At 70.0% G+C, this 49,078-nt stretch carries 37 protein-coding genes; 20 read left to right on the top strand and 17 right to left on the bottom strand.

The features are described from left to right. Together LIG30_RS21195 and LIG30_RS21190 are read right to left on the bottom strand one after the other, a co-directional pair. A partial coding sequence (locus tag LIG30_RS21195; protein ID WP_038715169.1) for a nickel-dependent hydrogenase large subunit occupies positions 1 to 1,601 on the bottom strand: 1,601 nt, incomplete at its 3' end. A 49-nt stretch (positions 1,602 to 1,650) separates the two neighbouring features. After that, positions 1,651 to 2,736, bottom strand: a complete 1,086-nt coding sequence (locus LIG30_RS21190) for a hydrogenase small subunit (protein WP_268760721.1) — start codon at positions 2,734 to 2,736, stop codon at positions 1,651 to 1,653. 673 nt (positions 2,737 to 3,409) lie between these two features. Here LIG30_RS21190 and LIG30_RS21185 point away from each other — a divergent pair. The 8 genes from LIG30_RS21185 to LIG30_RS21150 all read left to right on the top strand — a co-directional run bounded on the left by LIG30_RS21185 (position 3,410) and on the right by LIG30_RS21150 (position 11,568). After that, on the top strand, positions 3,410 to 4,480 hold the full coding sequence (locus LIG30_RS21185; RefSeq protein WP_038715167.1) for a HoxN/HupN/NixA family nickel/cobalt transporter: 1,071 nt from the start codon (positions 3,410 to 3,412) through the stop codon (positions 4,478 to 4,480). Positions 4,481 to 4,566: 86 nt separating this feature from the next. Further along, positions 4,567 to 6,162 carry a carbamoyltransferase C-terminal domain-containing protein gene (locus tag LIG30_RS21180; RefSeq protein WP_038715180.1) on the top strand — a complete coding sequence of 532 codons (1,596 nt, stop codon included), beginning with the start codon at positions 4,567 to 4,569 and terminating at the stop codon, positions 6,160 to 6,162. Positions 6,163 to 6,431: 269 nt separating this feature from the next. Further along, a complete protein-coding gene (locus LIG30_RS21175) occupies positions 6,432 to 6,956 on the top strand; it encodes a DUF4142 domain-containing protein (protein ID WP_442856876.1) in 525 nt (174 codons plus the stop codon). Between the two features lie 98 nt (positions 6,957 to 7,054). Continuing rightward, entirely contained in the window at positions 7,055 to 7,348 is a 294-nt protein-coding gene (locus LIG30_RS21170) for a cupredoxin domain-containing protein (protein WP_051995110.1), read from the top strand. 16 nt (positions 7,349 to 7,364) lie between these two features. Further along, the gene (locus LIG30_RS21165) at positions 7,365 to 8,078 is read left to right on the top strand and encodes an RNA polymerase sigma factor (RefSeq protein ID WP_038715163.1); all 714 of its coding nucleotides are present in this window, start codon (positions 7,365 to 7,367) and stop codon (positions 8,076 to 8,078) included. Between the two features lie 222 nt (positions 8,079 to 8,300). After that, positions 8,301 to 9,854 (top strand): sensor domain-containing diguanylate cyclase, encoded by a 1,554-nt coding sequence (locus LIG30_RS21160; protein ID WP_038715162.1) that lies wholly within the window; start codon positions 8,301 to 8,303, stop codon positions 9,852 to 9,854. A gap of 251 nt (positions 9,855 to 10,105) precedes the next feature. After that, complete coding sequence (locus LIG30_RS21155; RefSeq protein ID WP_038715160.1) at positions 10,106 to 10,378, top strand: hypothetical protein; 273 nt, start codon at positions 10,106 to 10,108, stop codon at positions 10,376 to 10,378. A 164-nt stretch (positions 10,379 to 10,542) separates the two neighbouring features. Beyond that, complete coding sequence (locus tag LIG30_RS21150) at positions 10,543 to 11,568, top strand: succinylglutamate desuccinylase/aspartoacylase family protein (protein ID WP_038715178.1); 1,026 nt, start codon at positions 10,543 to 10,545, stop codon at positions 11,566 to 11,568. A gap of 26 nt (positions 11,569 to 11,594) precedes the next feature. Here the strand turns inward: LIG30_RS21150 and LIG30_RS21145 are convergent, their stop codons facing one another. Together LIG30_RS21145 and LIG30_RS21140 are read right to left on the bottom strand one after the other, a co-directional pair. Then, the gene (locus tag LIG30_RS21145) at positions 11,595 to 12,689 is read right to left on the bottom strand and encodes an LLM class flavin-dependent oxidoreductase (protein WP_038715159.1); all 1,095 of its coding nucleotides are present in this window, start codon (positions 12,687 to 12,689) and stop codon (positions 11,595 to 11,597) included. A gap of 93 nt (positions 12,690 to 12,782) precedes the next feature. Continuing rightward, the gene (locus LIG30_RS21140; protein ID WP_038715157.1) at positions 12,783 to 13,748 is read right to left on the bottom strand and encodes an ABC transporter substrate-binding protein; all 966 of its coding nucleotides are present in this window, start codon (positions 13,746 to 13,748) and stop codon (positions 12,783 to 12,785) included. Positions 13,749 to 14,060: 312 nt separating this feature from the next. On the opposite strand from LIG30_RS21140, the gene LIG30_RS21135 reads away from it, so the two are divergent. From LIG30_RS21135 to LIG30_RS21115, 5 genes are all read left to right on the top strand, one after another. Further along, positions 14,061 to 16,379, top strand: a complete 2,319-nt coding sequence (locus LIG30_RS21135) for an EAL domain-containing protein (protein ID WP_083494117.1) — start codon at positions 14,061 to 14,063, stop codon at positions 16,377 to 16,379. A gap of 346 nt (positions 16,380 to 16,725) precedes the next feature. Continuing rightward, positions 16,726 to 18,243, top strand: a complete 1,518-nt coding sequence (locus LIG30_RS21130; RefSeq protein WP_162491951.1) for an efflux transporter outer membrane subunit — start codon at positions 16,726 to 16,728, stop codon at positions 18,241 to 18,243. Beyond that, complete coding sequence (locus LIG30_RS21125; protein WP_038715154.1) at positions 18,240 to 19,313, top strand: HlyD family secretion protein; 1,074 nt, start codon at positions 18,240 to 18,242, stop codon at positions 19,311 to 19,313. Before LIG30_RS21130 ends, LIG30_RS21125 begins: the two co-directional genes overlap by 4 nt. Before the next feature lie 29 nt (positions 19,314 to 19,342). Continuing rightward, positions 19,343 to 22,114: a ribosome-associated ATPase/putative transporter RbbA gene (gene rbbA / locus LIG30_RS21120; RefSeq protein ID WP_051995109.1), complete on the top strand. Its 2,772-nt coding sequence runs from the start codon at positions 19,343 to 19,345 to the stop codon at positions 22,112 to 22,114. Position 22,115: 1 nt separating this feature from the next. Beyond that, on the top strand, positions 22,116 to 23,240 hold the full coding sequence (locus tag LIG30_RS21115) for an ABC transporter permease (protein WP_038715149.1): 1,125 nt from the start codon (positions 22,116 to 22,118) through the stop codon (positions 23,238 to 23,240). Between the two features lie 191 nt (positions 23,241 to 23,431). On the opposite strand, the gene adhP is transcribed toward LIG30_RS21115, so the two are convergent. From adhP to LIG30_RS21085, 6 genes are all read right to left on the bottom strand, one after another. Next, positions 23,432 to 24,460, bottom strand: coding sequence for an alcohol dehydrogenase AdhP (gene adhP, locus LIG30_RS21110; protein WP_038715147.1), 1,029 nt, complete (start codon positions 24,458 to 24,460; stop codon positions 23,432 to 23,434). Positions 24,461 to 24,587: 127 nt separating this feature from the next. Continuing rightward, on the bottom strand, positions 24,588 to 26,066 hold the full coding sequence (locus LIG30_RS21105) for an MFS transporter (protein WP_038715145.1): 1,479 nt from the start codon (positions 26,064 to 26,066) through the stop codon (positions 24,588 to 24,590). 97 nt (positions 26,067 to 26,163) lie between these two features. After that, the gene (locus LIG30_RS21100) at positions 26,164 to 27,357 is read right to left on the bottom strand and encodes a CaiB/BaiF CoA transferase family protein (protein ID WP_038715143.1); all 1,194 of its coding nucleotides are present in this window, start codon (positions 27,355 to 27,357) and stop codon (positions 26,164 to 26,166) included. After that, complete coding sequence (locus LIG30_RS21095) at positions 27,354 to 28,295, bottom strand: hydroxymethylglutaryl-CoA lyase (protein ID WP_038715141.1); 942 nt, start codon at positions 28,293 to 28,295, stop codon at positions 27,354 to 27,356. Before LIG30_RS21095 ends, LIG30_RS21100 begins: the two co-directional genes overlap by 4 nt. Positions 28,296 to 28,453: 158 nt before the next feature. Next, positions 28,454 to 29,353, bottom strand: a complete 900-nt coding sequence (locus tag LIG30_RS21090) for a LysR family transcriptional regulator (RefSeq protein ID WP_038715138.1) — start codon at positions 29,351 to 29,353, stop codon at positions 28,454 to 28,456. 58 nt (positions 29,354 to 29,411) lie between these two features. Then, on the bottom strand, positions 29,412 to 30,350 hold the full coding sequence (locus tag LIG30_RS21085; RefSeq protein ID WP_038715137.1) for a 1-phosphofructokinase family hexose kinase: 939 nt from the start codon (positions 30,348 to 30,350) through the stop codon (positions 29,412 to 29,414). Positions 30,351 to 30,712: 362 nt separating this feature from the next. Here LIG30_RS21085 and LIG30_RS21080 point away from each other — a divergent pair, with 362 nt between their 5' ends. Together LIG30_RS21080 and otsA are read left to right on the top strand one after the other, a co-directional pair. After that, positions 30,713 to 32,506, top strand: a complete 1,794-nt coding sequence (locus LIG30_RS21080) for an adenosylcobalamin-dependent ribonucleoside-diphosphate reductase (RefSeq protein ID WP_038715176.1) — start codon at positions 30,713 to 30,715, stop codon at positions 32,504 to 32,506. A 238-nt stretch (positions 32,507 to 32,744) separates the two neighbouring features. Then, a complete protein-coding gene (gene otsA / locus LIG30_RS21075) occupies positions 32,745 to 34,148 on the top strand; it encodes an alpha,alpha-trehalose-phosphate synthase (UDP-forming) (protein WP_038715136.1) in 1,404 nt (467 codons plus the stop codon). Positions 34,149 to 34,157: 9 nt separating this feature from the next. On the opposite strand, the gene LIG30_RS21070 is transcribed toward otsA, so the two are convergent. From LIG30_RS21070 to LIG30_RS21055, 4 genes are all read right to left on the bottom strand, one after another. Further along, positions 34,158 to 34,625, bottom strand: coding sequence for an OsmC family protein (locus tag LIG30_RS21070; protein WP_038715133.1), 468 nt, complete (start codon positions 34,623 to 34,625; stop codon positions 34,158 to 34,160). Between the two features lie 151 nt (positions 34,626 to 34,776). Next, positions 34,777 to 36,783, bottom strand: a complete 2,007-nt coding sequence (gene ftsH, locus LIG30_RS21065) for an ATP-dependent zinc metalloprotease FtsH (RefSeq protein WP_038715132.1) — start codon at positions 36,781 to 36,783, stop codon at positions 34,777 to 34,779. A 24-nt stretch (positions 36,784 to 36,807) separates the two neighbouring features. After that, complete coding sequence (locus LIG30_RS21060) at positions 36,808 to 37,317, bottom strand: BCAM0308 family protein (protein ID WP_038715173.1); 510 nt, start codon at positions 37,315 to 37,317, stop codon at positions 36,808 to 36,810. Positions 37,318 to 37,357: 40 nt separating this feature from the next. Next, a complete protein-coding gene (locus LIG30_RS21055) occupies positions 37,358 to 38,005 on the bottom strand; it encodes a BON domain-containing protein (protein ID WP_038715129.1) in 648 nt (215 codons plus the stop codon). Positions 38,006 to 38,417: 412 nt separating this feature from the next. Between LIG30_RS21055 and LIG30_RS21050 the strand changes: the two genes are divergently transcribed. Further along, entirely contained in the window at positions 38,418 to 39,449 is a 1,032-nt protein-coding gene (locus LIG30_RS21050; protein WP_038715128.1) for an Acg family FMN-binding oxidoreductase, read from the top strand. Between the two features lie 69 nt (positions 39,450 to 39,518). Here LIG30_RS21050 and LIG30_RS21045 read toward each other — a convergent pair whose 3' ends face one another. Beyond that, positions 39,519 to 39,968, bottom strand: coding sequence for a CBS domain-containing protein (locus LIG30_RS21045; protein WP_038715127.1), 450 nt, complete (start codon positions 39,966 to 39,968; stop codon positions 39,519 to 39,521). 253 nt (positions 39,969 to 40,221) lie between these two features. Between LIG30_RS21045 and LIG30_RS21040 the strand changes: the two genes are divergently transcribed. Both LIG30_RS21040 and LIG30_RS21035 read left to right on the top strand, forming a co-directional pair. Continuing rightward, positions 40,222 to 41,061 (top strand): polysaccharide deacetylase family protein, encoded by an 840-nt coding sequence (locus tag LIG30_RS21040; RefSeq protein WP_083494116.1) that lies wholly within the window; start codon positions 40,222 to 40,224, stop codon positions 41,059 to 41,061. A gap of 65 nt (positions 41,062 to 41,126) precedes the next feature. Further along, positions 41,127 to 42,329: a putative glycoside hydrolase gene (locus tag LIG30_RS21035; protein ID WP_442856875.1), complete on the top strand. Its 1,203-nt coding sequence runs from the start codon at positions 41,127 to 41,129 to the stop codon at positions 42,327 to 42,329. 6 nt (positions 42,330 to 42,335) lie between these two features. On the opposite strand, the gene LIG30_RS21030 is transcribed toward LIG30_RS21035, so the two are convergent. Further along, positions 42,336 to 44,201, bottom strand: a complete 1,866-nt coding sequence (locus LIG30_RS21030) for a phosphoenolpyruvate carboxykinase (GTP) (RefSeq protein ID WP_038715124.1) — start codon at positions 44,199 to 44,201, stop codon at positions 42,336 to 42,338. A 332-nt stretch (positions 44,202 to 44,533) separates the two neighbouring features. Next, positions 44,534 to 45,661: a 4-hydroxyphenylpyruvate dioxygenase family protein gene (locus LIG30_RS21025; RefSeq protein WP_038715123.1), complete on the bottom strand. Its 1,128-nt coding sequence runs from the start codon at positions 45,659 to 45,661 to the stop codon at positions 44,534 to 44,536. A 365-nt stretch (positions 45,662 to 46,026) separates the two neighbouring features. Here LIG30_RS21025 and shiA point away from each other — a divergent pair, with 365 nt between their 5' ends. Next, positions 46,027 to 47,337 carry a shikimate transporter gene (gene shiA / locus LIG30_RS21020; RefSeq protein ID WP_038715121.1) on the top strand — a complete coding sequence of 437 codons (1,311 nt, stop codon included), beginning with the start codon at positions 46,027 to 46,029 and terminating at the stop codon, positions 47,335 to 47,337. Between the two features lie 215 nt (positions 47,338 to 47,552). After that, a complete protein-coding gene (locus LIG30_RS21015; RefSeq protein WP_038715120.1) occupies positions 47,553 to 48,854 on the top strand; it encodes a UDP-N-acetylglucosamine 1-carboxyvinyltransferase in 1,302 nt (433 codons plus the stop codon). Positions 48,855 to 49,078: the final 224 nt, after the last annotated feature.

The following is a 49,078-nucleotide window of genomic DNA, read 5'->3' as shown; positions in this document are numbered from 1 at the left end:
CCGAGCGCGCCGCGCGGCGCGGCGACCGTGCCGACGCCCTTGGCCTCGGCCGGCCACGTCGACGGGTCCCACTTCTCGACGTTGGCCGTCGAGGTGTCGCCGTTGCGGATGTTGTCGATGAGCCGCTGCCAGTCGTCCGCCATCATCTCCGCGCAGTATTCGGCTTCGAGCGAGCGCGCGAGCGTGCGGCCGATCGTGGTCGGCAGCAGCTGCTTCGCGCCGAGCGTGGTCTCGGGCAGACCGAGCAGCTTCGGCATGTCGCGGTTGACCGACACCAGCGCCGCGTCGACCTGCTCCTTGATGCGCGCGCCATGCGGGTTGCCCTGCTGCGCGTGCGCATAGCCGAGGATGTAGCGCGCGAGCGGGCCGACTTCCATCGCGTGGCCGCGCCAGCGCGGCGCCTTGACCCACGAGTATTTCGCGCTTTCGTCGACCGACTCGATCGCGGTGCGGGTGCCCTTGGTCTTCGGCCCGAGCTCGTAGTGCGGCTCCGTGACGCCGTCCCACGGGTGCAGCCCGCGGTCGTTGTCCGGGTACTGATACCAGGAGTGGGTGACGAACTCCTGCACCTGCTCCGGATCGCGCGGATCGACCGGCAGGATCGTGTTCCAGTCGCCGTTCAGGATCGCGCCGCCCGGCATCTGGTTGGTCGACGGATCGTAGTTGACGAGCGGATACGTGCCGTAGTCCATCACGTTGGTCGCCGAGAGCCCGCCGCCGTAGAGCCAGCCGCGCTGCTTGTAGATCGTGCCGATCGCCAGCAGGTCAGGCAGGTAGACGTTGCGGCAGAACTCGAGCGCCTCGTCGATGCGGGCCTTCACGAAGTTCAGGCGTTCCATGTTGATCGGCGCGCCGGCGGCGAGATCGCCGTCGATGTTGATCGCGCACGGGACGCCGCCGACCAGGTAGTTCGGGTGCGGGTTCTTGCCGCCGAAGATCGTGTGGATCTTGACCCATTCCTTCTGCAGGTCGAGCGCCTCCAGATAGTGGGTCACGGCCATCAGGTTGGCCTCGGGCGGCAGCAGGTAGGCCGGGTTGCCCCAGTAGCCGTTCATGAACGGTCCGAGCTGCCCGCTCTCGACGAATTTCCGCAGACGGGTCTGCACGTCGCGGAAGTAGCCGGGCGACGACAGCGGATGCGACGGCGAGATGCGCTGCTGCAGTTCCGACGTGAGCTTCGGGTCGGCCTTGAGCGCCGACACGACGTCGACCCAGTCGAGCGCGTGCAGGTGATAGAAGTGGACGACGTGATCGTGCACCTGCAGCGTCTTGGCCATGATCTCGCGGATCAGGTGCGCGTTCGGCGGAATGCGGATGCCGAGCGCATCCTCCACCGCGCGGACCGACGCGAGCGCGTGGCACCCGGTGCACACGCCGCAGATGCGTTCGACGAACGCCCACGCGTCGCGCGGGTCGCGGCCCTTGAGAATCACTTCGAGCCCGCGCCACATGGTGCCGGTGGACACCGCGTTGCGGATCACGTTGTTCGAATCGACGTTCACCTCGACCCGCATGTGGCCTTCGATGCGGGTCACGGGATCGACGACGATCCGGCGCCCGCTGTTGTCGAGCTGAAACCCTTGAGTGGAATATGCTGCCATGCTGACTGTTCCTGTGCGTGTGTGCGCTGCCCCGGATCGGGGCGAGCGGCTAGCGGGCGTTGCGGTCGTCCCGATCGTGTTTCGCGCTGGCGCGCTGGATCGCCGAGGCGGCGGCGTGGGCGACGGCTGCCGCGCCCAGCACGCCGGCCGCGGTGGCGCCGATCTTGTCGGCGTTCGCCTCGATGCCGAACTGGTTGATGTTGGTCAGGCGGTCGTAGAACGAGCCCTTGTCCCAGAAACCGTCCTCGGAGCAGCCGATGCAGCCGTGGCCCGCCTGGATCGGGAAGCTCGTGCCGCCGTTCCAGCGCACGGTCGAACACGCGTTGTAGGTGGTCGGCCCCTTGCAGCCGACCTTGTACAGGCAGTAGCCGCGGCGGGCCGCATCGTCGTCCCACGACTCGACGAACTGCCCCGCGTCGAAGTGCGGGCGGCGGTAGCACTTGTCGTGGATGCGCTGGCTGTAGAACATCTTGGGCCGGCCCTGGCGATCCAGTTCCGGTATCCGGTCGAACGTGAGCATGTAGGTGATCACGCCCGTCATCACCTCGGCGATCGGCGGGCATCCCGGCACCTTGATGATCGGCTTGTCGGTGATCACCTTGTGGATCGGCACCGCCTGCGTCGGGTTCGGCTTCGCGGCCTGCACGCAGCCCCACGACGCGCACGAGCCCCACGAGATCACCGCCTTCGCGTCCTTCGACACGCGGCGCAGCTGGTCGACGAACGGCTTGCCGCCGATGATGCAGCTCATCCCGTCCTGGTTGAGCGGCGGATTGCCTTCCACCGCGAGGATGTAGTTGCCCTTGTACTTCGTCATCACCTCTTCGAGGATCGCCTCGGCCTGGTGGCCGGCGGACGCCATCAGCAGATCGTCATAATCGAGCGAGATCATCGACAGCACGACGTCCTTCGCGAGCGGATGCGCGGAGCGGATGAACGATTCCGAGCAGCAGGTGCACTCGAGGCCGTGCAGCCACAGCACCGGGGTGCGCGGCTTGGTCTCCATCGCGTGGGCGATCTTCGGCATGAACGCCGGCCCGAGGCCGAGCGACGTTGCCGTCAACGAGCAGAACTTGAGGAAGCTGCGGCGCGAGATGCCCTGGCGTCGCATGACTTCGTAAAAGGTTTCAATCACGGTGTGGTTCCTTGATAGCCGTCCGGTTCGCGGCAACGGCGGGCGGTCGATGCCGGGCGAATGCCGGAGCCCCGGCTACAGCGTTAGTCCACCGCTTAAAAAACAAGAATCGTGCCAGGTGTGCATGAATCGGGTGCGGGCGCACTCGGGCTGCGCTATTGATCCGGATCAATAGGGAAAAATGCCGACCGGGAACGCGGCGGAATTTGCACGCCGCACGCGCTCAACTAGCTACGGCGCGTCCGGTTGAGCGACCAAACTGGCAACCGATTGACCAGCGCGGCGGCCCGTGGCCGGCACCGCGCGGCCGGCGGGCGTCGCCGCGTGAGCGCGCGCTTGCGCGCCCCGCGACAGCATGTCCCAGCGGCCGCCCCGCGCCGCGCGAATAAAAACGGGAACGAAAGTTGCTTGAAAGTGTGGGCTGCGGCGCGCGCCGGCATCGGCCGGGCGACGCGTCGCGGCGAGCCGTTTCCGCACTGCGGCACACTCGCGCCATGCGCGCGAGCCGCGGTGCGAGAGCGTGCGCCCGTTTCGACTACGACCACGACAAGATGGATTCTTCACTGCCCTCCCCGACCCGTGCGCTCCGGCGCCCGCCCTGCAACCGGCGCCAGTCGCTGCGCGATGTCCGCCCCGTCACCGGCCGCGTGCGCGCGCCGCACCGCGACGCGTCATGACGGCCCACGTTTCCGCGCAAGCGGCACCGGCGGCCGCCGGCGTGCGCGGCAAGCTCGTCGTCCTGTTCACGGCGCTCGCGGCGTTCAACCTCGCGGCCTGGGCATGGGCCGTCGCGATGTTCGGCGCGCATCCGGCGCTGATGGGGTCCTGCGTGCTGGCCTATACGTTCGGCCTGCGCCACGCAGTGGACGCCGATCACATCGCCGCGATCGACAACGTGACGCGCAAGCTGATGCACGAAGGCAAGCGTCCGGTGACGATCGGGCTGATGTTCTCGCTCGGCCACTCGTCGATCGTGATCCTCGCGTCGGCGGCCATTGCCGCGACGGCGGCCGGGCTGCGCGACCGGCTCGCGGCGTTCCACGACGTCGCCGGCATGATCGGCACGATCGTCTCGACGTCGTTCCTGTTCGCGATCGCGATCGCCAACCTGGTGACGCTGCATTCGGTCGTCCAGGCGCTGCGCCGCGTGCGGCGCGGCGAGCATCACGCCGATGCGCACGCCGACACGGGGCTGCCTCAGCACGGCTTGCTCGCGCGGCTGCTGCGCCCGGTGCTGCGCGTCGTCACGAAAAGCTGGCACATGTACGTGCTGGGATTCCTGTTCGGTCTCGGTTTCGACACCGCGACGGAAATCGGCGTGCTCGGCATCTCCGCGGCGAGCGCGGCGCACGACATGCCGATCTGGTCGATCATGGTGTTTCCGGTGCTGTTCACCGCCGGCATGACGCTGGTCGACACGGCCGACAGCGCGCTGATGCTCGGGGTCTACGGCTGGGCATTTCGCGAGCCGGTCCGCAAGCTGTACTACAACATCGGGATCACCGCGATGTCCGCGGCCGTCGCGCTGCTGATCGGCTGCATCGAAGGCCTCGGCCTGATCGGCGACAAGCTCGGCATGCAGGGGGCGCTGTGGGCGCGCCTCGACGATCTGAACGCGAACCTCGGTACGGTCGGATACGTTATCGTCGCGCTTTGCGCGGGAAGCTGGCTCGGCTTCGCCGCGCTCTACCGGTGGCGGCGCCGCGTCGGCTTTGCGACGCTCGCCGACCATGACCGCGGATAGCCGGCCCGCGAGCGATGGCGGCAGCGCGCGGCCGGCGCATCGGCGCGTGCGGCTGCGCCGCGATTTTTGAAGGAATTGCATCGTTGATGTCAGACAGAATGAGCCCCGCGTCCGGCGGCGTGCTCGGCATCCAGGCCGGCCCGGCGCTCAACACAGGTGCTGCGTGGGTCCTGCCCGCGCCCGGTGCGCGCAGGGTCGCGCATGCCGGGCAGGAACGTTTCGACCGGGTCAAGAACTCGGCTGCCTACCCGGCCGACGCGGTGAACGCGTGCCGCGCCGCGCTCGGGCTGCCGGCCGACGCGCGCCCCGCGCTGGTGGCGCGCGTCGATACCGGCAACGCGGCGGCGCCGTGCGTGGACGGCGTGCCGAACGTGCTCGTCGAACACGGGCTGTGCCATGCGGCCGCCGGCTATTACTGCTCGCCGTTCGACGAGGCCGCGATTCTTGTCGTCGACGGCCATCGGCTGGAACAGGGTTCGATTCACGCATCGCAGAGCCTGTGGGTCGGCCGTGGCGGGCGCATCGAGTTGCTGCGGCGTAGCGAGTCGTGCGGGATCGGCGCGCTGTACGAGGCGGTCACGCGGGCGATCGGCTTCGGCGCGCACGAGACCGGCAAGACGATGGGGCTGGCCCCGTACGGCGACGACGCGGCCGCCCCGGATCCGAGCGGGCGCTTCGACGGCCTCGACGTCGACTACCGCAGCCGCTGCGATGCCGACGGCACGCGCCTGTTCGACGCCCCGCCCTTGCCGGCCGACGAGGACGCGGCGCTGACGGCGCGCGCCGCGCTCGCGCGCGCGGCGCAACGCGAGTGCGAGCGCGCGATGCTGCACCTCGCGCGGGTCGCACGGGAGATGACGGGCATGCGTCACCTGTGTCTCGCCGGCGAGGTGTCGCTCAACGGGCGGGCCAACGATCTGGTGGCGCGCGAGGCCGGTTTCGACGCGGTCTTCGCCGGGCCGGCGGGGGGCGACTGCGGGACGGCGCTCGGCGCGGCGCTGTGGGGATATCACGGCGTCCTCGGCGAGCCGTTCCGGCCGGGGCCGTTCTCGCCGTATGGCGGCAGGCTTTACGACGATGCGGACATCGACGCGGCGCTGGCCGCGCTGCCGGATCGCGAGCGCTTTCGCGACACGCGCGGCACGGCCGACGAGCTGGCCGAGCGCGCCGCGCGGCTGCTGGCTGCCGGGCGGTGCGTCGCGCTGCACGCCGGACGGGCCGAGATGGGGCCGCGCGCGCTCGGCAACCGGTCGCTGCTGATGAGCCCCGCCCATGCGCACGCGCGCGACCGCATGAATCTGCAGGTGAAGCGTCGCGAGGCGTTCCGGCCGTTCGCGCCCTGCGTGCCGGCGGAAGACGCCGCGCGGTATTTCGAGCTGGACGCGCCGAGCCCGTACATGCTGCGCATCTGCGCGGTGCGGCCCGAATGGCGCGCGCGCCTTGCCGCCGTCACGCACGTCGACGGCACCGCGCGGCCGCAGACCGTCGCGCAGCCGGACAATCCGGGGCTCCACCGGCTGCTGCGGGCGTTCGAGCGCCACACCGGCATCGCGGTGCTGCTGAACACGTCGTTCAACGTCGCGGGCGAGCCGCTCGTCGAGTCGCCGGCCGACGCGCTGCGCGGGTTTGCGGGCAATGATGTCGATGCGCTGCTGATCGGGGGGCGGTTGCTCGAGAAATAGCCGCCTCGCAAAGCGGCCTCGCAACGGCCTGCCGGGCGTACGGCGGTGGCCGACGCGCGCATGGCCGTCGATTTCGTTCATACGTCAGGTGCGCCTGGCGACGCGCCCGCGTGTCGTTCGTCCCCCGGAAGCACCGGGTAGCCGGGCGGCCGGGCGGCCGGAAACGGAAATCCCTCCCGTGACATCCATCTCCATGAGCGGCCTTGAACCGCTCGCGCGCGACGACACGACGTCGTTCGCCACTCACCGGAGGATGTCAGATGAAAGCAATGGTCCACGCGGCGCTATGCGGCGCCCTTCTCGCGGCCGGTCCGCTCGCATGCGTGCAACAAGGCGGCCCGACCGACCCTCAGATCGCGGCGATCGTCGTGACTGCCAATCAGGTCGATATCGACGCGGGTCGGCTCGCGGAGTCGAAGACCCATAACCCGGACGTCCGGTCGTTTGCCGAGCGCATGGTCACGGACCACAGCGGCGTGAATCAGGCGGCAGTCGATCTCGTACACAAACTGGGCGTGACGCCCGAGGAAAACGCCACCAGCCTCGACCTCAAGAAAGGCGGGGACGACAACCTGCAGACGCTCGGAAAGCTCGACGGCGCGCGTTTCGACCGGGCCTACATCGACCACGAGGTCGCGTATCACGTCGCCGTGCTCGACGCGATCGACCATACGCTGATCCCTTCGGCCCGGAACGCGGAACTGAAAGCGTTGCTCGTCAAGGTCGAGCCGGCCTTTGTCGCGCATCTCGACCATGCGCGCCATCTGCAGGCGTCGTTCGGCGGCAAGCAGTGAAGCGGGCCGACGATGACCGGGCGGCGCGGCCGGAGATCGCCGGCCGCCCGGCCCGCTCCCGTTTCGGCGCACAATGGCCGAGTGCGGCCTGCGCGTGCATGATGCTGCTCGCGGCCGCCGGCGTGCCGGCTCCAGCGCGGGCCGACACGCACGTGATCGTCGTCGAGCAGATGCGTTTCACGCCGGCCGAGTTGACCGTGCGGCGCGGCGATCAGGTGCTGTGGGTCAATCGGGACCTGTTCCCGCACACCGCGACCGCGGCCGCGCATGCGTTCGACTCGGGCAGCATCGCGCCGCAGGCGTCGTGGCGCTATGTGGCGCGCGAGCGCGGCAGCTTTCCGTACGGGTGCGCGTTCCATCCGTCGATGCACGGGCGGCTGATCGTGCGCTGATGGGGGAGGACGAGCGATGACGGATTCTTTCGACACCTGCGCGCCGGCCGTCGACGGCAACGATCTCGACCTCGCGCGCCGTGTCGCGGCGGGCGATCCGGCCGCGTTCGAGGGAATGATGCGCCGCCACAACCGGCGCTTGTACCGGCTCGCGCGCGCGATCCTGCGCGACGACGCGGAGGCCGAGGACGCGCTTCAGGCGGTGTACCTGTCCGCATACCGGTCGATCGCGCGGTTCCGCGGCGACGCGACGCTCCTGACCTGGCTGTCCCGCCTGATGCTCAACGAATGTTTCGCGCGCGTGCGCCGCGCGAGGCGTCGATCGGATCTCGCGCCGACGCTCGACGTCGACGGCCAGCTCGACGAGGACGACATGATCGACATTTCATCCGATTCGCCGGAGCGCGCGGCTTCGCGCGCCGAACTGCGCGATCTTCTGGAACGCCGGATCGATGCGCTGCCGCCTGTGTTCCGCGTGGTTTTCGTGTTGCGCTCGGTCGAGGAGATGACGGTCGAGGAAACCGCGCACTGCCTCGCGCTGCCCGAGGCGACGGTTCGCAGCCGGCATCATCGCGCGCGGCGCATGCTGCGCGCGTCGCTCGCGCAGGATCTCGATCTCGCCGAGCGCGACGCGTTCGATTTTTGCGGCGCGCAGTGTGACCGCGTAGTCGCGCGGGTGCTGTCGCTGATTGCCGATCCTGCGTCATCCGCCAACGGGCGAAATCCCTGACGCCCGTCCGTTCGATGCCTGCCCGCCCCACCCCGTGAGCCTGGGCGGATCGCCGCTGCGCCCGCCCCCCAGGCGGATTTCCCGATCCGTCGATACCACCCGCATCTCGTCTGACAACACGCCGATATTTCGTGATATCGTCGTGCGAATCCGGCCACCCGCGCCGCTTGAATCGCAGCCGTACGAGCGTCATCCGCAGACATCGTATCGAGGAAACCGATCATGGCAGTCAGGGCGTTCCTGCTGGACTTCATCCTCGCCACCCCGCCATCCGGCAACCACTACGTGACGGCAGCGCTGCGCCCGTCATTGCTCTCCACCCTGTTCGAAGACATCCGGCCGATGGTCCTGTCCGGCGTCGCGAGCCTGTTCGTCGCGGCGGTCGCATTGTTGCGGCTGCAACAGACCTGGGCGTTCGTCTGGGTGCTGGCCGAACTCGGGCTCGTCGGCGGACGGCTCGGCATCGCTCGCGCGTACGTCGCGCAGCGCGACGCTGGCGAAGACCACCCGGAACGCTGGGCGATGCGCTACGCGCCCGTGTCGCTTGCCGCGTGCTTCCTGCTCGGCCTCGGGGCGATGGGGTGTGTGGATTCCGTGGACGTCGAGCTCGGCACGCTGTCGGTGATGGTCGCGGGCGGCGTGTTCGGCGGGATCGCGTCGCGCAACGCCGCGCTGCCGCGGCTCGCGATGACGCAAATCGCGCTCGGCGTGCTGCCGATCGGCGTGGGCGCGCTGCTGTCCCCGCGTCTCGGCGCTTCGATCCTGCTGCCGCCGCTCGCGATCTATCTCGCGGCGATGCGCACGGTCGTCCAGCGTCACTACAAGGTGCTCGTCGCGTTGATGGCGGCCCGGCAGCGCAACGCGGAGCTCGTCGCGCGCTTCGACGCCGCGCTGACCCACATGCCGCACGGCCTGTGCATGATCGACGCGGAAAGCCGCGTGATCGTCGCGAACCGCCGTACCGCGCAGCTGTTCGGCTCGCCCCGCGAGATCGCGCTCAACGCGCCGTTCCCGGACGCCATCGCGGGCCTCGCGGCCGGCTGCGCCGCCGAACCGGGGCCGGCCGAGATCGGTGCGCGGTGCCGCGCCTGGCTCGGCCCCGAACCGGCGCCGCTGGACGTCACGCTCGCCGACGGGCGGCAGCTGGAAATGACGCGCCATCACGTGCCGGACGGCAGCGCGGTGATCATCGTCGAGGACGTGACGGTGCGCCGCCGCGCGGAGCAGGACATCCGCCATCTCGCGGGGCACGATCCGCTGACCGGGCTGCCGAACCGGCACGAACTGCGCACGGAGCTGACGCGCCTGCTGGCGCGGCACCCGAACCGGCGCGGCACGGCCGTGGCCGTCATGTATCTCGACCTCGACGGATTCAAGGCGATCAACGACCGCTTCGGCCATTACGCCGGCGACGACGTGCTGACCCAGGTCGCCGCCCGTCTCGCCAAGACGCTGCTGCACGGCGAACTGGCGACGCGCGTGGGCGGCGACGAATTCGTGGTCGTGATCCCGGAATCGAGCGCGCACGCCTGCGCGATCCTCGCGGCGCTGATCATCCGGCAGATCTCGGCGCCCTATGCGCTGTCGATCGGCGGGACGGTCACGCTCGGCGTCAGCATCGGCATCGCGCTCGCCGGCGCAGGCGATACGCCGGATGATCTGCTCAGGCAGGCCGACAACGCGCTGTACGAGGCCAAGTCGGGCGGCAAGGGCGTGTTCCGTTTCTATTCGAACGACAGGAAGAACGGCGCGCGCCTGGCGGCCGGCGCGCGTTGACCGGCGGGCCGGGGCGTCCGGCATCCCGTGCCGGGCCAGCGCGGGCCGGCGCGACGCGTGCGGGAACCGGCGTTTCATCCGTGTAACGTACCGGCCCCGTTCCCGATGTCACGTTACATGTTCCGTAACATCGGCGCGGCGTGGCTGCGAAATTAAACGCATATTGGCTGGAGAAGCGGGCAAAAGGCGGCAAATGAAATCCTGGCACCGTTGTTGCTGATAACGGGGCAACCACGTGCCAGGAGCGCAACATGGATATCCTCGAAGTCGTAAGCGCGGGCCAACCGATCGACGATCTGGACGTGATCGACGGCGCATCGCTGATCACCAGCCTGATATCCGGGCGCCGCCCTGCCCGTCGGGACGCGGCCCCCGTGCAGAATCCGCCGCTGTCGCTGTACGGCGCCTACCGCCAGGGCATCCTCGATCACCCGGAGCGCCGCGGGAATCCGTATCGCGCGGGCAGCCGCCTGTGGGCGATCTGGGAAGAGGGCCGTATCGAGGCTGAAACACAGCGCGCATGACGCGCCGCGCGCGGCCGGCCTTCGCGCCGCCGCGCGCCTGACAGTGCGCGTTGTCGCTGGCCCGCCGTGCGCGAGCGCCGCATGCGGGCCGGCCTGCCGCCGCTCGCGCGCGGGCGCGGATTCCCGATAAGATGGCGCATGCTCCGCTCGTCGCCGAGGGCGCCATGACCGATACGTCCCACACCGGAAATCCGATCCACTGCGAGATCGATCTCGATGCCGAGGGGAAAGCGGCCGGCTTTCTGCGGCTGCCCTATTCGGTGCACCGTTCGGCCTACGGCTGGCTGCCGATCCCGATCGCGTCGATCCGCCACGGCGACGGGCCGGTCGCGCTCGTGATGGCCGGCAATCATGGCGACGAATACGAAGGCCAGATCATCGTGTCGCAACTGATGCGCGAGATCGAGCCGGACGTGGTGAGCGGGCAATTGATCCTGCTGCCGATGGCGAACTTTCCGGCGGCGGACGCCGGGCTGCGCGTGTCGCCGCTCGACGGCGGCAACCTGAACCGCAGCTTCCCGGGCGATCCGGCCGGCTCGCCGACCGCGACGATCGCCGATTACATCGAGCACGCGCTGCTGTCGCGCGCGCAGTATCTGGTCGACCTGCACTCGGGCGGCAGCTCGCTCCTCTATCACGGCGGCAACATGCTGGCGATCGATCCGCTCGATGCCGGCGAGGCGGCCCGCCTCAACGCGCTGCTGGTCGCGTTCGGCCTGCCGAATGCGCTGCTGCACGCGCCGAACCCGGTGCACTCGGCGTCGGCGGCGCGCCGCCAGGGCGCGATCTCGATCGTGACGGAACTGGGCGGCGCCGGCATGTCGAATCCGGCGCTGATCCGGCTCGGCCGTCACGGCCTGCTGCACTTCCTCGGCTTCATCGGCCTGCTGCACGGCCCGCTCGTGCCGGCCGCGCCGCCCGCCGTCACGCGGTTCATGCGCGTGGGCGGCGACCATCACTTCGTCTACGCCTACGAGCGCGGGCTTTACGAGCCGCTCGCCGAACTCGGCGAGCGGGTGCGCGCGGGGCAGCCCGCCGCGCGGATCCATTTTCCCGACACGCCGCTGCGCGAGCCGGCGCTGCTGCGCTTCGCGGGCGACGGCGAGGTCGTCTGCAAGCGCGTGCCGGCGCAGGTGCAGCGCGGCGACTGCGTGTTCCAGCTTGCCGAGCCGGCCGCCGCGCCCGCGTGACGCGGGCGCGCGCCGACGCGCGGCGTTCAGGCCGGCAGCGCCGCGCCCTGCCGGTCCAGCTCGGCGATATGCGCATGGATCGCCGGAATCAATGCGCGGCCGTACTCGATCGCGTCGTCGAGCGGATCGAAGCCGCGCATCAGGAAGGTCGTCACGCCGAGGCGGTAATACGCGCCGAGCGCCGATGCGATCTGCGCCGGCGTGCCGACCAGCGCGGTCGAGTTCCAGCGCGCGCCCGTCAGGTTCGCCACCCCCATCCACAACCGGTCGTCGAGCACGTCGCCTTGCGCGGCGGCGGCCATCAGGCGCTGCGAGCCGGCGTTCTGCGGCGCGTGGCCGTCGATCGGCTGGCCGTTCGCAAGCCGCGTTGCCCGCACCCGCGCCCGAATCGCTTCCGCCTTCGCCCACGCGGCGCCTTCCGTGTCCGCGACGATCGGCCGGAACGACACGCTGATGCGCGGCGCGCGCCCGTGCGGCGCGGCGGCCGCGCGCACGCGCGCGATCTGCTCGCGCACCGATGCGAGCGGCTCGCCCCACGTCATGTAGACGTCCGCGTGCCGGCCGGCGACGGCCAGCGCCGCCGCCGACGAGCCGCCGAAGTAGATCGGCACGTGCGGCGCCTGCGTGCCCTTGACGAGCGGCGACGCGCCGCGCAGCCGGTAGAACTCGCCGTCGTGATCGACCGGCGTGTCCGCGCGCCAGATCCGCTTCAGCACGTCGAGGTATTCGTCGGTGCGCCGGTAGCGCGCGTCGTGCGGCAGGAAATCGCCATCACGCTGCAGGTCGGCGTCGTCGCCGCCGGACACGATGTTGATCGCGAGCCGCCCGCCGGAAAACACGTCGAGCGTCGCGATCTGCCGCGCGGCGGCCGACGGTGCGATGACGCCCGGCCGGTGCGCGTGCAGGAGGCGGATACGCTCGGTCGCGGCGGTCGCACACGCGGCGACGACGACGCCGTCCGCCGCGTTGCTGAAATGGCCGACCAGGATCTGGTCGAAGCCGGCGGCTTCATGCGCGTGCGCGAAGCGCCGCACGTAGTCGGGCTGGACGGCAGCGCCGCCGGGCACGTCGACCTCCGCGCCGGGTGTCGCGGTGATCATGCCGATGATGTCGACTGGCATGTCGGGATGTCCTTCAGGGTTCGGGTGGAGGCCGGCACGCGTCGCGCGGCCGCCCGGCGGGCGGGCCGCGCGCCGCTCAACGGGCTGCGCCGCTCAACGGGCCGCGGCGGTCTTCTGCGCGGGGGCGGCGAACGCGCCGGCGTACGAGCGGTCGAGCAGCTTCGCGGTATCGAACGGGGCCGGGATCACGCCGGCCTTGTGCAGAAAGTCGGCGGTGTTCTGCGCGTCCTTCGCGGCGGTGTCGTCGATCGGGCCGACGCGCTGGTGCGCGTTGTTGAGCCAGCGATAGGCGACGTCCGGCTCGAGCTTCGCGCGCGTCGCCCACAGGTCCGCGTATTCGCGCGGATGGCTGTCGACCCACTGGCGCGCGGCAACGACGCGGCGCAGGAAATCGGCGATCTCCGCGCGCCGGGCCGTGGCGGCCTGCTCGTTGGCGGCGACGAAGCTGAGCGCCGGCATCAGGCCTTGCGCGGTGACGACGGGCCGCGCGCCCTGCCGAAGCGCCAGCGTGCTGACGAACGGCTCCCACAGCGACACCGCGTCGACCGAGCCGTTCGCGAGCGCGTTGGTCGCGTCGATCGGCATCAGGTACGCGTACTTGACCGAGTCGGCGCGCAGGCCCGCGTGCTCGAGCGCGCGCAGCACCAGCTGCTGGCTCCACGCGCCGCGCCACACGGCGATCGTCTTGCCTTGCAGGTCGGCGACCGTGCGCACCGGCGAATGCTTCGGCACGAGGATCGCGACGCCGTCGAGACTCTGCCGCGACACCGCGACGACCTTGACCGGCGCACCGCGCGCGGCGAGCGTCAGCAGCGGGGAATCGCCGAGAAAGCCGATGTCGATCGCGTTGCCGTTCAGGCTCTCGGCGACCGGGGCCGCGGCCTGGAAGTGCTTCCACTCGATCGTGTAAGGCAGATCCTTGAGGACGCCTGACGCCTCCATCGACGCCTGGATGTTGAAGTAGTTCTGCTCACCGACGCGCAGCGTGACGGTGTCTTTCGCGATGCCTTGCTGCGCGGCGAGCGCAAGCACAAGCGTCGTGACGATTCGGCTCAGCAACGTGATCTCCCCGAGTAGTTGGACGGATGGCCGGGCGGGCGCCGATGTCGCGCCCGCTTGCCGCCTCGAACGGCGGACCGGGCGGCACGCATCCGGGAAAGAAGACGATACGGCAGCGATCGTCATAAGACAAACGCAATATCCTGATAAGAAAAGATGCAAATCTTTTATGTCTGCCGGGTCGTCGCGGGCGCGGCGTAAGTGTTTTTTCCTACCCGGCCGGCGGGCGCTTTCGGCTATCATCGGCATCACGGTCACGTGGGCGAGACACTATCAGCGTGCCCTCGACCTTCCGGTACCCCGGCAAAACAAATGATTGAACCCTCTGGCACGCGTCCGGAAGGCGGCGCGCGCGACCCCGACGCGAACCCGGCTGCCGCGACTTCGTCCGCCCTGTCCTCCGCCGAGCCCCACGCCGTTGCCGCCGGGCATCGGTCACTGCCGCGCTTTCCGCAGCGCATTCTCGTGGTCGACGACGATCCGTCGATGCTCGACCTGTATTGCCGCGTCCTGACGAACGGCGATCCGGACAGGCGCGCGCCGCGTGCGCGTCCCGACGCGCCCGGCGCCCGCCACAAGGCTGCGGACGGCCGGCACGAGAAGGCCCCGCTCAAGTTCGTCGTCGATACCGCATCCGACGGCGAGACGGCGTTCGAGCTGGTCAGCGAGGCGGCCGTCAATCGCGCCGCCTACATCATGGCGTTTCTCGACGTGCGCCTGCCCGGCGGATGGGACGGCGTCGAGACGGCGCGGCGGCTCTGGCAGGTCGATCCGGATCTGCAGATCGTGTTCTGCGCGCCGCACAAGGATTACACGTGGGCACAGATGGTCGAGCGCGCGGGGCGCACGGATCGCTTCGTGGTGCTGTGCGCGCCGTTCCACCCGGCCGAGGTGCGCCAGCTCGCGGTCGCGTTCAGCAAGCGGGTGCGGCTGCGCGGCGAGGAGCAGCGGCGTGCCGCGATGCTGATGCGGAACCTCTCCGACGAAAGCCCGACGGTCCTTTACGCGCTCGACGCGTCCGCGCGGCGCACGCAGTCGATGCTCGAAGGGACGCGCGAAGCGCTCATGATCGTCGATCGGGCGGGCACGCTCACCCACATCAGCGGCGCGGCGGCCGATCTGCTCGGCATCCGCGGTGGCGACGCGACCGGGGCGAACGTGCGCCGCGCATTGCCTGAGACCGGCATCGCGGACGTCTGCGACGCCGCGTTCGCCGCCGGCGCGGGCACGGCCGCGCTCGAGCTGCCGGGCATGCCCGGGCACTGGGTCGAGCTCGTCGCGCAGCGCTGCGGCGCCGAGGCGATCGTGTTCCTGCGCGACACCGGCGCGGCCCACGCCATCGCGGCGGCCGGGCACGATGCGCTGACAGGCCTGCCGGACCGGGTGAGCGCGATGCGCCGGCTCGGCGCCGCGCTGGCGCAGGCGCGGCACGACGGCGGGACGCTCGCCGTGATCCTGCTCGACGTCGACCGGTTCCGCGAAATCACCGAGCTGGTCGGCTACGCCGGCGCCGACGAAGTGCTCGCGCAACTCGGGCGGCGCGTCGCGTCGTTTTCGGCCGAAGGGCACTACGTCGGCCACGCGGGCGGCGCGGAGTTCGTCGGCATCCTGTCGGACTCGGCGGCAGCCAATCCGATGCCGGTCGCCGGAAGCTGGCTGCGCGCGCTGACGGAGCCGCTCCAGGCCGCGGGCGAGTGGTTTCACCTGAGCGCGAGCGTCGGCATCGCGCAGTTCCCGCGCGACGGCATCGACGAGAGCGAGCTGCTGCGCAAGGCCGCCGCCGCGATGGCCGAGGCGAAGGCGACGGGCGGCGGCGCGGTCCGGCTGTACGACAGCGATCTGACGAGCAGCCGCCACGCGAAGGTGCGGCTCCGCCACGAGATGGATCAGGCGCTGGCCGGCGACGAATTCGAATTGTTCTACCAGCCGCAGGTCTGCCTGCGGGAAGGCCGTGCGCGCGGCGCGGAGGCCTTGTTGCGATGGCGTCATGCGTCATGGGGGCTGCTCGCACCCGCCGATTTCATCGCGATCGCCGAGGAATCGCCGCTGATCGCCCGGATCGACGCGTGGGTGGTCGATCGCGCGTGCCGCCAGCTTGCCGCATGGCAGCGCGACGGCACGGTCGCGAGCGATTTCGTCGTCGCGCTGAACCTGTCGCTCAGGCAGTTGACCGACAGCGACCTGGTCGACAGGATCGCGGCCGCGATCGATCGCTACGGGCTCGATGCGCGCCAGCTCGAAATCGAAGTGACGGAAGCGACGATGATCCGTCATTACGAGGCGGCCACGCATGCGCTGTCCGCGCTCAAGGCGCTTGGCGCGCACGTCGCGCTCGACCATTTCGGCGCGGAAAAATCGAATCTCGACTATGTCAGGCACATTCCGCTGGACACGCTGAAGATCGACCGGTCGCTGATCCGCGGGATGGGCCACGACGCGCAGGCGATGCTGCGCGTCGATGCGATCGTGAAGCTGGCCCGGGCGCTGTCGTTGCGCGTCGTCGCCGAAGGCGTCGAAAGCGGGAAGCAGCGCGACTTTCTCGCGGACATCGGATGCGATGCCGCACAGGGCTATCTGATCAGCCGCCCGCTGGCGGCGAATGCGTTCGCGCGCTTCATTCGCGCGGGCTAGGCACGGCCGGTCAGGCACGTTCTCCTGTTTTCCTGAACATTCGTTCGTGGGGTTGGCCGCCGGACGGGCCGGCCGCCGCGTCATGCTCGTCGCGCTCTGCCCTTCTGGCGGCCAGCGCAAGCCCGTCTCGCTGTCAAGCCGCCTTCCCTCTGCTCCGGTCAAGCGAGGAACCCCTCGAAATACCTGCCCAAGCAGCTGATTCAGATCAAGCGGGAAAGACAATCGTCAGATAAGAATGGGGACGGCCCGGCGTACCGACGCGCGACTTGCCTCGTGCGCCCTCCGGATGCCGCCCCGCCCCGCTGCGCCACGCAGCGGCGCCCTGTTTTCCCGAAGGATTCCGAGGATGTCCATGCGCTCCCCCGCGCTCCCCGCCCGCTTGCGCGCCCCCGCCGGCATCGCCGTCGCGCGGGCCGCGCGTCTTGCCGTGGCGCTGGCATGTAGCGCACTGCTGTCGGGATGCCTGTCGCTCGCGCCGCACTACACGCGCCCCGCACTGCCCGTGCCGGCCGCGTATCCCGGCGGCGACGCGGACAACGCGTCGGCCGCACCTGCGCCGCTCGACTGGCAGACCTATTTCGCCGACCCGCGGCTGCGCGCGCTGATCGGCCAGGCGCTCGCCAACAACCGCGACCTGCGCGCGGCGGTCGCGCGCGTCGATCAGGCCCGCGCCGCGTACGGCGTGCGCCGTGCCGATCAATGGCCGACGATCAACGCCGGCGCCGCCTACGTGCGGTTCCGCACGCCCGGCGGCCTGCTGACGCCGAGCCCGCTCGACGGGCAGGCCTTCGACGTGCAGCTTGCGGAAACCCAATGGGAGATCGACTTCTGGGGGCGCGTGCGCAGCCTGAAGGACGCGGCGCTCGAACGCTATCTGGCCAGCGACGCAGCGCGCCGCGCGACCACGCTCAGCCTCGTCACGCAGGTCGCGGACGCCTACCTGACCCTGTGCGCGCTCGACGAGCGAATCGCGTTGACCCGCGAGACGATCGACAGCCGTCGCGAGTCGCTGCGGATTTTCCGGCGGCGCTACCAGGAAGGCGCGATCTCGCGCCTCGACCTGACGCAGTCGGAGATCCTGCTGCAGCAGGCCGAATCGCTCGGCGCGCAGCTCGGCCAGGCGCGTGCAGCCGCCGCCGACGCGCTGACGCTGCTGGTCGGCGCGGCCCCCGACCTGCCCGCCGCGCCGCTCACGCTGGACGACGCGGCCGTGACGCCGACGTTCGCGCCCGGGCTGCCGTCCGCGCTGCTCGAAAACCGGCCGGACGTGATCGCGGCCGAACACCAGCTGCGCGCGGCGCACGCGAACATCGGCGCGGCGCGCGCGGCCTTCTTCCCGCGCATCTCGCTGACGAGCGCGATCGGTTCGGGCAGCAGCGAGCTGCACAACCTGTTCGCGGCCGGCACCGGCACGTGGAACGTCGTGCCGACCCTCGCGATGCCGATCTTCGACGCGGGGCGCAACCGCGCGAATCTCGCATCGTCGAAGGCGCAGCGCGACGAGGCGGTCGCGCAATACGAAAAGACCGTGCAGGGTGCGTTCCGCGACGTCTCCGACGCGCTGGCCGCGCGCTACTGGCTCGCCGAGCAGGTCCGCATCGAGCGCGACACGCTCGCGTCGCAGGCCGACCGCGCGCGGCTCGCTAAACTGCGCTACGACAGCGGCGCGACGCGCTTTCTCGAAGTGCTCGATGCGCAGCGCGACCTGCTGAATGCCCAGCAACAGCTCGTCCAGACCCGCCGCGCGTTGCTGTCGAGCCGCGTCGCGCTGTTCGGCGCGCTCGGCGGCGCCACGCCGGCACCCCCCGGGGATGCCGCCGCTCCCCTGGCTCACGATTCGACCGATTCAGGCTCCACACAATGAAAATGCCCACCCGCCAACAACTGATCGGGATCGGCGCGGCCGCGCTCGCGGTCTTCGCCGTCTACTATGGCTGGGCGCGCTGGCGCGACGGCCACGCGGACGCGGGGCTCGTGAGCGGCAACGGCCGCATCGAGGCGACCGAGATCGACGTCGCGACCAAGCTCCCGGGGCGCGTCAGCGCGATGCTGGTGGACGAAGGCGATTTCGTGAAGGCCGGCCAGCCGCTCGCGAAAATGGACGTCGTCGTGCTGCAGGCGCAGATCGACGAGGCGCGCGCGAAGCAGCAGCAGGCGCTGAGCACGGCGGCCAGCGTCGACGCGCAGGTCGCGCAGCGCAAGAGCGACAAGGCGGCGGCCGTGGCCGCGGTCGTGCAGCGCGAAAGCGAGCTGGATGCCGCCGAGCGGCGGCTCGCGCGTTCCGAGACGCTGTCGCGCGAAGGCGCGTCGTCGATGCAGGAACTGGACGACGACCGCGCCCGCGCGCGCAGCGCGCAAGCGACCGTGCAGGCCGCGCGGGCGCAGGTCGAGGCCGCGCAGGCCGCGATCGACGCGACCCAGGCGCAGCTCGTCGCCGCCCGTTCGGCCGTCACGGCCGCGCAGGCGACCGTCGCGCGCGTGCAGGCCGACATCTCGGACAGCGAGCTGACCTCGCCGCGCGACGGCCGGGTCCAGTATCGCGTCGCGGAGGCCGGCGAGGTGCTGCCCGCGGGCGGCAAGGTGATGAACGTCGTCGATCTGTCCGACGTCTACATGACGTTCTTCCTGCCGGAAACGGTCGTCGGCCGGGTGCCGCTCGGCGCCGACGTGCGCATCGTGCTCGACGCGGCGCCGCAGTACGTGATCCCGGCGAAGGTGTCGTTCGTGTCGAGCACCGCGCAGTTCACGCCGAAGACGGTCGAGACCGCCAGCGAGCGGCAGAAGCTGATGTTCCGCGTGAAGGCGCGCATCGACCGCGACCTGCTGCAGCGGCATCTGAAGCTCGTCAAGACCGGCCTGCCGGGCGTCGCGTGGCTCAAGGTCGATCCGGCCGCGGCGTGGCCCGCGCGGCTCGCGGTCAAGGTGACGCAGTGACGATCGCGCAAGACGACACCGGCCGCGCGATGCGCCCGCCGCACGCGGCCGCGACGGCAAGCGTCGCGCGGCTGTCGGGCGTCACGATGCGCTACGGCGCGACCTGCGCGCTCGACGACGTGACGCTCGACATCCCCGCCGGGCGCATGGTCGGGCTGATCGGCCCGGACGGCGTCGGCAAGTCCACCCTGCTCGCGCTCGCGTCGGGCGCGCGCGCGATCCAGCAAGGCCAGGTGATCGCGCTCGACGGCGACATGGCGTCGCGCGCGCACCGCGACCGCGTGTGCAGCCGGATCGCCTACATGCCGCAGGGGCTCGGCAAGAACCTGTACGCGACGCTGTCGGTGGAGGAGAACCTGCAGTTCTTCGCGCGGCTGTTCGGCCACGACGCGGCCGAGCGGCGGCGGCGCATCGACACCCTGACGCGCAGCACCGGCCTCGATCCGTTTCTGGACCGGCCGGCCGGCAAGCTGTCGGGCGGCATGAAACAGAAGCTCGGGCTGTGCTGCGCGCTGATCCACGATCCCGACCTGCTGATCCTCGACGAGCCGACCACCGGCGTCGATCCGCTCGCCCGCGCGCAGTTCTGGGACCTGATCGGCAGCATCCGCGCGGCCCGCCCGTCGATGAGCGTGCTGGTCGCCACCGCCTACATGGACGAGGCGCAGCGCTTCGACTGGCTGATCGCGATGGATGGCGGCCGCGTGCTGGCGACCGGCACGCCCGCCGAGCTGCTCGCGCGCACCGGCTGCGACACGCTGGAATCCGCGTTCATCGCGCTCCTGCCCGACGACCGGCGGCGCGGCTACGAACCGGTGCGGATCACGCCGCTGCAGGCCGACGCGTCGGCCGGCTACGCGATCGAGGCGCACGACTTGACGATGCGCTTCGGCGATTTCGTCGCGGTCGACCACGTGAGCTTCCGGATCCGCGGCGGCGAGATCTTCGGGTTTCTCGGCTCGAACGGCTGCGGCAAGTCCACCACCATGAAAATGCTCACCGGGCTGCTGCCGGCGTCCGAAGGCAGCGCGCAGCTGTTCGGCCAGCCGGTGGCCGCCGACGACATCAACACCCGCCGCCGGGTCGGGTACATGTCGCAGGGCTTTTCGCTGTACGGCGAACTGACCGTGCAGCAGAACCTCGTGCTGCACGCGCGCCTGTTCGGCGTGCCGGAGGCGGAGATCCCCGCGCGGGTGGCCGAGATGGCCGGGCGCTTCGGCCTGACCGATGCGCTCGACGCGCTGCCGGAGCGCCTGCCGCTCGGCATGCGGCAGCGGCTGTCGCTGGCCGTCGCGATGGTGCACAAGCCGGAGCTGCTGATTCTCGACGAGCCGACGTCCGGCGTGGACCCGGTCGCGCGCGACGACTTCTGGCGCCTGATGATCGAGCTGGCGCGCCGCGACCGCGTGACGATCTTCATCTCGACGCATTTCATGAACGAGGCGGAGCGCTGCGACCGGATCTCGCTGATGCACGCCGGCCGCGTGCTCGCGAGCGACGCGCCCGCCGAGCTGGTGCGGCAGCGCGGCGCGCGCACGCTCGAGGAAGCGTTCATCGGCTATCTCGTCGACGCTCAGGGCGCGAGCGACGCGCCGCCCGCGGCGTCCGGCGGCGCGTGGCTCGGCGACACGGCCGCGAGCACCGGCCCTGCCCCCCGCCCCGGCCGACGCGCGCCGCGCTTCAGTCTCGCGCGCGCCGGCAGCTACATGTGGCGCGAGCTCCTCGAGCTGCGCCGCGACCCGGTGCGGGCCACGCTCGCGCTGCTCGGCTCGCTCGTGCTGATGTGCGTCAACAGCATCGGCATCAGCCTCGACGTCGACCACCTCACGTTCGCGGTGCTCGACCGCGACCAGACGATCCTGAGCCAGAATTACACGCAGAACATCGCCGGCTCGCGCTACTTCGTCGAGCGCGCGCCGCTGTCCGGCTACGACGAGCTCGACCGCCGGATGCGCAGCGGCCAGCTGTCGCTCGCGATCGAGATCCCGCCGGATTTCGCGCGGGACGTCGCGCGCGGGCAGCGCGTGCAGGTCGGCATGTGGATCGACGGCGCGATGCCGATGCGCGCGGAAACGATCCGCGGCTACGTCGCCGGGATGCACGAGAACTGGCTGCGCGACCAGGCCAGGCGGCGGCTCGGCGCGACGCTCGCGTCGCCGGTCGACATCGAGATCCGCTACCGCTACAACCCGGACGTGAAGAGCCTGCCCGCGATGATCCCGGCGATCATGCCGATGCTGCTGCTGATGCTGCCCGCGATGCTGACGGCGCTCGCCGTCGTGCGCGAGCGCGAGCTCGGCTCGATCGTCAACCTGTACGTGACGCCGGTGACGCGAACCGAATTCCTGATCGGCAAGCAGGCGCCGTACATCGTGCTCGCGATGCTGAACTTCCTGCTGATGGTCGTGCTCGCCGATCTCGCGTTCGGCGTGCGGATCAAGGGCAGCTTCCTGACGCTGCTGACCGCGGTGCTGATCTTCAACGTCGTGGCGACCGGCATCGGGCTGCTCGCGTCCACCTTCACGCGCAGCCAGATCGCCGCGATCTTCATGACGATCATCGGCACGATGGTCCCGGTCGTGCAGTTCTCGGGGCTGCTCACGCCGCTGTCGTCGCTCGAAGGCAGCGGCAAGTGGATCGGCACGATCTATCCGGCCACCTACATGCTCGCGATCAGCCGCGGCGTGTACAACAAGGCGCTCGGCTTCGCCGATCTGTCGTCGCAGTTCTGGCCGATGCTCGCGTCGGTGCCGGTCATCCTGATCGCGACCGTCGCGATGCTCAGAAAGCAGGAAACCTGACATGCAGCGTCTGATGACCATCTACCGGCTCGGCGTCAAGGAACTGTGGAGCCTCGCGCGCGACCCGATCCTGCTCGTGCTGATCATCTACACGTTCAGCGCGTCGATCTACTCGGCCGCCACCGCGCGGCCGGACACGCTGCACAAGGCGCCGATCGCGATCGTCGACGAGGACGGCTCGCCGCTGTCGGCACGCATCGCGCAGGCGTTCTTTCCGCCGCAGTTCACGCCGCCGGCGATGGTCGATGCCGCGTCCGCCGATCGCGGCCTCGACGACGGCGACTACACGTTCGCGCTCGACATCCCGCCGAACCTGCAGCGCGACCTGCTGGCGGGACGCCGCACGGCGATCCAGCTCAATGTCGACGCCACGCGGATGAGCCAGGCGTTCTCCGGCAGCGGCTACGTGCAGCAGATCGTGTCGGGCGAGATCGACGCGTTCGTGCGCCGCTACCGCGGCGGCACGGACCTCCCCGTCGACCTGGCGGTGCACATGCGCTTCAACCCGAATCTCGACGAGGTCTGGTTCGGCGCGCTGATGGAGGTCATCAACAACGTGACGATGCTGTCGATGATTCTCACCGGCGCGGCACTGATCCGCGAGCGCGAGCACGGCACGATCGAGCACCTGCTCGTGATGCCGGTCACGCCCGCCGAGATCATGCTCGCGAAAGTCTGGTCGATGGGGCTCGTGGTGATGATCGCGGCGGTCGCGTCGCTGACCTTCGTCGTGCGCGGCGCGCTGCACGTGCCGATTCCCGGCTCGGTCGGGCTGTTCGTCGCGGGCATGGCGCTGCACCTGTTTGCGACCACGTCGATGGGCATCTTTCTCGCGACGCTCGTGCGCAGCATGCCGCAGTTCGGGATGCTGCTCGTGCTGGTGCTGCTGCCGTTGCAGCTATTGTCCGGCGGGCTCACGCCGCGCGAGAGCATGCCGGCTGCGGTGCAGGACATCATGCTCGCCGCGCCGACGACCCACTTCGTCGAGCTGGCTCAGCGCATCCTGTATCGGGGCGCGGGCCTCGATGCGGTATGGCTGCAGTTCGCGATCCTGTTCGTGATCGGGTGTGCGCTGTTCCTGCTGTCGCTGAAGCGGTTTCGCAACACCATCAACCAGATGGCGTGACGGGCCGGCGGGTCGTGCGGGCTGCCGGCCGGTGCGACGACGTGGGCCCGAGCGAGCGCGGGGGCGCCGGAAAAGCGATTCTCCCACCCGGCTGACGTCGCGCCCGAAAGCCGGGCACGGCTCCGGCCTTTCGGGCGGCGTTCGTTGCGGCGGGCGAATCGTCCCGTGTTCCCGGCGCGCGCCGCCGAGGCTCAGCCGATGTCGGTCAGCACCACGCGGCCCTCGACCTTGCCCGCGCGCAGCTTCGCGAACACGTCGTTGATGTTTTCCAGCCGGTCGCGGTGGATATGCGCGCGCACCAGCCCGTCCGCGGCGAAATCGAGCGATTCCTGCAGGTCGCGCCGGGTGCCGACGATCGAGCCGCGCACGGTGATGCCGTTCAGCACCGTCGAGAAGATCGGCAGCGGGAAATCGCCCGGCGGCAGGCCGTTCAGCGCGACCGTGCCGCCGCGCCGCACCATCCCGAGCGCCTGCGCGAACGCGCTGCGCGACACGGCGGTCACCAGCACGCCGTGCGCGCCGCCGATTTCTTTCTGGATCACCGCCGCCGGATCGTCCGTGGACGCGTCGATCGTCAGTTGCGCGCCGAGCTGTTTCGCGAGCGCGAGCTTGTCCGGCGACACGTCGATCGCCGCGACGTGCAGCCCCATCGCGCGCGCGTACTGCACGGCGACGTGGCCGAGCCCGCCGATCCCGGAAATCGCGATCCACTGGCCGGGGCGCGTGTCGGTCACGCGGATGCCCTTGTAGACCGTCACGCCCGCGCAGAGGATCGGCGCGATCTCGTCGAACGCGACCTGGTCCGGCAGATGGCCGACGTAATCGGGATCGGCGAGCACGTATTCCGCATAGCTGCCGTTGACCGAATAGCCGGTGTTCTGCTGGTCGTGACACAGGGTTTCCCAGCCGCTGTGGCAATACTCGCAGTGGCCGCACGCGGTGTACAGCCATGGCACGCCGACGCGGTCGCCTTCGCGAACGTGCTTCACGCCCGCGCCGACCGCCGCGACGAAGCCCACGCCCTCGTGCCCGGGGATGAACGGCAGCGTCGGCTTGACCGGCCAGTCGCCGTCGGCGGCGTGCAGGTCGGTGTGGCAGACGCCGGTGGCCTTGATGTTGACGAGGATCTGGCCCGGGCCGGGCGTCGGCACCGGCACTTCCTCGATGCGAAGGGGCTGCCCGAACGCATGCACGACCGCGGCTTTCATGAGTGGCTTCATTCGTCGCTCCTGTCAGGTTCGATGAACGGATCAGTATCCGTGCGCGAGGCGGGGCGGGATTGACGTGCGTCAACGCGAGCATGGCCTGCGCGGGTGCGGGGGCTGTAGCGAAATGCCGCGCTGCCCCTCAACGCGAAATATCCTCCAGCGCGACATCCCGCGTTCTCGGCCCGAGCAGCCCGATCGCGGCAATCACGATCACCATCGCCGCCGAGATGAACACGAACACCCCGCTCACGCCGAACTCGCGCAGGCACCACGCGATCACGAACGACGAGAACATCGCGCTCACGCGGCTCCACGAGTAGACGAAGCCGACCGCGCGCGCCCGGATGCTGGTCGGGAACAGCTCGGCCTGGTAGGCGTGATAGCTGTACGAAATGATGTTGCCGGCCAGCACGAGACAGACGCCGAGGCTCACGAGCAGCACGGTCTCGCGCGCCTGGCTGAACAGCAGCCCGCAGACGACGTTGAGCGCCGCCATTCCCATGATCACGGTCTTGCGCTCGAAGCGGTCGGCGATCAGCATGCCGACGAGTGGCCCGACCGGCGCGGCAATCGCGATGATCGACGCATACATCAGGCTCGTCGTCACGGTGATGCCCTGCTTGATGAGGAGCGTCGGCACCCAGTTCGCGAAGCCGTAATACCCGACCGTCTGGAAGACGTGAAAAATCACCAGCATCGCCACCCGCCGGCGGTAAGGCGGCACCAGCAGGTCGCGGAACGCGGCGCGCGGGCGCGCCGGCTCCGGCTCGGCGGGCAGCGGCAGCGGCCGCCCCGCTTCGCGCTCGATGCGCGCCTCGAGGCGTGCCATCACCGCCTCGGCTTCGTCGATCCGACCCTGCTGCGCGAGCCAGCGCGGGCTCTCCGGCAGGCGGCGCCGGATGAACCACACGCCGATCGCCGCCGCGACGCCGATCAGCACCACGCAGCGCCAGCCGTCGAGTCCGAACACCGTGCGCGGCACGAGCGCATACGACAGGAATGCGACAGCCGGCACCGCGCAGAAGCCGACCGCCTGCGAGCACGCGGACGCGCGTCCGCGGATGTGCTTCGGCACCAGTTCGGAGATGTAGGTGCCGATCGTGACGATCTCGACGCCGATCCCGATGCCGGCGATGAAGCGCCACAGATTCAGGCCGAACGCCGTGTCCTGGAACGCCATCACGATGTTGGCCGCCGTGTACCACAGCAGTGACCACGTGAAGATCGCGCGGCGGCCGAAGCGGTCCGCCAGAAAGCCGCAGCAGGCGGTGCCGATGAAGAGCCCCGCGAACAGCGCCGAGATGAAGCTCGCGACGCCGCTCGTGCCGAACAGGCCGTGGGTCGTCGCGCTCAAGATGCCGCTCCTGACCAGCCCCGGCGCGATGTAGCCGGAGAACATCAGGTCGTACAGCTCGAAGAACAGCCCGAGACTCAGCAGCATCACGAGCTGCCAGATCGTGCGTGTCGCGGGCAGCCGGTCGAGGCGCGCCGACAGGCGGGCCGCGGCGAGCCGCGTGTCGGCGGCATGCGGGTACGCGCCCGCCGGCAGGTCGTCGGGGACGCCGACCCCGCGGGCGGCGGCGGGATGGGCGGAAAAGATCACCTTGGACGATTTCATCGTCTGTCTCCGTGGTGTCCGGTCTGTTGCCGGTCGTATGTTGTTCAGGATACTGCCCGGGCGCGCGGCGCCCGATCGATGCGGAACGGGCGCGGCGTCATGCTGCCGGCGCCGTCGCGGGTGCGCCCAGCGATGCGATCTGCGCATCGCTGTAGCCCAGCTCGCGCAGCACCTCGGCCGTGTGCTCGCCGATTCGCGCGATCGGCCGCCGGGGCTGCAGCCGCCGGCCATCGAGCGAGAACGGCAGGAGCGGCATCGGCGTCTGCGAGCCGTCGTCGAGCGTCAGCGGCGCGAGCCCGCCGCTCTCGATCAGGTGCGGATCGTCGAACAGTTCCTCCGGCTTCGTGATCGACGCGAACGGGATATGGTGCCGCTCGAACAGCGGCGCGAGCGTCGCGCCCGCCTGCCCGCGCAGCGTATCGGCGAGCGTCGCGAGCAGCCTCGGGCGCGCGAGCACGCGGTCGTTGTTGGTCGCGAGCGCCGGATCGTCGAGCAGGTCGGCGCGACCGAGGATCGTGCAGAGCGCGCGCCATTGCGCGTCGCCCGTCGCCGCGATGAACATCTGCTCGCCGCTCGCCAGCTCGAACACGTCGTAGACCGCCCAGGCGCTGATGCGCTCGGGCATCGGCGCGGCGGCAACGCCGGTCGCCGCATACTGCTGCATGTGCTGCGCGGACAGCAGCACGCAGTTCTCGAACAGCGCGCTTTGTACGTCCTTGCCCCTGCCCGTCGTCTGCCGCTCGTACAGCGCCGCCAGCACGCCGATCGCGCCAAACATGCCGCCCATGATGTCGTTGACCGAGCTGCCGGCGCGCAGCGGGCGGCCGACCGGCCCAGTCATGTACGCGAGGCCGGCCATCATCTGCACGACTTCGTCGAGCGCGAGGCGATGCTGGTATGGGCCGTCGAGAAAGCCCTTGTGCGACACGTAGACGATGCGCGGATTGCGGCGGCTGACGCTCTCGTAGTCGAGGCCGAGCGATGCCATGCGGCCCGGCTTGAAGTTCTCGACGAAGACGTCCGCGCCGTCGACGAGGCGCTGCAGCGCGGCAAGCCCGTCGGGCGTGTCGACGTCGAGCGCGACGCTCTTCTTGTTGCGGTTGAAGGTGCGGAAGAAACCCGCGCCGGTGCCGAGCAGGCGGCGCGTGCTGTCGCCGCGCGGCGGCTCGACCTTGACGACGTCGGCGCCGAGGTCGCCGAGGATCATCCCGCAGGTCGGGCCCATCACCATGTGCGAAAGCTCGACGACGCGAATGCCGGCAAGCGGCAACGAGGAAGCGGAAGCAGTCATGCGTTCACCTGGTCGTTCGGTGTGTGGGCCGGCACGCCGGCGCGCGCGACGTAGCCGTACAGCGGTTCGCCGGGCAGCGCGTCGGCGAGGACGTCGCGCGACGCGACGAGGCCGGCCAGATCGATGCCGGTCGCATAGCCCATGCCGTGCAGCATGAAGACGAGATCCTCGGTGTTGACGTTGCCGGTCGCGCCAGGCGCGTGCGGACAGCCGCCGAGGCCGGCGAGCGATGCGTCGAATTCGCGGATGCCGTGTTGCAGCGCGATCACGGTGTTCGCGAGGCCGAGCCCGCGCGTGTCGTGGAAATGCAGTGAGCGCAGCCGTTCCCCGGCGAGCGCGCGCACGCGATCGATCACGTCGCCGACCTGGCGCGGCGTCGCGTGGCCGGTCGTGTCGCCGAGCGCGATCGCGTCGGCGCCGGCCGCGAGCGCGGCTTGCGCGATGCGCGCGACGTCGGCGAGCGGCACCGCGCCCTGCAGCGTGCAGCCGAATACCGTGGACAGCCCGGCGACCGTCTGCGCGCGACCGCGCGCCATCGCACAGATCGCGGCGAGGGTGTCGATCATCGCGTCGGGCGTCTTGCGGACGTTCGCGAGGCAGTGCGCGGCGCTGACCGACACCGGCACGATGAGCCGGTGCGCGCCGCACGCGAGCGCGCGCTCGGCACCCTTCTTGTTCGGCACCAGCGCGCTGACCTGCAGATCCGGATACGTCAGCGCGTGCGCGACGACGGCGTCGGCATCGGCCATCTGCGGCAGCAGTTTCGCCGGGACGAACGACGCCACTTCCATGTGGCGCACACCCGCGGCGTAGGCCGCGTCGATCCAGCGGCGCTTTGCGTCGGTCGCCATCGTGCGCGCGATGCTCTGCAGGCCGTCGCGCATGCCGACCTCGGTGATCGTGACCGGCTCGCCGGCCGGTCCGTCGCGTGAATCCATCGTGTCTACCCTGTCGTGTGAGGAACCTGGGCGTCAGCGTGCGGTGCCGCGCCGGCCGTGCACAGTCTGGATTCACGATGCAGTCCATCGCGTGGCGCGATGGCCGCGCCGCCGCGCCGCGCGGGGCGCGGCGGCAGGGTCGGGCAAACCTCTACGGGTTAATCGGGAGACGCGAGCAGATGGTCGAGGAGGCGCGCGGCGGGCAATGCGAGCGCTGCGCGATCGCGCATGCAGATCACGAAGCGGCGCTCGGCCCACGTCTCCTGCAGCGGCACGGCGGTCAGCGTGCCGGGGCCGCCGCCGCGCCGCTCGAGCGCCTCGCGCGGCAGCACCGCGATGCCGAGGCCCGCCTGGATGAACCGGTACGCGGCGTCGAAGGTCGACACGCAGGTGCGGTAGGCAAGCTCGCGGCCCTTCTCCGCCGCGATGCGCTGCATCAGCGCGTTGACGGACGCATTCGATGCCAGCCCGAGCTGGTCGTAATCGAGCGTCTCGACGAAGCTGACGGCGTCGCGCGACGCGAGCGGATGCCCGGCCGGCACGATCGCGGCGAGGTGGTCGGTACGGTACGGGACGACTTCGAGCGAACCGGTCGGGACGAAGCCCCGGCAGATGCCGAGATCGGCCTGCCCTTCCTCGACGCCGCGCACGATGTCCGCGCTGACGCGCTCGTCGAGGTCGACGCGGATCTGCGGATGCGCCTGCAGGAACGCGGCGAGTGCTTCAGGCAGGAATTCGACCATCGACGACACGTTCGCGAGCACCCGCACGTAGCCGCGCGCGCCCGCCGCATACTCGCTCAGCTCGGCCTGCAGGCGCTCATAGCCGCGCATGATCTGGCGCGCGTGCTGGAGGAGCGCCTCGCCCGCGGCAGTCGGGCGCACGCCACGCTGGCTGCGCGACAGCAACGCGACGTCGGCGAGCGCCTCGAGATCGGCAAGCCGCTTGCTGACGGCGGACGGCGCGATGAATTCGCGCTCGGCGGCGCGTGCGATCGAGCCCTCCTCGCAGACCGCGAGGAACAGCCGCAACGTCACTTGATCGATTTGCCAGGTCATGCGGGGGGCGCGGTGGGCAATGAAGGTGGCCTAGCATACGACAGGATTGCGGGGCCAGTTACCCCTGCGCTTCGCCGTTCATCTCCGCATGAATGCGCTCGACGTCCTGCGGCGCGCACAGTCCGGTCCCCGCGCTCAGCACGGCCGCGGCCGACGCGGCGAGCGCATAGCGGCACGCGTCATCGAGGTGCGCGCCGCGCGCGAGCGCCCAGACCATCCCGCCGACGAAGCTGTCGCCTGCGCCGATCGCGCTGCGCACCGCAACGCGCCGGCCGGCGAGCCGCAGCGTGGCGTCGCGCGTGACCACGCACGCGCCTTGCGCACCGAGCGTCAGCGCGACGATTTCCGCCTGGCCCGCCGCGACCAGCGCCGCGGCGGCCTGCTGGGCGGCGTCTTCGTCGAGCGGCCGGCCCGCCAGCGCCGACAGCTCGCCGAGGCTCGGCTTGACGAGGTAGACGCCGGCGTCGAGCGCCGCGCGCAGCGCGGGCCCCGACGTGTCGACGATCACCCGGCTGCCGCGCGCGTGCGCGGCGCGCGCGAGCTGTGCGTACAGGTCGGCCGGCGCACCGGGCGGCAGGCTGCCGCTCAGCACGACGTAGCGCGGCGGCGTGCCGTCCCGCTCCAGGTACGCGGCAAAGCGCCGCCATTCGGCCTCGCTCAGCGACGGCCCGGGCAGCACGAAGCGGAATTCGTGCCCGGTCGAGGTTTCGTGCACGGAGAAGTTCTCGCGGGTCTCGCCGGCGATCTCGACGCATTCGGCGGGCAGGCCCTCGGCCGCGAGCAAAGCGGTCAGCATGCGGCCGGTCAGGCCGCCCGCCGCGTGCACGGCGACGCAATCGCCGCCGAGCCGGTGGATGACGCGCGCGACGTTGATGCCGCCGCCCCCGGGGTCGCGGCGGGCGGGCGCGCAACGCAGCTTGTGGGTATCGACCACGTGCTCCACGGAGGTGGCGACGTCGACGGCAGGATTCAGTGTGAGTGTGACGATGTCCGGCATGGAAAAACGAAAGATACGGGGACGCGGCGCGTCCGCTCAAATGCTGATGTAGCCCTGGAACGTCCACGGCAGGCGCCGCATGGATCGTGATGTCCCGGAAAAACCGCACGCTGCGCTTGTCGCCTGTCTGGCCGGCGCCCGTCAGCGGCTGAGCGGGATCATACCGTGCGGGCAGCGTCTCGGTCAGATCACGGCGCCTCGACGAGACCGAGGGTGCCATGCGCGGCGCCGGGCCGATTGACGGGGATCAACCGACGCGCGGCGCGCGGTGCGCGACGAACCGCGGCCCGGTTGCGTTCGATCAAGATCGTCGCCCGCGCGCTTCGTACAGTGGACAGCAGGGCTTGAACAAGGGTGCCGTCATGGACGAACAGCCGTTGTGTGCCGCCGTGCTCGCCGACCGCTATGCGCTGCCGGGCGAGACGTTGCGCGTGCAGATCTTCCGGCGCGTCGCGAAGGCGCTGTCGCTCGCGGAGCCGATGGCGACGCGCGCGCAGGTGGAACAGCTGTTCTGCCGGAACATGCAGCGCGGCGCGATTGGCGCGGGGCGCATCATGGCGAATGCCGGCTCGCCCGCCGACGGCACGATGGTGAACTGCTTCGTGCATCCGGTCGCCGCCGACGGCGCGACCTCGTACGACGACGTGCAGGCCGCGCTCGCCCGCGCGCTCGACGAAGCCCGCATCACGCTGCTGATGGGCGGCGGCGTCGGCTACGATTTCTCCACGCTGCCGCCGGCCGCGAGCTACGAACGCCATTGCACCGACGTGCCGGGCGTGTGCGCGGCGATCGATCGCTTCGACGCGATGTGCCGCACGCTGCCGTTCGCCGGGCCGCGCCGGGGCGCGCAAATGGCGGTGTTGCGCTGCGATCACCCCGACGTGCTCGGGTTCGTCGAGGCCAAGCACGGGCGGCGCCGCTGGCCGACCTTCAACATATCGGTCGCCGCGACCGACGCGTTCATGGAAGCGGTCGCGCAGAACCTGCCGTGGACGCTGCGGCATCGCGCCCCGCCCGCTTTGCCCGGCCCTTCGCAAGCCGCGCTGCCGGACGGCAGCTGGGCGTATGCGACGCTGCCGGCGCGCACGCTCTGGCATGCGATCGTCAACGAGGCGCGCGACAGTTCGGAGCCGGGCCTGCTGTTCCTCGACACGATCAATACGGTGAATCCGCTGCGCCAGCGCGAGCGCATCGGCGCGACGAATCCCTGCGGCGAGCAGCCGTTGCCGCCGTATGGAAGCTGCGTGCTCGGGCCGATCGACCTGTCCCGGCTGGTGCGCCATCCGTTCGGCATCGACGGCGAGCCGCGCTTCGATTTCGCGACGCTCGCCGATGCCGTGCGCGTGCAGGTGCGCCTGCTCGACAACGTGCTGGACCTGACCGCGTGGCCGCTCGCCGCCCATGCGCGCGAGGCGCACGACAAGCGGCGCATCGGCGTCGGCGTGACGGGGCTGGCCGACGCGCTGACGATGCTGCGGGTGCGTTACGACAGCCCTGCCGCGCGCGCGCTCGCCCGCGAGATCGCGTTGACGATGCGCCAGCACGCGTATGCGGCATCGGCGGAGCTTGCCGCCGAGCGCGGCGCGTTTCCCGCGTTCGATCCCGACGATTACCTGGGCGCGCCGGCGTACGGCGTGCCGCTGCCCGCGCAGGTGCGCGAGGCGATCGCCCGCCACGGCCTGCGCAACAGCCACCTGCTGTCGTTCGCGCCCGCGGGCAGCGTGAGCCTCGCGTTCGGCGACAACTGCTCGAACGGCATCGAGCCCGCTTACGACTGGGTGCAGCGCCGCAACGTCCGCACCGGCGACAACCGCGTGCACGCGTTCCGGGTGGAAAATCATGCGTACCGGCTGTTCCGGCAACTGCACGGCGAGCACGCGCCGTTGCCCGGCTATTTTGCGAAAGCGTCCGACGTCGCGCCCGCCGACCATGTCGCGATGCTCGCGGCGCTGCAGCCGTGCGTCGACGCCGCGATTTCGAAGACCGTGACCGTCGACCGGCGCTGCTCGCTCGCGCAGGTCGACGCGCTGTTTTTCGCCGCATGGCGCGAGCGGCTGAAGGGCATCACGATCTTTCGTCCCGATCCGGCGCTCGATTCGGTCGTCGTGGGCGATGCGTCCGGGCAGGCGGAGACGCTGTCCTGCGTCGCGTGCTGAACGCGCTCGCGTGACGCGGTCTCGCGCCGCCGGCGCGGTGACGCGCTGCGGCACGGGCGGTTCGCCGGGCCGCGCGGGCCGGCCGAACTTTTAAAACCGACGATCGCCGAGTATCCTGAAAAACACCCTCGATCGCGCGCCGGGCCGAGCGCCTGCGCGCGGTGCGATCGGGACGGTTTCGGGCCGCATGCCGCGCGTGCGGTGACCGCACCACCCCCAATATGCGCCAGGAGGACGGGTGAGCCGCCTCGTCGTCGTCTCGAATCGCATCGCCGATCCGCGCAAGGCAGCCGCCGGCGGTCTCGCCGTGGCGGTCCGGGACAGCCTGCAGCAGACGGGCGGCGTGTGGTTCGGCTGGAGCGGCAAGCTGGCCGGCGACGAAGACGACGGCGCGAAGCGCGGCGGCGAGGTGCAGATCCAGACGGCCGGCGGGATCCAGCTCGCGACGATCGATCTCGATGCCAAGGACTACGACGCATACTATCTCGGCTATTCGAACAAGGTCCTGTGGCCGGTGTTTCACTACCGGCTCGACCTCGCGCAATTCGACCGGCGCTTCGCGGACGGCTATCGTCGCGTCAACCGGCTGTTCGCGCGCAAGCTGCGCCCGCTGCTCGAGCCAGGCGACATCGTGTGGGTGCACGACTACCAGCTCATTCCGCTTGCCGCCGAACTGCGTGCGATGGGCTGGACCGATCCGGTCGGATTCTTCCTGCACATCCCGATGCCGCCGTCGCCGATCATGACCGCGATCCCGCAGCACGAATGGCTGATGCGCTCGCTGTTCGCGTACGACCTCGTCGGTTTTCAGACAGAGGCGGACTTGCGGCACTTCGAGCGCTACGTCGCGTCGGAAGCCGGCGCCGTCCGGTTGCCGGACGGGCGGCTGCAGGCGTTCGGCCGCACGTTGTCGGCGGGCGCGTTCCCGATCGGCATCGACGTCGACGAATTCGCGGCGCTCGCACGCAATCGCGACGGGATCGACATGTTCGAGCACATGCGCGACGAGTATTCGCGCCGCCAGCTGCTCGTCGGCGTCGACCGGCTCGACTACACGAAGGGCCTGCCGCAGCGCATGCAGGCGTTCCGCCAGCTGCTGGAGGACTATCCGGAGAATCGCAACCGCGCGACGCTGATCCAGATCGCCGCGCCGAGCCGCGAGGGGCTCGGCGCCTACGATGACCTGCGGCGCGAGATGGACAGCCTGTGCGGCGCGATCAACGGCGAATACGGCGAACTGGAGTGGATGCCGATCCGCTACATCCACCGGACGATCGCGCGCACGCGGCTGCCGGGCCTGTACCGGGCCAGCCGCGTTGCCCTCGTCACGCCGCTGCGCGACGGGATGAATCTCGTCGCAAAGGAATTCCTCGCCGCGCAGGACGAAAGCGATCCCGGCGTGCTCGTGCTGTCGCGCTTCGCGGGCGCGGCGGAACAACTGAAGGAGGCGCTGCTGGTCAACCCGTACGACACGCAGGGCACCGCGCAGGCCATCCAGCGCGCGCTGACGATGCCGCTCGACGAGCGGCGGCAACGCCACGCGGCGTTGCTGGCGACCTTGCGCCGATACGACGTGCGCTGGTGGCGCACCCGCTTTCTCGATGCGCTCGCCGACGCGACGCACGCCCCGGCCCAGCAGTGACGCGGGGGATCAGAACCCGGTCTCGACGTCCTCGAGCACCGCGCCGTTCACGTCGCACACGTCGACCGAGATCGGGATGCCGGCCCGCACGCTTTGCGTGACGACGCAAAACGCCTCGAACTGTTCGAGCGCGCGCGACGCGCGCAGCAGATCCGCCCACGGCTTGCCGACACCCAGTTCGACCGCCATCGAGCCGACGCGCACGCGCCCCGACTCGTCGCGCACCATCGAGACGTCGATATGCGCGGTCACCGGATGCGGATCGTTGTGGTATTTCTCCAGCGCGAACAGCAGGCTGGCCGCGAGGCAGTTCGCGACCGACGCGGCGAGCAGCCGGATCGGGTTCGGCCCGCGCCCCTGGCCGAGCGGCGGCGGCTCGTCGGTCAGCACGGGCGGCAGGTCGGTGCCGGAAAACCTGGCCTGGAAGCGGAAGCGTTCGAGTTGCGCGACATCGACCGACACACGCTCTTCGCTCATGAATGAAAACTCCGTCTGAAAGAATGGGGAAAACAGGAAAGGGAAAATACGGCGCGACGCCGCGCCGGTAGACGGAAGATTGTCCGCGGGAGCGGCGACGCGCGCAATCGGCATTTTCCGGGCTTGCCCCGGCCTGCGGGCGCCGCGACCGTCATCGGCCGTCGTGGCGGCTGTCGGCGCTGTACGTCATGCACGCATGCGTGTCGGCGGCGGCGTTGCCCGGCCCGCCCGGGGCCGCGGGCTGACCCGCCGGCTCGACGGGCGGTGCATCCGGCGCCGACGCGGCCGGCTCGGCGGGCGGAGCATCCGGCGCTGACGCGGCCGGCTCGATCAGCGCCTGCAGCGCGTCATGATCGATCACCTCGCATTGCAGCAGGCGCTGCGCGATGCGTTCGAGCGCGTCGCGCCGCTGGCTGAGCGTCGCCGCGACCCGCGCATGCGCGTCGGCGAGCAGCGCCCTGACCTCTTCGTCGATCAGCTGCACCGTATGCTCGCTGCAGCGCGACTCGCCCGGATTCCAGCCGCCGGGCGCGCCGGGCGGCTGCGTGCTTTCGTCGAAGGTCGCAAGACCGAGCGCTTCGCTCATCCCGTACTGCGCGACCATATGCCGCGCCATCGCGGTCGCCCGTTCGAGATCGTTCTGCGCGCCCGTCGACACGTCGCCGAACACCAGCTCCTCCGCGACGCGTCCGCCGAGCAGCGCGTCGAGGCGGTCGAGCAGCTCGCTCTTGCGCAGCACGTAGCGGTCCTCGGTCGGCACCTGCTGCGTATAGCCGAGCGCGGCGACGCCGCGCGGGATGATCGAGACTTTCTTCACCGGATCGCAATGCGCGCGGCTTTGCGCGACGAGCGCATGGCCGGCCTCGTGATAGGCGATCGTCACTTTCTCCTGCTCGTTCATCACGCGGCTCTTGCGCTCCATGCCGGTCATCGCGCGGTCGATCGCCTCGTCGAAGTCGGCCATGTCGATGGCCGCCTTGCCCAGCTCGGCCGCATGCAGCGCGGCTTCGTTGACGACGTTCGCGAGATCCGCGCCGACGAAACCCGGGGTGCGCGACGCCAGCTCGGCGAGATCGACGTCCGGCGCCAGCTTCACGCGTTTCACGTGGACCGACAGGATCTGCTTGCGGCCGACCAGGTCGGGGCGATCGATCGCGATGTGGCGGTCGAAGCGCCCGGGCCGCAGCAGCGCCGGATCGAGAATTTCCGGCCGGTTGGTCGCGGCCATGATGATCACGCTGGAATTCGCCTGGAAGCCGTCCATCTCGACGAGCAGCTGATTGAGGGTCTGCTCGCGCTCGTCGTTGCCTGACATCACCCCGGCACCGCGCACCTTGCCGAGCGCGTCCAGCTCGTCGATGAAGACGATGCACGGCGCCTTCTGCTGCGCCTGCTCGAACAGGTCGCGCACGCGCGCGGCGCCGACGCCGACGAACATCTCGACGAACGCCGAGCCGCTGATCGAGAAAAACGGCACTTCCGCCTCGCCGGCCACCGCGCGCGCGAGCAGCGTCTTGCCGGTGCCGGGCGCGCCGACGATCAGCACGCCTTTCGGGATCTTGCCGCCGAGCCGCTGATACTTCTCCGGGTTGCGCAGGAACGCGACGATCTGCTGGAGTTCGGCCTTCGCCTCGTCGATGCCCGCGATGTCATCGAACGTGATGCCGGTTTCCTTCTGCACGTAGACGCGGGCCTGGCTCTTGCCGATCCCGCTGAAATCCTGCAGCCCGCCGCGCCGCCGCAGCATCAGGTTCCAGATGAACACGAAGCCCACCAGCGGCAGCACCCACGACGCGAGCGTCGCGAGCCAGCTGGTGTCCGGCGCGCCACGGTAGCGGATGCCGGCCGCGGTCAGGCGCTCGGCGAGGCGGTCGTCGGGCACCCGGTTGGTCGTGAAGTGCCACGGCGCCCCCGCCTCCTTGACGGCCGCCGCGTCGGAAGCCTGCAGCGCCGCGCCCGCCTGCGGCATCCGCAGCGTGCCCGCGATCGACGTCTGGCCGATCTCCAGATCGTCGACGAGGCCGGTCGCGACGAGGCGATTGAAGTCGCTGTAGGCGATCGGCGTCGTCGGCGTGTGGATCATCAGCAGCTGCACCGCGAACAGGATTGCAAAGCCGATCGCGATCAGCAGGCCGGTGTAGTCGAATTTCTTGTCCATGGGCACGGGGTCGGTATCGCGCGGCTACGCGCCGGCGCGCGTCCATTCGCCGCGCAGCACGCCCTCGCCGTCCGGGAAATGCAGCGTCAGCTCGCCGTGATGGGCGCGCAGCATCGCCTTGCCGAGCCGGCGCAGCAGATGCACGCCGGTCGTGCGCACCGTCACTTCCGAGTCGCCGTCGTCGATCTCCATGATGCGCTCGAGCGGATGCTGCTTGCTCTCGTCGCCCGCCTGATGGTTCAGCAGCGCGAGGATGTCCGCGCGATGGCCGTTCAGGTAGCCGCCGCGCAGCACCAGTTCGCCGGCCGGCGCGTGATCCTGCGTGCGCTTGCAGGCCGGGCATTGCAGCTGTTTCGCGTCGCCCGGCGCCGCGCGCCAGGTCCAGCGCCCGTCCTCGTACGTCGCGCCGCAACTCCCGCAATGCGTCGCGGCCTTGAGCCGCTTCGGCGCGTGATAGCTGTCGTCGGTGTGCGCCTGCGGTTGCATGTCGCGCCGCAGCCCCTGCCGGGCCTGATTCTGATTCGAGTGGTTCATCATCGCCTCGTTTCGTCAAATGAATGGAACGCGCCGCCGTTCATGCGACCGTCAGCCGGTCGATGACCTCGCGCACGCCCTTGACCGACCACGCCGCGCCGCATGCGGCACGTTTTTCCGCGAGCGAATCGACGGTACCCGTCAGCGTCACCACGCCGTCCGTCGCTTCGACCGAGATCGCCGACGATTCGCGTTGCGCGCGCCGCGCCAGCGCGGCCGCGATCTGCGCGCCGACGTCGGCGGCCGTCTGCTGCACGCTCACCGTGATGCGATTGGTGACGCCGACCACGCCGGCCATCTGGCTCACCAGCGCCTCGGCCGCGTGCCGCTGGTAGCCCCAGTCAACCACGCCGTCGAGCGTCACGCAACCGTGCTCGACCTCGACGCGAATCGTCTGATCCTGCAGCCCTTCCTGCCACCTGAGCGCGGTGACGACTGCGGCCGCCAGGTCCTGATCGGCGCGCATGCCGGGCGACGCGGCGACGGTCAGTTCCAGCACCAGCGCGCGGATGCCCGCGACGCGCTGCGCCGCCTTCTGCGCGGCGAATTTCTGCGCCCAGCTCGACACCGCGCCGTGCAGCGTGACGATGCGGTCGCGCACCGCGACCGCGATCTGGCGCGCGTCGACGGTCGGATCCCAGAACAGCTCTTCCTCGACATCCTGCTTCAGCGCTGCGTCGGATTTCATCGCGGACTCCCTCGGATCGCGGGGCAAAGGCGCGCGTCCGCCACCCCCGTCCCGCGATATATCCAGCATCGCGCACCGACAGGCGTGCAAATTGACGAGGATCAAGTGCGCCCCGCGTGAGCGCGGTCGCGCACGTGTGCGACCGCGGGAAGACGGCCGGACCGGGGGCGAACGGGCCCGCGACGCACGCGCCGACCGTCCCCGGCGCTTGACGCAGATCAAGCCGCCGGGGCGGCGAATGTATCGAATTGAATGAAGCGGCGGCGCGGCGAGCGGGCCGGCGCCCGGCTGCATGGCGACGGAGCGCGGCCGGTCGTGCGCGTGCGCGCCGTCTTCTCGACGCGGCGGCCTGGTCGCCTGCCGGGCGGCACCATTCCGGCGCGTGCCGCGCCGGCTCAGAGGAGCATCCGAGATGGATCACACCACGCATTCCTCCGCACGCGACCTCGAGGCGCGCCGTTTCGATCCGTCGGCGAGCGTCGAGGACAACCTGTGCTGCGCGCTGAAATACACGGTGCTCGCGCCGTCGAGCCACAACACCCAGCCGTGGCGCTTCCTGCTCGACGACGACACCGTGCTGGTCTGCGCGGACCGCCTGCGCGCGCTGCCGGTCGTCGATCCGTTCGACCGCGAGCTGATCATCAGCTGCGGCGCGGCGCTGCTGAACCTGCGCGTCGCGTTGAGTCACTTCGGGATGGGCTACACGATCGGGACGTTCCCGTCGGATGTCGATCCGGATCTGATCGCGCGCGTGCGGATCGTGCAGGACGGTTTTCGCGATCCGCGCCTCGGCGCGCTGTTTGCGGCGATCCCCGATCGCGTGACGACGCGCGAGCCGTTCGGCGACGATCCGCTGCCGGACGCGCTGCTGCAGCGGATCGTCGACGCGGCGGCGACCGAAGGCGCGCAGGCCGTCTGCGTGACGTCGGTCGCCGAGCGCGCGCTGATCGCGGACCTGATCGCCGAGGCCGACCGGATGCAGTTCGCCGACCCGCGCTTCCGGCGCGAGCTGGCGAGCTGGATTCATCCGCGCCGTCGCGACGATGGCATGCCCGCCTACGGCGCGCGGGTGTCCGGGCTGCTCGATTTCGCGACGCCGGTGGTCGCGTCGGTGATCCGGACCTTCGACGTCGGCGGCGGGATGGCGGCCGTGCACCAGCGGCTCGTCGAGGGATCGCCGGTGCTGATCGGCATCGGCACCGAAAGCGATGACCGCGACGCGTGGCTCGCGGCCGGCCAGGCGCTCGAGCGGGTGCTGCTCACGGCGGCCGACACGGGCTACACCGCGTCGTATCTGAATCAGCCGATCGAGGTCGACGCGCTGCGCCTGCGGCTGCGCACGCTGCTGCGGATGACCGGCGAGCCGCAATTGCTGATTCGCGTCGGGCGCGGCCCGGCGGTGCCGCATGCGCCGCGCCGGCCGCTGCGCGACGTGATTTCCTGAACACGGCGCCAGCGCGGCGGGCGGTGCGGGCCGCCTGCCGCCTGCTGGCGGACGCCGGTCGCCACGCGATCACGCGCGACGCTTTTCCTCGAAATGCACCTGCCGGCCGGTGACGAGCCACAGCTCGGACATCAGGCCCGACGCGGCGGACAGGATGTCGTCGATCGAGATCAGCCCGACCAGGCGCCCCTCGGTGTCGGCGACAGGCATCCGCCGCACGCCGTGCAGCCGCATGTGCTGCGCAAGGCGCCATGGATCGTCGGCGTCCTGCGCGACGACCGCGGGCGCGGACATGATGTCCGACACGAACAGGTTCGACGGGTCGACTTCCTTCGCGACCACCGACAGCACGATGTCGCGATCCGTGACGAGGCCGACCGGCCGCACGACGCCCGACGCGTCGTCGATGACGACCAGATCGCCGACGTGACGATCGCGCATCAGCCGTGCCGCCTCGACGACCGAGGTGGTCATCCGGCAGGTCACGACGTCCCGAGTGCACAGGCTCCCTGCATTCACGATGGTTCTCCGTTGGGCGAGTGACGGCGGCCTGCGTGACGCAGACCGCGATGGCAAGTCCTCAGCGTAGTGGCCTGTCGGGCCGTGTGCTTGACACACGTCAAGCACACGCGGCTCCGGTGAAACCTGGCCCTATCGCGCCCCATGCGCGACGCGGCCCGGCGGCCGGCTGGAACGCTTGATGCAGGTCAAGCACGATCCCGCGCATTTCGCATCGAATGGCGGGAAATAACCGGAACAACAAGTGCATCATATGATCGAACACCGCACCAGCTGGCGCGGACTGGCCGGGTGGCTGTGCGCCGGATGGATCGCGAGCGCCACCCCGCTGTCGTCCGCGGCGGCCCCTCCCGCGACGCAGCAGGCCGCGATTCTCGCCTATCACCGCTTTTCCGCATCCGGCGTGCCGGACGAGATGACGGTGCAGGCCGCCACCTTCGAAGCCCATCTCGCGTTCCTGCGCGCGCACGGCTACCGGATCGTGCCGCTGCGCGACATCGTCGCGTGGCTGCGCGATCCGTCCGCGCCGCTGCCGGACAAGGCGGTCGCGCTGACCGTCGACGACGGCCACAGCTCCGTCTACGACGTGATGCGGCCGATCGTGCTGCGCGAGCGGATTCCGGTCACGCTGTTCGTCTATCCGTCCGCGATCTCGAATGCATCGTATGCGATGACGTGGGCGCAGTTGCGCGAATTGCACGAGACCGGCTGGTTCGACGTGCAATCGCACACCTGGTGGCACCCCAATTTCCATATCGAGCGGCGCAAGCAGGCGCCCGACGCGTTCCGCGAATTCGCGCTCACGCAGTTCCGTCATTCGCGCGAGCGGATCGCCGCGGAACTCGGCGGGCCGGTCGACCTGATCGCGTGGCCGTTCGGGCTTCACGACCCGGAACTCGAAGCGCTCGCGGCGCAAGCCGGCTACACCGCCGCGTTCACGCTCGACGCGCGTCAGGCGCGGCGTGGCGATGCGCTGCTCGCGCTGCCGCGCTTCCTGATGGTCGATGCGTGCTCGTCCGCGTGCCTCGCGCGCCTGCTCGGCGAGCGCGCACACGCCGTGGCGGGCGTGTCGCCTCGCGAGGCGAAACCATGACGGCACTCGGGCGCGTGGTGACGGCCGGCATGACCGCACTCGCGCTGGGGCTGGGATGGGGCCTGATGGCGACGGCGCACGCCGACGTGCGCGGCGTGGTGATCGACGCGAACAGCGGCACGCCGGTCGCCCGCGCGATCGTCACGGTCGATCGCGCGGTGCTGCGCGCCGACGAGCACGGCGGGTTCGTCGCGCCGGGCAACCATGCGGCGGTCGCAGTGCGCGCACCCGGATATCTGCGCGCGTCCGTGCCGGCGACCGGCGGCGATCCGCTGCGGATTGCGCTCGTGCCGTTCCGGCCGCACGCGGTCTACCTGTCCGTGTTCGGCATCACGAGCCCGGTGCTGCGCGATGCCGCCGTCAAGCTGAAGGCGACCCGTTCGATCAACGCGCTCGTCATCGACACCAAAGGCGATCGCGGCATCACGCCCTACCCGAGCGCCGCGCGCGCGCCGCTCGCGAAGATCGCGGGCGCGGTGCCCGCGTCGCCGAAACTGCCTCATTTCGACGCGCTGGTCGCGGATCTGCATCGGCAGGGTTTTTACCTGATCGCCCGGATCGTCGTGTTCAAGGACGACCCGCTCGTGGCCGCGCACCCGGAATGGGCCGTGCGCGACGCGAGCGGCGGGATCTGGCGCGATCGCGAAGGGTTGCGCTGGATCGATCCGTTCAAGCGCGACGCATGGCTGCACAACCTCGACGTGGCCGAGGAGGCTGCGCGGCTCGGCTTCGACGAAATCCAGTTCGACTACGTGCGTTTTCCGGATGCGTCCGGGGTGCGGTTCAGCGAGCCGAGCACGCGCGAGAGCCGTACGTCGGCGATCGTGGGCTTCCTGCATGCGGCCCGCGCGCGGCTCGCGCCGTACAACGTGTTCGTCGCCGCGGACATCTTCGGATACGTCTGCTGGAATCTCAACGACACGTCGATCGGCCAGCAGATCGAGCTGTTGGGCGATCCGCTCGACTACATCTCGCCGATGCTGTATCCGTCAGGCTTTACGTGGGGGCTGCCGGGCTGTACCCGGCCGACGTCGGACCCGGGGCAGATCGTGCGCCGCTCGCTGACCGAGGCGATCGCGCGCACGCGGCTCGACCCGGTGCGCTTCCGGCCGTGGCTGCAGGCGTTTCGCGACTATGCATTCGATCATCATGCGTTCGGCGCCGCCGAGATTCGCGCGCAGACGGACGCGGCGGAGGCGGTCGGCACCGACGGCTGGATGCTGTGGAATGCGCAGAACCGCTACGATCCTGACGATTTGCCGCGCTGAGCGCCGTCACTCGCCGAGGCGGTGCCTGATTTTCGTCATCGTCTCGACGAGCGCGGCCGGCAAGCGCAGTTTCAGCATGTCGAACAACTGCGCGTGCAGCGCCAGCTCGTCGTGCCATGCGGCCGGGTCCATCGACATCACCGTGTCGAACTGCGCGCGCGTGAAGTCGAGCCCGTCCCAGTGCAGGTCGTCATAGGCCGGCGACACGCCGAACGCGTTGTCGTGACCGCCGCCGTGCCCTTCGATACGATCCACCATCCATTTCAGCACGCGCATGTTCTCGCCGAAGCCCGGCCAGACGAACTTGCCTTCCGCGTCCTTGCGGAACCAGTTCACGCAGTAGATCTTCGGCACGCGCGCGCCGCCCGCGGCGAGCTTCTCGCCCATCGACAGCCAATGGCCGAAATGGTCGCTCATGTTGTAGCCGCAGAACGGCAGCATCGCGAACGGATCGCGCCGTACGACGCCCTGCTGGCCGGCGGCCGCGGCCGTCGTTTCCGAGCCCATCGTCGCCGCCATGTAGACGCCCTCGACCCAGTCGCGCGCTTCCGTCACGAGCGGCACCGTCGTCGAGCGCCGGCCGCCGAAAATGAACGCGTCGATCGGCACGCCCGCGGGATTCTCCCAGTCAGGGTCGATCGACGGGCACTGCGACGCGGGCGCGGTGAAGCGCGAATTCGGGTGCGCGGCCTTGCGGCCGGTGGCCTGGCCGATTTCCGGCGTCCACGCGTTGCCCTGCCAGTCGCGCAGGCGCGCGGGCGGCGTGTCGGTCAGCCCTTCCCACCAGACGTCGCCGTCCTCCGTCAGCGCGACGTTCGTGAAGATCACGTTCTCCGTCAGCGTCGCGAGCGCGTTCGGGTTGGTCTTCTCGCTCGTGCCGGGCGCGACGCCGAAGTAGCCGGCCTCCGGGTTGATCGCATAGAGCCGCCCGTCGTGCCCCGGCTTGAGCCACGCGATGTCGTCGCCGATCGTCGTGACCTTCCAGCCGTCGAAGCCCTTCGGCGGAATCAGCATCGCGAAGTTGGTCTTGCCGCACGCGGACGGAAACGCGGCCGCGACGTGATATTTCCTGCCCTGCGGGGAGGTCACGCCGAGGATCAGCATGTGCTCGGCGAGCCAGCCCTGGTCGCGGCCCATCGTCGATGCGATGCGCAGCGCGAAGCACTTCTTGCCGAGCAGCGCATTGCCGCCGTAGCCGGAGCCGAAGCTCCAGATCTCGCGCGTTTCCGGGAAATGGACGATGTACTTGAGCGGGTTGCACGGCCATCGCGCATCCTGCTGCCCCGGCGCGAGCGGATGGCCGACGCTGTGCACGCACGGCACGAACGGGCCGTCGGTGCCGAGCGCTTCCAGCACGTCGCGGCCCATGCGGGTCATGATCCGCATGTTCACGACGACATACGGGCTATCGGACAATTCCACGCCGATGTGCGCGATCGGCGAGCCGATCGGGCCCATCGAGAACGGCACGACGTACAGCGTGCGGCCGCGCATCGCGCCGCGGAACAGGCCGTCGAGCGTCGCGCGCATCTCGTCGGGCGCGACCCAGTTGTTGGTCGGGCCGGCGTCGTCGCGCGACGCGCTGCAGATGAACGTGCGGTCTTCGACGCGCGCGACGTCGGACGGATCGGACAGCGCCAGATACGAGTTGGGGCGCTTGGCCGGATCGAGGCGCACCAGCGTGCCCTGATCGACCATCGCGGCGCACAGCGCGTCGTATTCGGCTTGCGAGCCGTCGCACCACACGACGCGATCGGGCTCGGTCAGCCCGGCGATGCGCGCCACCCATTCGATCAGCCGCGCATGCCTGACGTACGCGGGCGGCGTGCTGTGCATGCCGGGGGACGGCTCGGCCATCGTGTTTCGCTGCATGGGGTGTCTCCAGATTATCGGGCGGGAATCGGGGGGACGGGCATGGCCCGCGGGGCGGCGCAGGCGTGCGGGAAACCGGCGTGACAGATGCGCACGCGCAGGACGGAGCGCGCGTGCCGGCCGCGTATCGCGGCCGTGAAGCGGGCTTGAGGAACGGACGTCTCGTCTGGATGCGCGAACGCAAGTTTCGCCATGCATGCAACCTGCCATACGACTACATGCGGGCCAGCATACCATCGCATGTGATGCAATGGCGATCAGGGGAATACCGCAACTGGATGCCGCCCCGGACGGCGAACACACCCGTTGAATTCGCCGCCGGAGCGGATTTTTCAACCCGCCTGCCGCGCCCGCGCGAGCGCGCCGAGATTGCCTTCCCCAAACCCGTGATGCCCGCTGCGCTGGACGATCTCGAAGAAGATTTCGCCCGGCCGCCGCTTGACGAAGGTCTGGAAGAACAGCTTCGGCACGCCGTCGGCGCCAATCTCGCCGTCGACCAGCACCGCGTGACGGCACAGCGCGTCCAGATCGAGGCCGTGGCCGGGCAGCCGCTCGTCGACCTCGTCGTAATAGCGCGCGGGCGGCTCGATGAACTCGACGCCGTTCGCGCGCAGCGCATCGATGCACGACAGGATGTCGTCGGTCGCGAGCGCGATGTGCTGGACCCCTTCGCCCGGATGGTCGGGCAGGTACGCGTGCATCAGCTCCGTGCGCCGCGTGCCCTCCTCATACACCGGAATCCGCACCGCGCCGCACGGCGACACCATCACGCGCGATTCCTCGGACACATGCCAGTGCGCGTCGATCTCGTGAATCTCGCGGAAATGCAGCAGATCGCGATAGAAGTCGAGCCATTCCTGCATGCGCCCGGCGCCGACCGTCTGCGTGAAATGATCGACCACCTGCAGGCCGGTGCCGGCGTTTTCCAGATCGGTGTGCGCGGTGGCGATGTCGATCGGCCGGAAGTCGATGTCGAAAATCGAGATGTCGCCGACGCCGCCGCGCTGGCCGTCCCGTCCGCGCCACCGGTCGACGAAATAGATGTGCGAGTCGCCGATGCCCTGGATCGCCGGAATCCGCAATTCGCCGACGCCGACCCGCTCGCCCTCGAACGCCCACGCGCCCAGCGTCAGCGCCCGCTCGAACGCGCGCCGCGCGTTGTTCACGCGAATGCCGATCGCGCACACGCCCATTCCGTATTCCTCCGCATAACGCGCGGCGAACGAATCCGGCTCCGCATTGATCAGGAAATTCATCTGGCCTTGCCGGTACAGCGTGACGTCCTTGCTGACGTGCCGCGCGATCGCCTTGAAGCCCAACTGCGCGAAACGCTGCGCAAGCGCCTCGGGCACCGGCGCCGCGAATTCGACGAACTCCAGCCCGGCCATCCCGAGCGGATTGGCGGACGGATCGCCGACGGCGGGCGTGTCGCTGGACAGTGAAGGAGGATTGCCGAGCATTTCATTCTCCGGGGCAAGCAGGATCGATAACGTGCGCGCCGCGCGGCTCGCCCGGTCTGGCCGGCGCACGCCTGGCCAGCTGCCGGATCGCGCCGCGCGACCCTGTTCAATTTCGCCAATTTTAACCAAACCGTTCATGTCGGCCCACCCGCCGAACGGACGGCATCAGGCCTCCTGCCTAGTGCAAACCCCGAATTCGTTCGGTGATCGCACGAACTTGGACGATCATCGCACGTTTGCCGCGAGCGGGCGATTGCCGGCAACGGACGTGCGCCCTATTCTCCAGTCACCCAACCGTTCTTCAATACCGCATGACAAGCGGCGCCGCCACGACGATACGAAGCGCCGCGTCAGGAGACACCAGCATGACCCCAGCCATTGATACCCTCGACGCGGTCGCCACCAACCGCGCGCGCAGTCAGGCCCGCAAGGCCGCGATCGGCAGCTTTGTCGGCGCCGTTGTCGATTGGTACGACTTCCTGCTTTACGGCATCGTCGCCGCGCTCGTGTTCAATTCGGAGTTCTTTCCGAAAGTCAGCCCGACGATGGGTACGCTCGCGGCCTTCGCGACGTTCGGCGTCGGCTTCCTGTTCCGCCCGCTCGGCGGCGTCGTGTTCGGCCACTACGGCGACCGGCTCGGGCGCAAGCGGATGCTCGTCCTGACCGTGATGCTGATGGGCGTGTCGACCGTCGCGATCGGCCTGCTGCCGGGCTTCGCGACGATCGGCTGGTGGGCGCCCGTGCTGCTCGTCGCGCTGCGCGCGCTGCAAGGCTTCGCGGTCGGCGGCGAATGGGGCGGCGCGGCGCTGATGGCCGTCGAAAGCGCGCCGCAGAAGAAAAAGGCGTTCTACAGCAGCGGCGTGCAGGTCGGCTACGGCGTCGGCCTCGTGCTCGCGACCGGCATCGTGTCGATCCTGAACCACACGCTCGGCGAGGCGGCGTTCAAGGCATGGGCATGGCGCCTGCCGTTCGTGTTCAGCATCGTGCTGGTGCTGATCGGCCTGTGGGTCCGCAAGAGCATGGACGAGTCGCAGGAATTCGTCGAGAAGGTCGAGCACGGCCACCGCAAGCTGCGCCTGCCGGTGCTCGAGGCGCTGACGCGCCATCCGAAGGCGTTCCTGCTGATCGTCGCGCTGCGTCTCGCCGAACTGTTCTCGATGTACATCGTCACCGCGTTCGCGCTCAGCTATTCGACCGCCAACCTCGGGATGTCGCGCGACCTGTTCCTGAACATCGGCCTGCTGGTCGGCGCGGTGAGCTGCGTGACGATCCCGTGCTTCGCGTGGCTCGCCGACCGTTTCGGCCTGCGCCGCATCTACCTGATCGGCGCGCTGATCGGCCTCGCGTCCGCCGTGCCGTTCTTCGTCGCGCTGGAAGCCCGTTCGATCGCATGGATCGTGATCTTCTCGATGCTGCTCGCGAACGTCGCGCACGACATGGTCGTCAGCGTCCAGCAGCCGCTCTTCACCGAGCTGTTCGGCGCGGAATACCGGTACAGCGGCGCAGGCGTCGGCTACCAGTTCGCGAGCGTGGTCGGCGGCGGCTTCACGCCGTTCATCGCGGTGGCGCTCGTCAGCTTCGCCGGCGGTTCGTGGCATGCGGTCGCCGGGTATCTCGCGGCCGGCTGCCTGATCTCGCTGATCGTCGCGGCGCGGATGCGGCCCGCGCAGCACTGATGCACCGCGCGGGCGTCGCCGCCATCCCGGCCGCGATGCCCGCCCCCCGCGCCGGGCCGCACGCCCGGCGCGGCGCCCCGTTCGGTCGCGGCATCATGCAAAAAAACGTCATGACGCCCGCGATCTTCCCCCCCGCCGGACCCGCACTTTTTCCTCGCGCCCCCGACCGATGGCATCATATGGGCCTACGTCAGTCAACGATACGCCCCCATATCATGTCGAACCTCATCGTCCACGGCGGCACGCCGCTGCGTGGCGACATCAAGCCGTCCGCCAACAAGAACGCCGTCCTGCCGATCCTGTGCGCCACCCTGCTGACCGACCAGCCGCTGCGGCTCGTCGGCGTGCCGGACATCACCGACGTGCGCAAGATCCTCGAAATCTTCCGCACGCTCGGCAGCGACGTGTCGGTCGATTACGCGACCGGCGTCCTCGACCTGCACCACCGCGCGACCACGTTCGATCCGGCCGTCCACCGGCTGCCCGAGGCGATGCGCTCGTCGATCATGCTGATTCCGCCGCTGCTCGCGCGTTTCGGCGTGGCCCGCCTCGAAAACGATGTGAAAGGCTGCACGCTCGGCGTGCGCGAGATCGATCCGCACGTCGAGGTGTTCGAGCGTTTCGGCGCGCACATCGCGCGCACGCCCGACTCGCTGATCGTCCGCGCGGACGGCGCGCTGAAGGCAAACGATCACTGGCTCGATTACGCGTCGGTGACCACCACCGAGAACTTCGTGCTGTGCGCGACCGCCGCCGGCGGCACGTCGACGCTGATGAACGCCGCGTCCGAGCCGCACGTGCAGGAGTTCTGCCAGTTCCTCGCGATGCTCGGCGTCGCGATCGACGGGATCGGCACGTCGCGGATCAGCGTCACCGGCGGGCGCCGGCTCGGCGGCGGCGAATTCCGCTTCGCCGAGGATTTCCACGAGATCGCGACGTTTCTCGCGCTCGGCGCGATCACGGGCGGCGACATCGTCGTCAGGAATTCCGCGCCCGAGCAGTTTCCGCTGATCGACCGCACATTCGCGAAGTTCGGCGTCCACGTCACGCATCGCGATGGCTGGTCGCGCGCCGAGCGCGACGGCCCGCTGCGCGTGCGGCGGCCGTTTACGCAGAACATCCTGACCAAGGTCGAGGCCGCGCCGTGGCCGTACCTGCCGGTCGATCTGCTGCCGATCTTCATCGCGCTCGGCGTGCAGGCCGAAGGCAGCGCGATGTTCTGGAACAAGGTCTACGACGGCGCGCTGGGCTGGTCGGGCGAGCTGTCGAAATTCGGCGCGCACGTGCTGCTTTCCGATCCGCACCGGCTCATCACGTTCGGCGGGCTGAAACTGTCGCCCGCGCGCGTCGAAAGCCCGTACATCATCCGCGTCGCGATCGCGCTGCTGATGGTCGCGGCGAGCATCGAAGGCCGCTCGGAGATCATGAACGCGCTGCCGATCCGCCGCGCGCATCCGCGGTTCGTCGAGAACCTGCGCTCGGTCGGCGCGAATGTGGAGTGGACGAGCAGCGAGTGAGGGGGCGGGATGCAGTGAACCCTGCGTGTTGCGGTGGCCGCCCGGCCACGCGCGGCACGCGGGCCGGACGGCAGAGATCTGCCGTCAGAGGTTCGCCCGGGCGCGCCGGTCGATCGCCCGATCACTCCAGCTCCATCCGTTTGTCGATCACGACGAGCCTCACCGGATCGGTCTTCTTCCACTGCGACTTCGGGATCACCAGTTGCCACTCGGCGTTCGCCTGA

The sequence above is a fragment of the Burkholderia sp. lig30 genome, assembly GCF_000687455.2.
Taxonomy (GTDB): Bacteria; Pseudomonadota; Gammaproteobacteria; order Burkholderiales; family Burkholderiaceae; genus Burkholderia.
This window is presented reverse-complemented; position numbering and strand designations above follow the sequence as displayed.

What these genes read in the sequence shown, in the direction of transcription:
- LIG30_RS21185 (WP_038715167.1), top strand. Translation starts at nt 3,410, where the DNA reads ATGACGGCCCACGTTTCCGCGCAAGCGGCACCGGCGGCCGCCGGCGTG.
- LIG30_RS21180 (WP_038715180.1), top strand. Translation starts at nt 4,567, where the DNA reads ATGTCAGACAGAATGAGCCCCGCGTCCGGCGGCGTGCTCGGCATCCAG.
- LIG30_RS21175 (WP_442856876.1), top strand. Translation starts at nt 6,432, where the DNA reads ATGGTCCACGCGGCGCTATGCGGCGCCCTTCTCGCGGCCGGTCCGCTC.
- LIG30_RS21170 (WP_051995110.1), top strand. Translation starts at nt 7,055, where the DNA reads ATGATGCTGCTCGCGGCCGCCGGCGTGCCGGCTCCAGCGCGGGCCGAC.
- LIG30_RS21165 (WP_038715163.1), top strand. Translation starts at nt 7,365, where the DNA reads ATGACGGATTCTTTCGACACCTGCGCGCCGGCCGTCGACGGCAACGAT.
- LIG30_RS21160 (WP_038715162.1), top strand. Translation starts at nt 8,301, where the DNA reads ATGGCAGTCAGGGCGTTCCTGCTGGACTTCATCCTCGCCACCCCGCCA.
- LIG30_RS21155 (WP_038715160.1), top strand. Translation starts at nt 10,106, where the DNA reads ATGGATATCCTCGAAGTCGTAAGCGCGGGCCAACCGATCGACGATCTG.
- LIG30_RS21150 (WP_038715178.1), top strand. Translation starts at nt 10,543, where the DNA reads ATGACCGATACGTCCCACACCGGAAATCCGATCCACTGCGAGATCGAT.
- LIG30_RS21145 (WP_038715159.1), bottom strand. Translation starts at nt 12,689, where the DNA reads ATGCCAGTCGACATCATCGGCATGATCACCGCGACACCCGGCGCGGAG.
- LIG30_RS21135 (WP_083494117.1), top strand. Translation starts at nt 14,061, where the DNA reads ATGATTGAACCCTCTGGCACGCGTCCGGAAGGCGGCGCGCGCGACCCC.
- LIG30_RS21130 (WP_162491951.1), top strand. Translation starts at nt 16,726, where the DNA reads ATGTCCATGCGCTCCCCCGCGCTCCCCGCCCGCTTGCGCGCCCCCGCC.
- LIG30_RS21125 (WP_038715154.1), top strand. Translation starts at nt 18,240, where the DNA reads ATGAAAATGCCCACCCGCCAACAACTGATCGGGATCGGCGCGGCCGCG.
- rbbA (WP_051995109.1), top strand. Translation starts at nt 19,343, where the DNA reads ATGCGCCCGCCGCACGCGGCCGCGACGGCAAGCGTCGCGCGGCTGTCG.
- LIG30_RS21115 (WP_038715149.1), top strand. Translation starts at nt 22,116, where the DNA reads ATGCAGCGTCTGATGACCATCTACCGGCTCGGCGTCAAGGAACTGTGG.
- adhP (WP_038715147.1), bottom strand. Translation starts at nt 24,460, where the DNA reads ATGAAGCCACTCATGAAAGCCGCGGTCGTGCATGCGTTCGGGCAGCCC.
- LIG30_RS21105 (WP_038715145.1), bottom strand. Translation starts at nt 26,066, where the DNA reads ATGAAATCGTCCAAGGTGATCTTTTCCGCCCATCCCGCCGCCGCCCGC.
- LIG30_RS21100 (WP_038715143.1), bottom strand. Translation starts at nt 27,357, where the DNA reads ATGACTGCTTCCGCTTCCTCGTTGCCGCTTGCCGGCATTCGCGTCGTC.
- LIG30_RS21095 (WP_038715141.1), bottom strand. Translation starts at nt 28,295, where the DNA reads ATGGATTCACGCGACGGACCGGCCGGCGAGCCGGTCACGATCACCGAG.
- LIG30_RS21090 (WP_038715138.1), bottom strand. Translation starts at nt 29,353, where the DNA reads ATGACCTGGCAAATCGATCAAGTGACGTTGCGGCTGTTCCTCGCGGTC.
- LIG30_RS21085 (WP_038715137.1), bottom strand. Translation starts at nt 30,350, where the DNA reads ATGCCGGACATCGTCACACTCACACTGAATCCTGCCGTCGACGTCGCC.
- LIG30_RS21080 (WP_038715176.1), top strand. Translation starts at nt 30,713, where the DNA reads ATGGACGAACAGCCGTTGTGTGCCGCCGTGCTCGCCGACCGCTATGCG.
- LIG30_RS21070 (WP_038715133.1), bottom strand. Translation starts at nt 34,625, where the DNA reads ATGAGCGAAGAGCGTGTGTCGGTCGATGTCGCGCAACTCGAACGCTTC.
- ftsH (WP_038715132.1), bottom strand. Translation starts at nt 36,783, where the DNA reads ATGGACAAGAAATTCGACTACACCGGCCTGCTGATCGCGATCGGCTTT.
- LIG30_RS21060 (WP_038715173.1), bottom strand. Translation starts at nt 37,317, where the DNA reads ATGAACCACTCGAATCAGAATCAGGCCCGGCAGGGGCTGCGGCGCGAC.
- LIG30_RS21055 (WP_038715129.1), bottom strand. Translation starts at nt 38,005, where the DNA reads ATGAAATCCGACGCAGCGCTGAAGCAGGATGTCGAGGAAGAGCTGTTC.
- LIG30_RS21050 (WP_038715128.1), top strand. Translation starts at nt 38,418, where the DNA reads ATGGATCACACCACGCATTCCTCCGCACGCGACCTCGAGGCGCGCCGT.
- LIG30_RS21040 (WP_083494116.1), top strand. Translation starts at nt 40,222, where the DNA reads ATGATCGAACACCGCACCAGCTGGCGCGGACTGGCCGGGTGGCTGTGC.
- LIG30_RS21035 (WP_442856875.1), top strand. Translation starts at nt 41,127, where the DNA reads ATGGCGACGGCGCACGCCGACGTGCGCGGCGTGGTGATCGACGCGAAC.
- LIG30_RS21030 (WP_038715124.1), bottom strand. Translation starts at nt 44,201, where the DNA reads ATGCAGCGAAACACGATGGCCGAGCCGTCCCCCGGCATGCACAGCACG.
- LIG30_RS21025 (WP_038715123.1), bottom strand. Translation starts at nt 45,661, where the DNA reads ATGCTCGGCAATCCTCCTTCACTGTCCAGCGACACGCCCGCCGTCGGC.
- shiA (WP_038715121.1), top strand. Translation starts at nt 46,027, where the DNA reads ATGACCCCAGCCATTGATACCCTCGACGCGGTCGCCACCAACCGCGCG.
- LIG30_RS21015 (WP_038715120.1), top strand. Translation starts at nt 47,553, where the DNA reads ATGTCGAACCTCATCGTCCACGGCGGCACGCCGCTGCGTGGCGACATC.